The organism is Bartonella tribocorum CIP 105476 (assembly GCF_000196435.1).
GTDB lineage: Bacteria > Pseudomonadota > Alphaproteobacteria > Rhizobiales > Rhizobiaceae > Bartonella > Bartonella tribocorum.
Map to the genome: position 1 here is coordinate 2065001 of NC_010161.1, position 57671 is coordinate 2122671.

General features: G+C 41.1%; 47 protein-coding genes and 6 pseudogenes (2 of these 53 running past the window's edge). 21 read left to right on the forward strand and 32 right to left on the reverse strand.

Features of this window, described 5'->3' with window-relative positions:
* The 3 genes from BTR_RS09105 to BTR_RS13670 form a co-directional block, all read left to right on the forward strand.
* Positions 1-1102, forward strand: the 3' portion of a protein-coding gene (locus BTR_RS09105; protein WP_012232255.1) for a M23 family metallopeptidase. It extends 887 nt beyond the left edge of the window; 1102 of the gene's 1989 nt are visible here — the last part of the coding sequence; the start codon falls outside the window, past its left edge; its stop codon occupies positions 1100-1102.
* Positions 1103-1576: 474 nt separating this feature from the next.
* Positions 1577-1714: a hypothetical protein gene (locus BTR_RS12910; RefSeq protein ID WP_005775302.1), complete on the forward strand. Its 138-nt coding sequence runs from the start codon at positions 1577-1579 to the stop codon at positions 1712-1714.
* A gap of 1197 nt (positions 1715-2911) precedes the next feature.
* Positions 2912-3037 carry a hypothetical protein gene (locus BTR_RS13670; RefSeq protein WP_280109579.1) on the forward strand — a complete coding sequence of 42 codons (126 nt, stop codon included), beginning with the start codon at positions 2912-2914 and terminating at the stop codon, positions 3035-3037.
* A 54-nt stretch (positions 3038-3091) separates the two neighbouring features.
* Here BTR_RS13670 and BTR_RS13850 read toward each other — a convergent pair.
* The 4 genes and pseudogenes from BTR_RS13850 to BTR_RS09125 form a co-directional block, all read right to left on the reverse strand.
* Positions 3092-3449: pseudogene (locus BTR_RS13850) on the reverse strand (sensor histidine kinase); the annotation flags it as partial.
* 78 nt (positions 3450-3527) lie between these two features.
* Positions 3528-4952 carry a sensor histidine kinase gene (locus tag BTR_RS09115; RefSeq protein ID WP_038473946.1) on the reverse strand — a complete coding sequence of 475 codons (1425 nt, stop codon included), beginning with the start codon at positions 4950-4952 and terminating at the stop codon, positions 3528-3530.
* 224 nt (positions 4953-5176) lie between these two features.
* Positions 5177-5731 carry an RNA polymerase sigma factor gene (locus BTR_RS09120; RefSeq protein WP_012232259.1) on the reverse strand — a complete coding sequence of 185 codons (555 nt, stop codon included), beginning with the start codon at positions 5729-5731 and terminating at the stop codon, positions 5177-5179.
* A gap of 7 nt (positions 5732-5738) precedes the next feature.
* Positions 5739-5942, reverse strand: coding sequence for a NepR family anti-sigma factor (locus BTR_RS09125; RefSeq protein WP_012232260.1), 204 nt, complete (start codon positions 5940-5942; stop codon positions 5739-5741).
* Between the two features lie 166 nt (positions 5943-6108).
* Between BTR_RS09125 and BTR_RS09130 the strand changes: the two genes are divergently transcribed.
* The 6 genes from BTR_RS09130 (at position 6109) to BTR_RS13855 (ending at position 11988) form a co-directional block, all read left to right on the forward strand.
* A complete protein-coding gene (locus BTR_RS09130) occupies positions 6109-6903 on the forward strand; it encodes a response regulator (protein WP_012232261.1) in 795 nt (264 codons plus the stop codon).
* Between the two features lie 22 nt (positions 6904-6925).
* Positions 6926-7939 (forward strand): sensor histidine kinase, encoded by a 1014-nt coding sequence (locus BTR_RS09135; RefSeq protein WP_012232262.1) that lies wholly within the window; start codon positions 6926-6928, stop codon positions 7937-7939.
* A gap of 815 nt (positions 7940-8754) precedes the next feature.
* Positions 8755-10140, forward strand: a complete 1386-nt coding sequence (locus tag BTR_RS11970; protein WP_012232263.1) for a hypothetical protein — start codon at positions 8755-8757, stop codon at positions 10138-10140.
* Between the two features lie 88 nt (positions 10141-10228).
* A complete protein-coding gene (locus BTR_RS13520; RefSeq protein ID WP_012232264.1) occupies positions 10229-10594 on the forward strand; it encodes a hypothetical protein in 366 nt (121 codons plus the stop codon).
* Positions 10595-10640: 46 nt separating this feature from the next.
* Entirely contained in the window at positions 10641-11084 is a 444-nt protein-coding gene (locus tag BTR_RS09150) for a hypothetical protein (protein ID WP_038474675.1), read from the forward strand.
* A gap of 709 nt (positions 11085-11793) precedes the next feature.
* Positions 11794-11988 (forward strand): hypothetical protein, encoded by a 195-nt coding sequence (locus BTR_RS13855; protein ID WP_038473952.1) that lies wholly within the window; start codon positions 11794-11796, stop codon positions 11986-11988.
* 531 nt (positions 11989-12519) lie between these two features.
* Here BTR_RS13855 and BTR_RS09160 read toward each other — a convergent pair.
* From BTR_RS09160 to BTR_RS09255, 16 genes are all read right to left on the reverse strand, one after another.
* The gene (locus BTR_RS09160; protein WP_012232266.1) at positions 12520-13263 is read right to left on the reverse strand and encodes a DUF4167 domain-containing protein; all 744 of its coding nucleotides are present in this window, start codon (positions 13261-13263) and stop codon (positions 12520-12522) included.
* 1721 nt (positions 13264-14984) lie between these two features.
* Positions 14985-15428 (reverse strand): hypothetical protein, encoded by a 444-nt coding sequence (locus BTR_RS09170; protein WP_012232267.1) that lies wholly within the window; start codon positions 15426-15428, stop codon positions 14985-14987.
* A 3368-nt stretch (positions 15429-18796) separates the two neighbouring features.
* Positions 18797-19249, reverse strand: a complete 453-nt coding sequence (locus BTR_RS09180) for a hypothetical protein (RefSeq protein ID WP_012232268.1) — start codon at positions 19247-19249, stop codon at positions 18797-18799.
* Between the two features lie 65 nt (positions 19250-19314).
* On the reverse strand, positions 19315-19695 hold the full coding sequence (locus BTR_RS12725; protein WP_145972902.1) for a hypothetical protein: 381 nt from the start codon (positions 19693-19695) through the stop codon (positions 19315-19317).
* Positions 19696-20859: 1164 nt separating this feature from the next.
* On the reverse strand, positions 20860-21864 hold the full coding sequence (locus tag BTR_RS09195) for a phage tail protein (RefSeq protein ID WP_012232270.1): 1005 nt from the start codon (positions 21862-21864) through the stop codon (positions 20860-20862).
* Positions 21861-23000: a tail fiber domain-containing protein gene (locus BTR_RS09200; RefSeq protein ID WP_012232271.1), complete on the reverse strand. Its 1140-nt coding sequence runs from the start codon at positions 22998-23000 to the stop codon at positions 21861-21863. Before BTR_RS09200 ends, BTR_RS09195 begins: the two co-directional genes overlap by 4 nt.
* Complete coding sequence (locus BTR_RS09205) at positions 22997-23479, reverse strand: hypothetical protein (protein ID WP_171815230.1); 483 nt, start codon at positions 23477-23479, stop codon at positions 22997-22999. Before BTR_RS09205 ends, BTR_RS09200 begins: the two co-directional genes overlap by 4 nt.
* A 337-nt stretch (positions 23480-23816) precedes the next feature.
* Entirely contained in the window at positions 23817-25280 is a 1464-nt protein-coding gene (locus BTR_RS09210; protein WP_012232273.1) for a hypothetical protein, read from the reverse strand.
* Positions 25281-26115: 835 nt separating this feature from the next.
* Complete coding sequence (locus BTR_RS09220; RefSeq protein WP_012232274.1) at positions 26116-26811, reverse strand: phage adaptor protein; 696 nt, start codon at positions 26809-26811, stop codon at positions 26116-26118.
* 81 nt (positions 26812-26892) lie between these two features.
* Complete coding sequence (locus tag BTR_RS09225) at positions 26893-28011, reverse strand: N4-gp56 family major capsid protein (protein WP_012232275.1); 1119 nt, start codon at positions 28009-28011, stop codon at positions 26893-26895.
* Positions 28012-28373: 362 nt separating this feature from the next.
* Positions 28374-28667 carry a DEAD/DEAH box helicase family protein gene (locus BTR_RS11975; RefSeq protein WP_049776858.1) on the reverse strand — a complete coding sequence of 98 codons (294 nt, stop codon included), beginning with the start codon at positions 28665-28667 and terminating at the stop codon, positions 28374-28376.
* Between the two features lie 148 nt (positions 28668-28815).
* Positions 28816-29589, reverse strand: a complete 774-nt coding sequence (locus BTR_RS09235) for a hypothetical protein (RefSeq protein WP_012232276.1) — start codon at positions 29587-29589, stop codon at positions 28816-28818.
* A 222-nt stretch (positions 29590-29811) separates the two neighbouring features.
* Complete coding sequence (locus tag BTR_RS09240) at positions 29812-30027, reverse strand: hypothetical protein (protein WP_038473978.1); 216 nt, start codon at positions 30025-30027, stop codon at positions 29812-29814.
* Between the two features lie 8 nt (positions 30028-30035).
* The gene (locus BTR_RS09245) at positions 30036-31898 is read right to left on the reverse strand and encodes a portal protein (RefSeq protein WP_012232277.1); all 1863 of its coding nucleotides are present in this window, start codon (positions 31896-31898) and stop codon (positions 30036-30038) included.
* Positions 31883-33244, reverse strand: a complete 1362-nt coding sequence (locus BTR_RS09250) for a PBSX family phage terminase large subunit (RefSeq protein WP_012232278.1) — start codon at positions 33242-33244, stop codon at positions 31883-31885. The genes BTR_RS09245 and BTR_RS09250 overlap by 16 nt, the downstream gene beginning before the upstream one ends.
* Before the next feature lie 1003 nt (positions 33245-34247).
* Positions 34248-34568 (reverse strand): hypothetical protein, encoded by a 321-nt coding sequence (locus BTR_RS09255; RefSeq protein WP_038473981.1) that lies wholly within the window; start codon positions 34566-34568, stop codon positions 34248-34250.
* Between the two features lie 861 nt (positions 34569-35429).
* Between BTR_RS09255 and BTR_RS13860 the strand changes: the two are divergent.
* From BTR_RS13860 to BTR_RS13865, 6 genes and pseudogenes are all read left to right on the forward strand, one after another.
* A pseudogene (locus BTR_RS13860) lies at positions 35430-35824 on the forward strand (hypothetical protein).
* Positions 35825-36285: 461 nt separating this feature from the next.
* Positions 36286-36450 carry a hypothetical protein gene (locus tag BTR_RS13180; RefSeq protein ID WP_169309791.1) on the forward strand — a complete coding sequence of 55 codons (165 nt, stop codon included), beginning with the start codon at positions 36286-36288 and terminating at the stop codon, positions 36448-36450.
* Between the two features lie 312 nt (positions 36451-36762).
* On the forward strand, positions 36763-37110 hold the full coding sequence (locus BTR_RS09270; RefSeq protein ID WP_012232280.1) for a VOC family protein: 348 nt from the start codon (positions 36763-36765) through the stop codon (positions 37108-37110).
* 1370 nt (positions 37111-38480) lie between these two features.
* On the forward strand, positions 38481-38873 hold the full coding sequence (locus BTR_RS09275) for a helix-turn-helix domain-containing protein (RefSeq protein WP_012232281.1): 393 nt from the start codon (positions 38481-38483) through the stop codon (positions 38871-38873).
* An 8-nt stretch (positions 38874-38881) separates the two neighbouring features.
* Positions 38882-39067 (forward strand): hypothetical protein, encoded by a 186-nt coding sequence (locus BTR_RS12735; protein ID WP_145972903.1) that lies wholly within the window; start codon positions 38882-38884, stop codon positions 39065-39067.
* Between the two features lie 1424 nt (positions 39068-40491).
* Positions 40492-40736 (forward strand): annotated as a pseudogene (locus BTR_RS13865) (helix-turn-helix domain-containing protein).
* A gap of 1724 nt (positions 40737-42460) precedes the next feature.
* Here the strand turns inward: BTR_RS13865 and clpB are convergent.
* The 5 genes from clpB to BTR_RS09290 form a co-directional block, all read right to left on the reverse strand.
* On the reverse strand, positions 42461-45040 hold the full coding sequence (gene clpB / locus BTR_RS09280) for an ATP-dependent chaperone ClpB (protein ID WP_038474687.1): 2580 nt from the start codon (positions 45038-45040) through the stop codon (positions 42461-42463).
* Positions 45041-45667: 627 nt separating this feature from the next.
* Positions 45668-45838: a hypothetical protein gene (locus tag BTR_RS12915; RefSeq protein ID WP_158305295.1), complete on the reverse strand. Its 171-nt coding sequence runs from the start codon at positions 45836-45838 to the stop codon at positions 45668-45670.
* Positions 45839-46104: 266 nt separating this feature from the next.
* Complete coding sequence (locus BTR_RS12920) at positions 46105-46269, reverse strand: hypothetical protein (RefSeq protein ID WP_158305296.1); 165 nt, start codon at positions 46267-46269, stop codon at positions 46105-46107.
* An 82-nt stretch (positions 46270-46351) separates the two neighbouring features.
* Complete coding sequence (locus tag BTR_RS12925) at positions 46352-46510, reverse strand: hypothetical protein (protein ID WP_158305297.1); 159 nt, start codon at positions 46508-46510, stop codon at positions 46352-46354.
* A 784-nt stretch (positions 46511-47294) separates the two neighbouring features.
* On the reverse strand, positions 47295-47510 hold the full coding sequence (locus tag BTR_RS09290) for a hypothetical protein (protein ID WP_038473992.1): 216 nt from the start codon (positions 47508-47510) through the stop codon (positions 47295-47297).
* 801 nt (positions 47511-48311) lie between these two features.
* Here BTR_RS09290 and BTR_RS09295 point away from each other — a divergent pair.
* The 4 genes and pseudogenes from BTR_RS09295 to BTR_RS13530 all read left to right on the forward strand — a co-directional run.
* Entirely contained in the window at positions 48312-48719 is a 408-nt protein-coding gene (locus tag BTR_RS09295) for a helix-turn-helix domain-containing protein (protein ID WP_012232283.1), read from the forward strand.
* Positions 48720-49043: 324 nt separating this feature from the next.
* Positions 49044-49241, forward strand: a complete 198-nt coding sequence (relB, locus tag BTR_RS09300) for a type II toxin-antitoxin system RelB family antitoxin (RefSeq protein ID WP_244393452.1) — start codon at positions 49044-49046, stop codon at positions 49239-49241.
* Complete coding sequence (locus tag BTR_RS09305; RefSeq protein WP_038473997.1) at positions 49241-49528, forward strand: type II toxin-antitoxin system RelE/ParE family toxin; 288 nt, start codon at positions 49241-49243, stop codon at positions 49526-49528. The genes relB and BTR_RS09305 overlap by 1 nt, the downstream gene beginning before the upstream one ends.
* Positions 49529-49571: 43 nt before the next feature.
* Positions 49572-49719, forward strand: a pseudogene (locus BTR_RS13530) (helix-turn-helix domain-containing protein); the annotation flags it as partial.
* 298 nt (positions 49720-50017) lie between these two features.
* On the opposite strand, the gene BTR_RS09310 reads toward BTR_RS13530, so the two are convergent.
* Positions 50018-50410 carry a hypothetical protein gene (locus tag BTR_RS09310; protein ID WP_038474003.1) on the reverse strand — a complete coding sequence of 131 codons (393 nt, stop codon included), beginning with the start codon at positions 50408-50410 and terminating at the stop codon, positions 50018-50020.
* Positions 50411-51653: 1243 nt separating this feature from the next.
* Here BTR_RS09310 and BTR_RS13780 point away from each other — a divergent pair.
* A pseudogene (locus BTR_RS13780) lies at positions 51654-52056 on the forward strand (helix-turn-helix domain-containing protein); the annotation flags it as partial.
* A 192-nt stretch (positions 52057-52248) separates the two neighbouring features.
* On the opposite strand, the gene BTR_RS09330 reads toward BTR_RS13780, so the two are convergent.
* The gene (locus BTR_RS09330) at positions 52249-52647 is read right to left on the reverse strand and encodes a type II toxin-antitoxin system VapC family toxin (RefSeq protein ID WP_012232286.1); all 399 of its coding nucleotides are present in this window, start codon (positions 52645-52647) and stop codon (positions 52249-52251) included.
* Positions 52644-52895: an AbrB/MazE/SpoVT family DNA-binding domain-containing protein gene (locus BTR_RS09335; protein ID WP_005774741.1), complete on the reverse strand. Its 252-nt coding sequence runs from the start codon at positions 52893-52895 to the stop codon at positions 52644-52646. Before BTR_RS09335 ends, BTR_RS09330 begins: the two co-directional genes overlap by 4 nt.
* Positions 52896-53667: 772 nt before the next feature.
* On the opposite strand from BTR_RS09335, the gene BTR_RS09340 reads away from it, so the two are divergent.
* Positions 53668-54057 (forward strand): helix-turn-helix domain-containing protein, encoded by a 390-nt coding sequence (locus tag BTR_RS09340; RefSeq protein WP_012232287.1) that lies wholly within the window; start codon positions 53668-53670, stop codon positions 54055-54057.
* Between the two features lie 235 nt (positions 54058-54292).
* Here BTR_RS09340 and BTR_RS09345 read toward each other — a convergent pair whose 3' ends face one another.
* From BTR_RS09345 to BTR_RS09355, 4 genes and pseudogenes are all read right to left on the reverse strand, one after another.
* Entirely contained in the window at positions 54293-55528 is a 1236-nt protein-coding gene (locus BTR_RS09345; RefSeq protein WP_038474690.1) for an MFS transporter, read from the reverse strand.
* Positions 55529-56636: 1108 nt separating this feature from the next.
* Positions 56637-56765 (reverse strand): annotated as a pseudogene (gene yacG / locus BTR_RS12065) (DNA gyrase inhibitor YacG); the annotation flags it as partial.
* 381 nt (positions 56766-57146) lie between these two features.
* On the reverse strand, positions 57147-57428 hold the full coding sequence (gene yacG / locus BTR_RS09350) for a DNA gyrase inhibitor YacG (RefSeq protein WP_012232290.1): 282 nt from the start codon (positions 57426-57428) through the stop codon (positions 57147-57149).
* A 71-nt stretch (positions 57429-57499) separates the two neighbouring features.
* A protein-coding gene (locus tag BTR_RS09355) for a Maf family nucleotide pyrophosphatase (protein ID WP_012232291.1) crosses the window boundary here: on the reverse strand, positions 57500-57671 show its end. The gene runs 560 nt beyond the window's last position; only the last 172 of its 732 coding nucleotides appear in the window; the start codon falls outside the window, past its right edge; its stop codon occupies positions 57500-57502.

Consider the following 57671-nt stretch of genomic DNA (forward strand, 5'->3'; position numbering starts at 1 on the left):
ACAGGTTGTAAAAACGTTAGAAAAATTTAACCTTTCCGATACTCTTAAAGAGGGAAGTCTTTTACGCATTGGGATTGTGACACAAGCTGGAGAAGAAGATCATCTCGTACGCGCAAGCATTTATCAAGGGATGTATCACGTCCTCACCATTGCTCTAAATGATAAAGGCCAATTCATTGAAAGCACAGAGCCTAAAATGTCTAAAGCACTTAAAACGGCTTTTCAAAATGGTATTCCGCATTCTTATATCAATAGCGCGCAATTACCAACAGCTTATGATGCACTCTATAGTGCATTGCTCAGCCATAATATATCACAATCTCTCTCGCATCGTCTTATTCGTCTGCTGGCGACCAATATTGATATGAAAAGTCCGATAACCCCTAATGATCAGATCGAAATATTTTATGCTTTACCGCAGAGCGATAAAGAAACCAAAAACGGCAAAAAGAATTTAAAAGTAAAAGAATCACTCAAGAACGCTGATCCAGAAATTCGTTATATTAGTGCAACTTTTGGGAATGCAACTTATAAATATTACCGTTATCAATTAAAAGACGGAAGCGTTGATTATTATGATTCTGAAGGGAAGAGTTCAAAGCCTTTCTTACTCCGCAAACCCACACCCAATGGCGTTTTTGGTTCACCCTTTGGTCCACGCAAACATCCTATTTTAGGCTATGTTCGTATGCATACGGGTGTTGATTGGGTGGCCCCTAAAGGATCTCCCATTATTGCTATAGGAGATGGTATTGTGACAAAAGTAGGCGTAACAGGTGGCTACGGAAATCATACAGAAATTCAACATGCCAATGGATATGTCAGCAGTTATTCACACCAAAGCCGTTATGCACCAGACATCAAACCAGGCGTAAAAGTACGTCAAGGACAAATCATCGGCTATGTTGGCTCAACAGGAATGGCAACGGGGCCCCATTGTCACTTTGAAATCATTGTCAATGGCGTCAAAGTTGATCCCATGCGCATCCGTATCCCCAATAGTAAAGCCTTAACTCATCAAGATCTACAAACATTCCTACAAGAAAAAAACAATATTGATTCCTTGATAAACAGCCCGATAACACCTTCTAACGATACTTAAAACATGAAAGCACCGTGCAAGTGTCTTCCTCACAAAAGCTTGTGAACATTTCAAATCTTTCAAAAAATATCTTAGAATTTAATGACCTCAAAGGCATTTGCGCGCTTAAGAATATTTTATAGTCTAAGGATATGCAAAAAATAGAGCGATGTTCAAAAATAATCATAGCCTCTATCCCCTTATCAAGGCGTACAGTGGAAATCTAAAACAGAGAAAAGGGTAACTCTTCATATATTCTATCAAGACACTGAAAAGCGCATTCTTCCCTATATTTTAAAAGATTTCTTCCCTATATTTTAAAAGATCATGAGGAATAACAAAGTTTAAATTTTTCTACAAACAACAAGTAAATAATATAAAACTTGCCTTTTAAAATTTTCAATTGAAATTTTCATAAATGTAAAATACATATTGATAAAATCATTTGATATTTTATAACACAACGATAATAAATAATTAAAAAGGATTAAGTTTATGAAAGCTGCAATAATAAACATAATTATTATTATAGCTTTGGTTCCTTTCTTTTTTATCTCTGAAAAAGCGATAGCGACACCTTATCACACGCAAAATGGTGTAACAGTCTCAAAAATGCAATCAGAAAAATTGTAAAATTATTCAGCAAATAAGAATGGAGCTAAAAATCTAATAATTTCTGTTATTTCAGTTAAGATTGAAGAAAAGGAAAATGCACAACGAGAAAGGAAGCTTTAACCATAAAGAAATTGGATAAAGCAAAAAATAAAAAACGCAAATCAAGAATTTTTCTTATCGACTTGCAAAAGTGAATGAGAAAAAGAGCAAACATTGAGAGAGACGGAGTTCTTTCCAATGTTCAACAACGTGAGAAATTAAAACTTCTTTCAAACAACAATAATAACTCTTCTAAAACATAACAACCTCAAGACAGTAACCTTTCACAAGCGATAGAGAATTCTCAAAAACCGCCTCAAGCAAACAAAGGCTATACGACTATCATTATGGCTGATCTAAAACCATGACGCTTGGATTATGCTGATTTTCACTCGATAAAAAACAGAGATAAATGATCAGAAAAATAAAAAAGTTGCCCAGGCATTAAAATCACACAAAGCAGAGTTTTTCATTGTGAATAGCGACTTAACCAAATACAGTCGAAAAGAAACATATGATGACTATGCCGATATCTATAAAAACCTTGATGCTCCTGTTTATGAGAAACTCGGCAATTATGATTATTGCGGATAATGTCGGTAGGTGTATAATTCCTAAAGCATGCAATTTTTTCTGCAATGCCTATGCGATAAGCGCTGTTGAAAGGATGATAAAAGAAATGAAAAAGTATAAAAAAGCCCCTCTCAAATTGCTCTCAAAACCTCACCGCAAAGTCGCTTTTTAAGGGTACTTACCTGAGAGAAAGAAGTTTAAGCTACTCATGGAATTATGAAGATATTCACGATGTACAGCTTCAAAATTACCCAACTTATACGGCTAATTTATCTAACAGTAGCACTCAAGTAAGAATAACAAGCGCTCTTAAGTGGCTAAAAAAAGATTTAGCGGCTGCTGATGCAAGAGGGAAAGTTACAATTCTCAATTTTCACGATGCTCGCCCCCATTTTGGAGATAAAGATTCGCATTTTCTCCATCCTAAAAATGCTCGAAAACTCGCTGCATTTAAATTCATCATTACAAGTCACGATGTAAAAGAAATTTTTGTAGAACACGAACATCAACGATTCTATTGCCGTGCACAGGATAATAAAGTCTTTGAAAATATCCCAGTTTATACAGCAGGAGCACTCTTCAAAGGAGACGACGACCTCGTCAATGTGCGAGGAAAAAAATATTTACCTCAAAGCCTATAACGGAAAAATAGGAAAACCAGTTTTGGTTGAGAATTTAGGACGCAATGGAGCCAACGCCTCCCTTTGGGAGAGTTGTCGTAATTTATAAGGACATTCTTTTTACTTTCAACTTTCACACGCAAAGGGAGCACCTTCAAATGACCTAGGTTGCCTCCTTTGCACCACCTGTATTAAGTTTTGGTAAAGGAATGACAATCTTTGTGCCCCCTAAAGCAGAAGTTTCAAAAAAGGGCTTTTCACCAAATTGCATATGAAAGCTGTTCTACCACCACACAGACCAAGCCCCGTCTTTTGTTCTGAAGTTTGTCCCTTCATCCCCACACTATCTCTTTTATAATGAATAACGATTGCCCATTTGGCTGAGAGCCAAAAGAGATATAAATATGAGGGAGACGATGATCAGGACAAGCATATTTTAAGAACTTGGTCAATAATTCACCAAGGGTAATTTAAAATGTTGTTGCATCTCCTGAAAACAAGCAGCTTTTATATGAATAGTGATGGTTTCGCGAAAACGTATTATGTTATTTTCTTCTCTTAAAAACGAACAAACAGAAAAAATTTACGCCTTTTAAAAATTAGTCAGAGATTTTTTTTGAGCTCTTCGTGCTAAGTTTTGGCAAAGGAATGACGATCTTTGTGCCCCCTAAAGCAGAAGTTTCAAAAAGAGGTTTTTCACCAAATTGCATACAAAGCTGTTCCACAACCACACGCCCAAGTCCCGTTTTTTGTTCTAAAGTTTGGCTTTTCATCCCCACGCCATCATCTTCGACAATAAGCATCAATTGTCCATTTGCCTCAGGACCAAAAGAGATATAAATATGCCCCTCTCGTTGAGAGGGAAAGGCATGTTTTAAGGAATTTGTCAACAATTCACCAAGGATAATTCCAAGTGTTGTTGCATCTCTTGAAGACAATCGACAATCTTTAAAGTTCGTGTGAATGGTAATGTTTTCACGCAATTCAAAAGGAACTGCCAGTTCGACATCATGCACAACAGAACTAAGAAACTCTGCCAGTAGCGTTGTTTCCATATCATCACTCAAGCGCAAACGACGATGTGCTGTGGAAATTGTCTGAATACGATCCCGCGCAGCCCCTAAAACAGAACGCACTTCTTCATTTTTACTCCGACTTAATTGAAGCCCCAGCAAAGAAGACACCGTTCCAAGAGAGTTGCCAATGCGATGACTTGCATCCTGCAACAATATTTCAACCCGTTGGCGCTCTTTCTCGGCATGATTGCGTGCTCTTTCTAATTCTTGTGTTCGTTCTTTCACACGGGCTTCTAGAGCGATATTTTCGCTATGAAGCAGCAATTGATACAATTTTAAAGAGCGTACATCACGATGAAAACGATTAATAACAAAATAGGCAGAAACAAAAGTACTCACGACAGAAACAATAGCCGCCAATGTTAAAGCAGCCCGCATCAATGCGATGCCCTCACGCTGTTTTTGTCGTACCATATCATCGCCATTAATAAAACTTGTCATCAATTGAGCTAAACGTGCCACGGGAATCCTCGAGACTTCTAGAGACGCGGAAGGTTGAGAAGATTGATCAGGAAGTGTATCAAGAGCTTGCATATGGGCATGCATAAAAGCCTTGCGCGCTTCGACGTCCTTTTTAAAAGCCGTAAACCACTCATACCATTGTGGATGTGCATAAACAATAAGCTCCGTATAATCGAGAATATCCTCGAGCTCTCGTGACGCATTTTCGAAATGTGCTTTATCTTCTGGCTTTCGGGTTTTTGCATAGCTACGATCAGCAATAGCCATATCGATTAAGCTAATGAGCACCAAATCAGCCTGTTCGCGCAATTCTGAACTTGTATTCAACTGGGCAACTTCTCGATCAACGGCATTTGAAAGCAACATAATAAAAACTGATGCTAAAAGAGCCATAACAAGAGAAACAACAATCGCTGCCCACCGCCAGCGTGATATCGTTGCATCAGAAGAAGGCATTTTAGGCAGCAAATTTGTCTTTGTTGTCATAGAATTTCCATTGGCGAACTTGAAAGTCGTCATTTTTCAGTACAAAGGAAGGCAACCTTAAGGAACATAAACCAAAAGCCTATGAGAGCGTTTCATACGGGCTTTTCTTGTATTCCTAAGGACACACGCCAAACATTCTGAATTTCCTCAGATACTGACTTTACTGTAATAGCTATAACGGGAATAAAAAAAACAAGGCTATTCATCATAATTATTATGCTTTTTTAGCCGTTAAATGAACACAATGTACTCCCAGCTGAATAAGAATCGGGGCCATAATCGGATTCACCATCGACATTAAGAAGTTCTTGTAATCGATGACGCGCCCTACTCACACGGCTTTTAATGGTTCCAACAGCACAGCCACAAATAGCTGCAGCATCTTCATAAGAAAACCCTGATGCCCCAATGAGAATAATGGCTTCTCTTTGATCGGCAGAAAGCAGATTTAAGGCTTTTTTAAAATCTTGCAAATCAAGCGTTCCATATTGAGGAGGATGAACTGCGACATTTTGGGTAAATACGCCGTCGGTATCTTGAACTTCCCTTCCCTTTTTGCGCATTTGACTATAAAACTCATTGCGCAAAATGGTAAAAAGCCAAGCTTTAAGATTGGTTCCCATCTCAAAACTGTCTTGCTTAGCCCATGCTTTCATAACCGTATCTTGAACCAAATCTTCGGCTTTATCGTGCTTGCCACTTAAAGAAACAGCAAAAGCACGTAGAGCCGGTAACACCACAAGGAGTTCTTGTTTAAAGTTTTTTGCGCACTTTGACATAAAGGATTCAAACCTTTTCCACATTGTTTAAGCCAAATTGCTCTGCACGCTCCAACTTCTCCAAAAGCTCGAGCAAACGCCGTGGCAGCGCTTCTTCTTGAATTTCCATGTAAAATTGGCGTAATTTCCGCGCTATTTCGCTGTTGGCACCGAGAAGATCATTTCCAACTTTAAATTGTGCGGTAAGATTTTTTTCATCACGGTCGTTCATTTTTTCTCCCCCTAATCCATATAATATCAGTAACACCGCGAAGAATTTTTCGCCTTATGGTTGTAAATATAACTCTCGGTAAAAAGTTCCATACAAATCGGAACTTTTTTATCTGTTGAGAATTTCAACCAACAAAATGCTTGAAAGGTCAAAGGAGTTATAAATTATGTCATTATCAACGCGCATTGCCCCGCATCTTCCCTATCTTCGGCGTTTTGCCCGCTCTGTCACTGGAAGCCAATCCTCTGGCGATGCTTATGTATCAGCGATGTTAGAAGCTCTCATTGCCGATATTTCCATTTTTCCCAAAGCATCCAGTGATCGTATTGGGACCTATTGGCTTTTTTGCCATCTTTTTGACCAAACCACCCCGAATATCCCTGAACCCTTGCCACAATTTGGACTTGAACAAAAAACCAGTGCCAAATTATCGTATCTCACGCCCCGTGCCCGCCAAGCATTTTTGCTCATTGCCGTTGAAGGATTTAATGAACAAGAAGCAAGTGAAATCATGGATCTGGATACGAAGGAGTTTCGCAAGCTTCTCAACCAAGCATCTATTGATATTTCTCAACAAATTGCGACGGAAGTGATGATTATTGAAGATGAGCCTCTTATTGCACTCGATATCGAACAAATGGTCGAAAGCCTAGGTCATCATGTTGTCGGCATAGCGCGAACGCGTGATGAAGCTGTCATCATGTATCATAAGAAAAAACCACGGTTGATTTTAGCTGATATTCAATTAGCCGATAACAGTTCAGGTATTGATGCGGTCAATGAGATTTTGAAAAATGATCGTATACCGGTGATTTTCATCACGGCTTTTCCTGAAAGGCTGCTCACCGGTGAGCGTCCAGAACCGACTTTTTTAGTGACCAAACCTTTTAATCCAGATATGGTGAAAGCGCTTATTTCGCAGGCTTTATTTTTTCAAGAGAATGCTTCCAAAGCAGCTTAGAACAAAGTAAACCTCTTTAATTATGATCGTTACACCTCTTTCAAAGCCTCCTATGGATAGATCTCACATGAGCGCGCTCATGCAAGCGATTCGTGGTGCTGATATTTGTGTTCTCTATCAAGCAACCAATCTGGTTTATTTATGGGCTGAAAACTTGCCCCACCATTTGCACCATAAATGGCGGGTTGGGTGTCGTGACAGCGACTTTTTTTCCCTTGATCTTGCAGACAATATGGAAACCATTAAATTGCAGGTTTTAGCCAGTGGCAAAATGCAAACCGTTGAAGCACGTTTTGAAGATACAAGCAAACAAGAGATTTGGTACAAATTTTCGATTGATTGCCACCGGAATGATAACGAAGACATTATCGGTATTATCACCACCGGTGTTAACATTTCCGGCTTACGCCGCCGCGAACAAGTGCTTAAAATTCTTCTTCGAGAAGTCAGCCACCGTTCCAAAAATCTTCTAGCGATCATTCAAAGTATTGCCAGCCAAACCGCCCGCTATACGGAATCCCTTCAGGTTTTCTTACGCAAATTTCAAGGCCGTCTTCATTCTCTTTCTCATTCTCAAGATCTGATTACTGATTCCGATTGGCGTGGCGCCCAATTTCGTGAATTGGTTCAAACGCAAGCTTTAGGCTATTTAATGAAAGAAACAGAACGTTTTTCACTTGAAGGCGTCGATCCTTATCTTTTTCCCAATGCCGCTTTGCATATTGGTTTGGCTTTTCATGAATTGATTGTCAATTCTCTCTCTTTTGGAGCCCTTTCCCAAGAAAATGGTCGCGTTTGTGTACACTGCGAAATCAAAACAAAACTGAATGGCAAAACGTACCTACGCATCACTTGGCATGAGCACTTTGAATCCGGTGTTCCTCCCATGAACAATAAAAAAGCCTGTTTTGGCAGTGCCGTTCTCGAAAAAATCGTTCCCATTTCTGTCAATGGTTCCGCTTCCTTCAAATTGACAAAAGAAGGCATTGTTTATTGCCTTTCTGTTCCTGATACTTATTTTGATATTTTTTCTTAAAAGAGCCTTTCAAGCCATAATTTTTCTCTTCAGCACAATCTCTAACCTATTCAGCACGTTTTTTGTTTAGCACAAAGATATTTTCCAATCTCTCACGAACCTTAACAATGCAAATGCCGCTATCAACAATTCCTTCCTGCTGTCAATCAACTTCCATTGCTCCTATAACGCCTATTCTAAGACAAAAAACCTCAACGCTGAAGAGCAATCTGTCTTAAGCCTTTATAGATCAAATCAAAGCGAGCCTCCCCCTCCTCTCTTTTTGTCGAATTCTCGCAATACGCATATATTTTCATTTTGAAAGAAGATGAAATTTCAAGCGTTAAAGCCAATTCCTATCATCACTTTTCAGCTTTACAGGGCTTAAAGTATCCACGACAACGACGATAAACCGAAGGAAAATACATATTTTATGCTTTTATTTTAGCTTATCGCATTCTGGATCATCCTTTTCACACAAAAGAAAACATTCAAAACAGAAGGTCCTTTTTTTCACATACCGTTTTAATATTCCTCGATGTCTCCAAGCTCATTTCAAAACAACGCCTGTAAATAGAAGTACCACCCTCCATCTCCAATAAGCCATTAAGCACGCTCCTTTTTACCTTCATAGTACCTTCATAGCCCCTCTTTTCTCTCTTTACTCGCTAAAAGTGCCCGTTGCGCATCATCTTCTCCCCTCCTACACCAAACCCATTACATTCCCCCGATACAACAAAACCTTTAACATCAAAAAGCATTTACAAGAGACATTTTTAGTATTTTTTTTAATATTTTCCGTCCCCAAGTTTTCCTTCCCAACTTGGTTTTATGACATGCACGCCAATGATTTGGAAACCCTTGGAAACCCTTGGAAACCCTTGGAAACCCCTTGGAAACCCCTTGGAAACCCCTTGGAAACCCCTTGGAAACCCCTTGGAAACCCCTTGGAAACCCCTTGGAAACCCCTTGGAAACCCCTTGGAAACCCCTTGGAAACCCCTTGGAAACCCCTTGGAAACCCCTTGGAAACCCCTTGGAAACCCCTTGGAAACCCCTTGGAAACCCCTTGGAAACCCCTTGGAAACCCCTTGGAAACCCCTTGGAAACCCCTTGGAAACCCCTTGGAAACCCCTTGGAAACCCCTTGGAAACCCCTTGGAAACCCCTTGGAAACCCCTTGGAAACCCCTTGGAAACCCCTTGGAAACCCCTTGGAAACCCCTTGGAAACCCCTTGGAAACCCCTTGGAAACCCCTTGGAAACCCCTTGGAAACCCCTTGGAAACCCCTTGGAAACCCCTTGGAAACCCCTTGGAAACCCCTTGGAAACCCCTTGGAAACCCCTTGGAAACCCCTTGGAAACCCCTTGGAAACCCCTTGGAAACCCCTTGGAAACCCCTTGGAAACCCCTTGGAAACCCCTTGGAAACCCCTTGGAAACCCCTTGGAAACCCCTTGGAAACCCCTTGGAAACCCCTTGGAAACCCCTTGGAAACCCCTTGGAAACCCCTTGGAAACCCCTTGGAAACCCCTTGGAAACCCCTTGGAAACCCCTTGGAAACCCCTTGGAAACCCCTTGGAAACCCCTTGGAAACCCCTTGGAAACCCCTTGGAAACCCCTTGGAAACCCCTTGGAAACCCCTTGGAAACCCCTTGGAAACCCCTTGGAAACCCCTTGGAAACCCCTTGGAAACCCCTTGGAAACCCCTTGGAAACCCCTTGGAAACCCCTTGGAAACCCCTTGGAAACCCCTTGGAAACCCCTTGGAAACCCCTTGGAAACCCCTTGGAAACCCCTTGGAAACCCCTTGGAAACCCCTTGGAAACCCCTTGGAAACCCCTTGGAAACCCCTTGGAAACCCCTTGGAAACCCCTTGGAAACCCCTTGGAAACCCCTTGGAAACCCCTTGGAAACCCCTTGGAAACCCCTTGGAAACCCCTTGGAAACCCCTTGGAAACCCCTTGGAAACCCCTTGGAAACCCCTTGGAAACCCCTTGGAAACCCCTTGGAAACCCCTTGGAAACCCCTTGGAAACCCCTTGGAAACCCCTTGGAAACCCCTTGGAAACCCCTTGGAAACCCCTTGGAAACCCCTTGGAAACCCCTTGGAAACCCCTTGGAAACCCCTTGGAAACCCCTTGGAAACCCCTTGGAAACCCCTTGGAAACCCCTTGGAAACCCCTTGGAAACCCCTTGGAAACCCCTTGGAAACCCCTTGGAACTAAAAAACTTTAAAAACGTTTAACAATGAAGAAGCCCCTAGGCTGACAAATTGGTGTTCACACTGTCAACCACTTATTTGGAAAATATTTTATGAATCCTCTTGTTTTTATTCTCTTATTGGTTTCATGTACAGATGATTTTAACAGTTGCTATTCAAACAATAGAATGGCTAAAATCTACCCCACAGCTCAAGCATGTGAACAAGCCATGGTGCCATCCATAAAAAAATCTGCATTTTATGGACAACAAATTTTTGCCCAATGCATAAGTGTTCATCCCAATTTACATCAACAAAAAGTAAAATTGATCTGGTCTGTAACAAACCACGGAAATTTCCTGCTTAAAAGCCAAAATATTCATGACAAGATATCGACAGTCCACAAAGAAGACATTTTACCAACTTCACTGCCTCTTCTGCGTTCTTCTTCCACAAACCTCTTGCACAAAAAACTTTAAAAGCATAAACCCATCAGATCTCAAAAAATAATCAATGAAAGACCTGATGGATAATAAACCAATGCAACCTTCAAAAGACCATCACACAGAGCAAAATCCTCTGCCCCAAGATCTCCCCCTAGATCCTGCTGTAGAACGGGTGAGAAAAAAACTGATGGGTTTAATGATTATTTCCGTTTTAATAACGCTCTTTCTTATTCTGATCGTCCTGTTTTTAATCGTTTATAAAGTTACAACGGGATCTGCGCCAAAACAAACAGAGCTCTCTTCCTCCCATAGCAAAAATCCACACGTTATTTACCACACGCTCTCCCTACCGAAAAAAACACAAGTTTTGTCACAAAGCCTCTCAGAACACAATATTAGCCTCAAGATTTTAACCCCTGATGGACAAACAAAACTTATGATTTACAACTATCATACCGGTGAACTGATTGCCGTTCTTTCTATTGAGACAACAGAAGAAATATCAACAACAATGCCTCATTAAGCAAACCAACATCACCGGTTTACACAACATTTTTGAATCTTAAAAATTTTCCTCAGCTTAAAGATGGGACCACTTGTGCAAGAGTGGTCTTTTTATCTGTCTCCCCTCACCTCATCAAGATAAAGAGGCAACCTTTCAGTCAATGCATTCCCAGTCTTAAAAAACGGATATTACCCATAAAAGCTCAAATGAAAATACAAGAAATACACCTTTTTGAACACAAAAATTCAGCCTATTGCCTATTGATTTACAATAGTCATTTATTTAAATGCCAAACGAGCGCTTCAAATACCGTAAGCTTCTCTCATTTCAACTCTATTCATGATGAAGTTCATCAAAATCATTCCTTCAAACAATCCCAGCAAAGAAGCGTATGAATAAAAAGACCTCTTGTATGAATTGATTGCAAAAGCCAAAGGAAGAGCTGTTACAACATTGATGATGGAATAATAATGGCCCAACGTGCACCTTTTATTATACAAAGACGATCGATGGCTTTTATAGCATAGCAGGTTCCGATATAACAATCCCGTAGCAAAATGGGCTAGAATGACATTGAGAGATATTAAACACAGGTACAAATAAGCCCAGCAATCGGTTCTTCATAAAAGAACGACCTCTTAAATATACGAACGTAGATTTTCTCTATATCCCCATATTTCCAAGCCAAAAGATAATCCTTTCCTATCGCCCCCTATTTGCGATATTGATGACACGACGGCGGCGCATTTTTCTCTGTATCCCCTCACTTAATCCAGGCAAAGGAGGAATCTCTTCTGTTGATGTTGATGCATTCCCATTTTTAGAGTTTTCTGCTGTTGTCAATGAAAGCTCAAGAGATGTTTCATCTTTAGTCCGTACAGTACGCCGACGTGGAGAACGACGTGTTTTCTTGAAGAAATAATCTCCTCCGTCATCCTCTATTTGCGATATTGTCCCTAAAAACTCAAAGAACGAAAACTTAAAAAATGAAAATTATAGAAAACGCAAGAAACAGCGCATAGATACATCACGACATCAACAGCACCACAAGCACTTACACAGCATGCTTGAGACGTTTAAACATTTTCCTCGGCTTCAAGATTGACCACACGACGACGGCGCGTTTTTCTCTGTATCCCCTCACTTAATCCAGGCAAAGGAAGAATCTCTTCTGTTGATGTTGATGCATTCCCATTTTTAGAGTTTTCTTCTGTTGTCAGTGAAAGCTCAAGAAATGCTTTGTCTTGAGTCCGTACAGTACGCCGACGTGGAGAACAACGTGTTTTCTTGAAGAAATAATCTCCTCCGTCATCCTCTATTTGCGATATTGTCCCTAAAAACTCAAAGAATGAAAACTTAAAAAATGAAAATTATAGAAAACGCAAGAAACTGCGCATAGATACATCACGACATCAACAGCACCACAAGCACTTACACGGCATGCTTGAGACGTTTAAACATTTTCCTCGGCTTCAAGATTGACCACACGACGGCGGCGCGTTTTTCTCTGTATTCCCTCACTTAATCCAGGCAAAGGAAGAATCTCTTCTGTTGATGTTGATGCATTCCCATTTTTAGAGTTTTCTTCTGTTGTCAGTGAAAGCTCAAGAGATGCTTTGTCTTGAGTCCGTACAGTACGCCGACGCGGAGAACGACGTGTTTTCTTAACAGGTTCAACATTTTCCTCAGAGCGACAGTTCTCTTGATCCGTTTTCTCATCCGATAAAGCCTCGACAGCATTTTCACGCGCATCGCCATTTTGGGCTTTGACATATGCACCATGACCATTTTTGGGCGCCTGTATCTGTAATGCATCTGTATCACACTCGACAGTATCTGTCTTTTGACCGTCAGGATTTATTTCAGCGCATTCTTGCCCATTGTTTTCATCATCACGATTTTCATCACGCCGAGCTGATTGGGACATTTGCCCAGCTGCTGCCAAAATAATACGCAAATAGTGCTCGGCATGTTGCAAATAATTCTCCGACATCACGCGATCACCGGCACCTTGTGCATCACGCGCAAGACTGATGTATTTATCGGCAATTTGCTGAGCATTTCCGCGAATTTTGACATCCGGACCGCTACTTTCATAATTGCGAGACAACGGATTAGGACCGCGACGATTATTATTGTTATTACCATTATTGTTATTGTTGCGACCGCGTACCCGTCTATTTTGTTGTGGCCTCATTTGTATCCCTTTTTGGAGTATGTGTCTTTATTGACTTCTTTATTGACTCTTCTTCATTGCACCATTTTTTGATAATGCTGATCATGTTAAACATACGGTTATCAAGCTATCCGTGTTTTATTTCACTCAAACGAACCCTACTGATGTTGATAAAAGCATATATTTTTTTTGAAAATCACAAAACAGCAGGGAAATCATCAATCAAAAATCCCCTATTTCTCTGTCAACAAACAGAAACCTAGTGATGTTCACATAAAATGCCAAGTATTTTTTTTAAATAAACCATATTTCACTAAAAAAAAATAATTATCTTGTGGAAAACAAAAAGGAGAACATACGTACAACATTCTGACAAATAAAAAACCACTGTCAGAGAATACGAGAAGCTTCTCTTTTTCTTCTGTCCTAAAACCACCTTTATATTCTAAAACCACCGCTCCTAAAAAACGCCGATATTCTTTTCCCCCTCGTGCCATAAATTCATAAGCACTTCCACCCTAACGAGTCGCTCATTGAGCCTCTTTATTTTATGAATATAGCCTCTCTTCACCGCTAAAGCAACCCCTTGCGAGCGATAATCTACGATCGCTTCACAAAATCCTTAATTCTTATAAATAGATTAATATGAAGTATTATTCAAGCCCTATAATCACTAAGAGACCACTCTTCTTTCTCTAACATGCCAACGATCCTATCAATTTCCATTTTAACCCCATGGATTTTTAGTAAATCATACCACTTCATTGAGAACAAATTGAGCCTAAAAGCCAAATGGTTAAATACAAAAAATATCAATAAAAACAGCCCCAATGTTACACTTCCTTAAAATCGGATTCTTCTTTAAAAAAATGCTCCCTCAAAGTCTATTACTAAGGATAGCATAACGCCTTTCCTCTCTTATCCTTATCTTATAAAGAAAACTGGAGGGTATAAAACAAGCCCTTTTGCGAATCCAATAGAGCGTTTTATGCATGAAGCAACCTTGAAGGTTATAACCTTCGCAAATAAAAAATATTTTTTACTCAGTTTTGTTGTGTTGATTAACTTTTGTCATGCCTATTGACTGAAGACATCCTCAAAGAACGATGTTTCGTTATCCACACTGGTCTGTCAACAATCCGAACTTTTTTATATTCGTACAACAAATTGACTTACAAAGATCACTCATCTTTTTATGTATTGAGTAAGAAACCTTCATACCGTAGGATTTTTTTCATCTCCAATCTGTTTTCTATCGGATCAATCAAAATTATTGACGTACACGTTACAGGCAAAGGGAATCTGCGCAAAAGTAAAAAAAGAAAAGACTTTTAAAGGCCTCTTATAGGTCGTTTCAAAAGCCAAGCAAAGCCTGCCTACAACATTAGAGAACTAAATGTATGAGAATGCCAGCTTGCACTTTTATGAAACATAAAAAGGGGGATACTTTATAAATTTTACACACTTCATGGGCGCCTTTCCCATTTACAAAACAGCGACGCGAAATAAGTTTCTCGCACTTGTTATTTGCCTTAAACGAAAAGCGCAACGCGTTCTCCTGAAACTTCTACCCACGCCCCTAAAACACGTCAAAGAGACATCCATGGCTTATATGATCACAGCTTAAATGACAGGATTCGTACAAAATTAAAGATATTCAATTGGTATAGCGTCACAGAGCAATGAAGCGTTTTTAGCTTTTCACCAAAATTTGCATACTTTGTAACTTTCCGTGTAACACCTTAAAAGTAATTACGTGTTTTACCTTTTTCACGTTCATGTTCATTGAGAAAACAATCCCGTAAGAGAAAATAATTTCCATCCCCCGGTCGTACCATCGTCAAACATTGTTTTTTTGCAGTATCAGAAAACTTATCCCACATTTCACGAATAGCAAAATAGGCTTCACTTTCCAAATTAAGACAATGCTGATAAACTTCTCTTTTCATATCAGGCATCACGGAAGCAGAAATTTCCTTGCAATACACGCGCATATCAAAGACAGGAATAGCCAATTCAACAGGTGCTTGTTGTGTTATTTTTTTATCAGAAGAAAAATAACCAACCGCCTTTACGATAACAAAACCCAAAATCACGATACAAAAAAGTATCATACAAACAATAGCAATCTTGCGATATAATTTTTTGAAATAAGCCTTTTGTCTTGCGCGGATTCTATTTTCCATAAAGACTATACCCTTTAAACATCCCAAGAGAAGCTTTTTACAGCAAAAAACAACAGAAGTATCTTTTTATACAATACAGGGGATAACAGCAAACGATCAATAGTCTTAAAGACTCTTTTTTTCTCTGCACTCTTAATATTTTTTACTGTTTTTTTAGCGTATAAAATTCTTGTGAAAAACCTTTCACCTTTATGCAAAACAGAGATTATAATTTTCTCCCACCCGCTTAAAAGACAAAGATTGTTCATCCATCCCAATCTGTAAACAATTCGTCTTCGTATAAGACACATCCCATTGATGTATAAAGAATACTCATTATTGTGCATGTTGATTATTGTGCATGTTGAATGAGAAATCTGAATATCGTAAGATTCTCTCATTTCCAAACCTGCCTCCTGTTGCATCAGTGGAAACCACTTGTTTGCACGTTACAAGCAAAGCAAGCATGTAAACCCCAAAACTGTACAAGAAAAACATGTCTCTAACCGTCTCAAGTTATAAGAGCTTGTCGCAACATGATGAGTTGGAAAAGTGTATAATGCCCTTTTAAAACGTAAAGAGAAAGAGATATCTACACTTCATGGAAAATCCTTATACCATTCAGAGAGCCCCTCGCGAAAGAAGCTTGAAAGTAGAATGGCTCTTTTAGAGCTTGTCAAAAACATTGAAAGATGAACAAATATATTGAGAGCATTCAATTTTGCGAAAGAAACATGGTCCCCAAAAGACACGCGAAAAACAAAAGTGTAAAACATAATCTTCATTATTTAAAAGAGATGAATCATTTTGAAAGTTATAAAGCAAAAAGGTGCAGACAAGACATATAATTATACGCCTTTACATTCTCAATGAGACTGTCTTTCCATTTTAGAAATGACTCCAAACAGAAAAATCCCACCGAACAAAAGCCAAAGTCACGTGTAGAGTTTTAACCTTCTAAATCCGTAAGGCACTCTCTGTTCTTCTTTGTCCCAAACACACTGTGGTGTTGAGATTTGATATTGATTGACAAGCAATAGAAAAAGCCATGTGTTCTCTTCAAAAAACAATAAGGTTTACAAAACATAAATAGCTTAAAAAGATTTACCGGATTTTTATCAAATACGCTATAAAAACAACAATCATCACACAATTGGTAATAACACATAGTAACACAATTGGCTTTGCTGATCTCCATCTTCACACCAATCTCTTATCTCTAAATCTCCTTACTTGTGAATCTCTTATGCCTCTCCCTGTATTCATCCTCCCTGTATCCAATCTTTTGTGTTCAATCCCCTTGAGTCCTATGCATAAAGATTAAAGGAAAGAAGACGTGATAGAGTCTCACAAGCCTTGTATCATCAAAAGCGAAAACATTCTGAAATAAATATACCTACTGTCTCATCATGTTTTTTCTGCTGCCGATAAAAATCCTCTTAAGCTTCCCGAATTGCATATCACAAGTTATGCAACAAAAAGGCAATATACAACAAGCAGAGTTTGATATATGGTTCGCATGGAGAGCGGTTCTAAGTTGCATGATGAGCACGTAGAATCTACTTCTCTTTTCTTTGGCTTTACCCCTTATAAAATATCGATCAACGATAGATCAAAAGGCGTTATGAACAAAATCTCCTTCAAAAGTTCATGACATGACGAAAAAATCTCATTTACGTGACACTCTACAGAAAAAACTTTCCCTCATATTCAACACACAAACACGCATGTATAAAATCTTACAAGCCCCCCTCAAAAGACCGTCGCGACAACGGGATAATATTAATGTAAAATTCCCCACAAAAATTTCCACGCAAGGGATTTCCCCATAAAGGAAAACAATAGATTTTCCGCTCGACATCAACAAACACGATTAAAAACACCACGTGATTAAAACCCATTGGCATTTTGTGACATGCTGGAATTTATGAAAATCCCCCCTTGATCGTATACCCCATTTTACACTTTTCCCCATGTCACTCTCAATCAAAAAGAAACAAAGATCCCTTATTTTTCAGCAGTCCCTTCACGACAACCAACGTAAAGAAATAAAAAATAAACATCTGTATTTTTACTTTTAATTCTCTCTATTGGGGAAAAAACACAAGAATTGAGAGATTTCCTTGTAAAAGGACACCATAAAATACAATGATAAGAACAATAGAAAAAGTATTTAAAACCATCCCAATAACAAAGATATAGCGCTCCATTTGTGATACAATAAAAAAAGCCGCACCATTTAATGGTGCGGCTTATGAATAGAGATATAATTAAAATAAAGTACAAAAGAAATCAATAACAAGTACTTATACACAAAATGTATATTCTCGCAAGATTTTTAATTATATTTATAACACTTATCCAAAGATAAGTATAAAAAATGAGCGCTGAAAACACTGTTTATAAGAGCATTCGTTTGACTAAAAAGTTTTTTATCTCTCTGTTAGCTTTAACTGTATGAAAAATAATGACTTTTTATGGAAATGTGTCGTTTGTAGTAAAGCATACCTTGAAAACAAAATGTATTTAATAAATCAAACGCTTTGTTGATTTCTCTTAAAATGATCCACGCGTAAACATCCTATTTAAGCACAAAGAATTGATTTTATAAGGATTGTTCGTTTTTTTTATATATTTAATGAGAGACCCCGAATAACGTAAGATTCTCTCATTTTCAAACCTGTTTATTTTGAATCAACCAAAACCATTCGTTTGCACGTCATAAGCAGGGAGGGCCATATGGATAAAAACTGTACAAGAAAGGACTAAAAATGGCTCTTATAAACTGTCTTAATGCAAGGGCTGTTGCAACCTTGTACACCATTGTATGATAGGAAAACAAGGGTAACGCAAGCCTGCTCCAACCACACACCCTTTCTCTTCCTTATAAGAAAAAACACAACGATACGCATTTTTTTCTTATCGGTATTTTTCTACTTTGATCCTTTTGGAAATTAAAAAATTCTTTTTATAGGACTTTTAACAAATTAAATTTATGACAAATTGATATTTTTCTCCTTAAAAAAGAGATAAAAACGGCAAATTTTTATAGATTTAAAACCATGGCGTGTTCTATTCACAAGATTTTTCAAATTGTTGCAAGAACTTTTTTCTTTTGCAAACTCTTCTTTTGCCATGCGTTTCTACTTGAGTAAGGCTTCTTTCTCTGTAAACTCCAAAACCTTAGTATATCTATGTGCCCTCATCATCCGCCTTCAACTTTTCAAAAACATCACGATAAACTTTCCGGCAACAATGCTTCTCTTTTTCAAGATGCACTCTCTATCAATTTTTGACATCTTTAAAAACATCTCACCCCCAGAACAATTCCCCCCAGCGAAAATATAAATAAGGTTTATCTTATCTATAGGTTCAACACACGCATACCGTTACGTTTCCTTTTTTCTATTTTTATTTTTAAACAAAGAAGAAACACCTCTAGAAGACTCAACCTTAATGTTTTGATGAGCACTTCTGTATATTTCTGGCATTTTCATTGATGTAAATTGAGAAACAACACTGCTCTTTTCCACAGATGATTCTATATCAATAGCTGCTGCTGCATTCACCTTAATGTCGGTTATTCCACCGCTCACAATAGTGTTCATATTGCTTTGATCATCTTTTTTGGCATTTTGTTTCTGTTTGCCATTGGCAAGATCAAGCATATTTAATTTTTTTTCTAAAGCATCCATGCGCTTTGAAATTTTTGTCATATCTTCATATGTTTTTTTCAACAATGCATTTAAAGGAGCATGTCCCATTCTTCCGCTGGCATAAAGCACCACACGAATACATTCCGGATCATCAATATCAGCAATAGAAAATGGAAAAAGTGCCATTATATCCCCCTTTTTGAACAGCTCCATAGAGCCATTTGAATATCGTTTTCCTTTGCACAGCTCTTTCATTCCGCAGACAACCGTAGGAAACTGTAGGAAACTGTAGGAAACTGTAGGAAACTGTAGGAAACTGTAGGAAACTGTAGGAAACTGTAGGAAACTGTAGGAAACTGTAGGAAACTGTAGGAAACTGTAGGAAACTGTAGGAAACTGTAGGAAACTGTAGGAAACTGTAGGAAACTGTAGGAAACTGTAGGAAACTGTAGGAAACTGTAGGAAACTGTAGGAAACTGTAGGAAACTGTAGGAAACTGTATTCAAGGCTTTTGAAAAAATTGCCTCATTGAAATTTTTTTCAAGATATTTTTTTAAATTATATTCTGTTTTTTCACCTAAAATGGTGATTTTACCCCCTGAAACCCTAAAAAATGCATAATGACATTGCATGCTTTGTCGGCTTCTCCCAACAAGACAAAGCAAACTTCACCGATCTTTAACCCCCCACCCACTTTTAAACAATGCCCATCGATAAACAATAGTCTGCAAACAATCCGGCTTCTTAGTCTAGCAAATTCCACTGAAAGATTCCCCCTTCAAATGCTCGATATCACCACAGCGCAAAGGAGGAGATTTCATAAGGCTCTACAAACAAACCTATTTACCCCACACATTAAAAAGCATCCCCTGCATGAAGTTTTAACCGCCCCTCAAAAAATGATATTTTACGACACAACGGGATCAATGATTATCTTACAGATTTTCTTGTCTCACGCTCATCCGGTTTCAAGAAATTGCCTGACAAATACAAAATGTCATTTGCCAAAGAATAGCTCGAGGACGCAACCACGCATTTCAACACATCACCAACCTGCTCTGACAAACAGAGCACCCACTTTGAAAAAAAGAGAGACAGCCCCGTTCCCCACCATTTCAACTCTTTAAAGATATTAAACATATTCGTTGTCTGCCTTCCCAACATCTCAAAGGACGAAGATTTTACCCCCCTCAACAGTTTGTAAACAATCCAACAGCTCTGACAAGGATTTTATCTGCTAATCATTGATGTGTTGCACTTGCCATAAAACTCTATGAACTCTAAGCCCTACGAGCAAATCCTGCACTGAAGATTTGCTCATATCTTTAATACGCAATGGATCAACAAACTATCTGACGAGATATCATCACCCTCAATGACAGTATTTTAATGATCTTCTTTTACGGCCTATAAGGCATAAGAGAAGAAATTTATCCTTAAGCTTTTTTCATCGCCCCTTGGAGCTCTAAACCCATCACCCTAAACAATGCATCACGCACCAACAAGAGAAAGGAGAGATTGGATAAAGTCTTTGACTTCTCAGCAACAAATTCTATGAATAAAGGAAGATTTTCTTCTTTCTTTTACTCTCCTCTTCTCAATGATCACTGCCTCAATTATCTAAAGAGCAAGAGGCAAACGTGATCTTTAAAGCTGCATAAAAAGTAACATCATAAAGAGGATTCATTTTTTTCAAGAGCGCCTCTAGGTTTTCTACACAATATATTCAATAAGACTTTTTTTCATAACAAACATTTTGTAACCATTTTTATCTTTCTCTCACACAGCTTTCATTCTCAAGTTTTGACAGCATAAACCACTGCCATATTGACGGGGCGTGTTTCATCCCCCCCTGTTTTTTGCAACAAGACCTTATGTTCATGCTCTCCCGCAGGCTCTGTCAAAGTATCTGTCTTATACACTACAGCTACATATCCTTTATAATCTTCGCGTTTGTACCTTAGAATATCGTTTTTAATCGTTGGATAACTATGCTGGTGTTTCCCTGTCGAATCTGTTTTTCCTTCATGGGTATGAGATTTAAAAGACTCTTCTTGTCGACTTCCCAAGAGGCGTCCTTTATCAATTTCTTTTCCACTATCGAGCCCCCGTAAAAACATCCCCCGCAAATCGGGAACATTAAATGTTGTTTTCCCATCTCCTTTTCCCCATGTTTCCCCCAGAACAGCAAAAAGATTGGCATAGTTTTTTCGTGAATATTCTTTACCATCACACAGCAACCATCCGGATGGTATTTTTTCACTCGCAAAAGTTCCAATAAACCCAGGTGAAAAAGATTCAGGCAAAGGAGGAAAGGGCGGAATTTCTGGAAGTTTTATGGTAGGATTGGTTAAAAACCAGCCATCAGCATTTTTCCCAGCAATATCACGCGTATAGACGATCTCATAAAGCGCCCCCTTTTGTATTTCTCCCCCTTTTAAAGGCACAATCCCCTCGGGCGTTGCCATATAAGTTGGTTTTGGGGGCAACTGATTTAAAGAAACATTTGTTATTCCGCTATTGACGCCTTGTGCTTTAAAGCGCACAACAATGCCATCTATATAAGTCTCAAAAAAAGACTTTGTCGCCAAACGAAGGGATGTTTTCTTGTTCTCCCTATCAACCGTAAACTGTGTTTCAATCCCACCCCCGTTATCCAACAAATATTCCTTGATGCGTTGCATCATAGCGCGCGCACTATCATTGACTGAACTTGGCGGTTGCCCTTCAGCCCAGTTTATACTCTCATCAACATAAGCATTTTCTGATGCGATGATTGACCAATCATAAATCGAACTCATAGAAGACACTCTTTTTGCAAAAAGGAAAGGCGAGCAAAGAGGGAAGAAAAGAAAGCCGCAATTTTATTTTTAGAAGCCGGAATTTTCTTCATTCTCATTTTTTCCATTCTCAAACCTATTTTATCATAATCCACATGGAGTAATTTTGTTTTTGCATTGATAAAAACAGCTTCAGGCTTCACACGCAACACGTCTTGCGCCAGAACACCTTGATAACGTTGTGGATTTCCCTTATAATTAAAGGTGTAAAGAGGATATCCTTTTTTCTTACCCATAGGGATAATATTTTCTTTTGCTCTCACATCACAAAGCCCTAGAATTCCGCCGACCAATCCCAGCACTTGCTGCGCATCCCGCAATGGATCTTTTGTTACAGAAGGTATTATTGTAGATTTTCCTGAAGTTGTCCCGTAATTTCCCGCAGCCTGTGTTCCTACCTGTAACAAACGTCCCAATCGGTTCCAATCTTGATTATCTTTTTCTGACCATTTTTGACGCTCAGCATCTAAAATATTTTGACGGTTGATATCTTGAATCATCCCCCCTTTCAGAGCATTTCCTTGCACATTACTCTGTCCTTGATAATATGCATTTGCCGCATTAACCTGATCATGTTGAGAGCGATCAATCATCTGGTTTGCGTTCATCATATTATGAATATCTTGATTATATTGCTGTGCTGTAGCATTTGTTGCCAAAGCGCCTAACTCATCGGCAAGCACGCCGGTATGCGCCCCCGAACCATAGCGTCCTGCCCCAGACATCGATTGATTAATCGCATCAGAAGTTTTATTCAGAGCATTTTGCAATGCAGCATTAAACTTACTATTGCTTCCAATCCAATTTCCCTTCGCCATACTGGAAAGATTTGCAGCACTGTTGGTTGGTGCATTTAACCACTGGGTTACCCCAGGATTATCATAAAGCCCTGCGGCTTGTTGTAAACCGGACAGCGCATTTTTTGTCATATCGCTAAGACCAGCAACGCGCTCTCCCTGATAAACGTTTCCGCCAATTCCTTTCTTATAAAGCCCCTGTGCATCTGCACTGGCTTGTTTAAGAATATCCGCCGCCCAAGCGGGTGGTGCATTTGTTTGTGTTGTCGTCTGCACTTGAGGTGTTTTTTTTCTACTCATGGCCCCAGAACCTTTCTATATTGAATAAGATTACGAGAATATCCGTGATGAGCGAGCCTTTTCGCCCATCCAATTCTTCCAAACATGTGTATTTCTTCAGCGTTGATTTTTCGCGCCCATTTTTCGACCTCATCAATCAATTTGACCAGTTCCAGTCCTCCCTCTCCAGCAAGATCTGAGAGAACGACGCATTTTTTCCCCGTATGAGCACTTTCAACTTTGGTTATTGCAAAAGCACTAAATTGGATTTTATTTTTTAAGACCAGCCACAATTGGGCTTGTCCTGTTGCGATTTCTTCAGCAATTTTTTCCAGACAAACATCATCAGGAAAGCGTTGAGCATATTTTTTAAATGCCCCATTAAGTGCCTCTTGATAAGGTGCTATTTTTTCCCATGGCCATTGCTCTGTTAAATGAGCAGAATACAAATCTTGACGATCTTGCATCATGGTTTTAGTTCTCTTCACTTTTTCACGCATCCCCTTTAAGAACATCCCCCCTGGCAGACTTCACCCATTCCATGCTTACCGCCCACCTTTCAAAAAGAAGAAACCGAAAAGCCCCCATCATCTCCCCCCGGCCCCCTTGTCAAAAGGAAGAGAAAACTTTTTATAGAAAAAAAACATGATGCAAACTATTTTTCCATATCATAAGAAAGCATTTGAGGATAAGGACAAGGCTATCGCAGGTATTCTCTGGTTATCACGACTTGGCTTATCGCATAGTTCTTTTATTATAAGGGCACGGCTTATCGCATAGTTCTTTTAATTATTATGGCTTGGCTATCGCACAGTTCTTTTAATTATTATGGCATGCTTATCGCATGCCGGCAGGCATCAACTCCACATCAAATCCCGTGACATGAGACCAATTCATCCCCTCAGGAATGCGCAATTTAAAGCGATAAAACCGTGCCCTTGCGCGACAATGAATTTGTCCTGTATTATGAGAAGGCTGTTTTTCTGGTAACCAAACCGTTTCTTCTTCAAGAGATTGTCGAAAGCGCATTCCCACAGACAAATAAAACTTTCCACTATTGACTTGAGGCATAATATTTTTCACCCGTGTTATCATGCCATTTGTCTGCCCCATTTCTTGTGATGTCACCACACAAGCCATAGGAGAACCAGAAAATGACCCCAGTCTACCCTTTTGATCAAAGGCTCCCAGAATAGGCGATTCATTTTTCCAAGCTTTACTATCGAGAGAAAAGGACAAATCATCAATATTTTTAGCGACAAAATCGAGACCTTCTAGAGTTGTTCCAGATAAGAAAATGGGTAAAATCACTTTGATATCCACGAGAGCTTTTGTCCATTTTTGCAATCCCCAATCATAAATGAGCAAGATACGTTTATGGAGGCTCTCATCGCTATCGACCATCCAATAAACACGATTATACACGCCATCAATCGCCGCAGACATGGTATACAGATTACTCTGTCTTGATTTTGCAGTCATGGTTCGATCCACTTTTTCAAAGCCAATGGGTATAATCTGTCCGTCATTGGTTATTTGATAAAAACCGCCCTCATCAGCAAAAAATGCCAAATCTCCGCGACAAACAATCGATTCAGCATTTTTTGCGCCTCGTTTATCGTGGATTTTTTGGAAACTAAAAATAATCTTAGAGCCAGGAATAAAAGAACCAGCATAGATTGCAGAACGCATAAAGATAATTGGATTTGTTGTCTCCGTCGCCCCTTGCACGAAACCGCCATCAGGAAAATCTTGATAATCACAGCTTTTTTTTCCCACGGTCCAAAATTCTGCATCATTAAGTCCAGACCAATGCACCCGTCTTGGATGTTCGGTTAATTTCATCAAACAGACGAAATCTCCCCAGACGCGAACGATCCCCGCTTGTGGTGGATTTCCCCCCAAGTTTCTAAATGTTTTATCATGAATAATATCGATCACTTGTGGTTTATCATTGGCATTCACCGCAATAATAAAATCACCAAACAAAGCAAAAGACCACGGGGCATCGATATTCGCCAGATAAGCCTTTCCTTTTTGGCTAATATCTTTCCACTTCATTGTTGTGTTATCCAGCAAGAAGATTTTTTCTCTTGTCCCAACAATAATAGAAACCCCATTTTTTGTTTTAACCGCAAGAGCGCCTAAAATGGGCTCCAGACATGGCTCTGACAAAGGTTCAAAACTTGGCATAGGGATATAAGAACCATCCGCCGGGAGCACATTGACAAGTTCATCGGTAAAAATTCCATTGATATCCGCCACATCGGGTCGATAATCAGCGATTGGAAAAAAAGCCATCAAGCCCCCCTAAAATGTTTCAAGCACCCAGTGCCAAAACACCAAGGCTTGCTCATTGAAACCAAAAAAAGCCCTTAAAATTCTAAGAGCACAAAATTCTATAAATATACAACCCAAAGTTGACACGCGCCTCGAGAAAAATAAGACCACACGATCATGGCAAGCCCACAGCTCTCACCAGCTACCCAATCACAATCAACCACCCACACTCTTTAAATGCCAGCCTCAACCTCAAGTATTGAAAAAAAGCCTTCAAGCCCCCCAGAAGATGCCCCCATAAGATATCTGAAAAGCGCAGTGTTATTCAAAACACCAAAGCTGATTGATGAGAAACACACCCCTAGAACAAAACTTTAAAGGCATAAAATCCCATCAATATACAACCCAAAGTTGACACGCGCCTCGAGAAAAATAAGACCACACGATCATGGCAAGCCCACAGCTCTCACCAGCTACCCAATCACAATCAACCACCCACACTCTTTAAATGCCAGCCTCAACCTCAAGTATTGAAAAAAAAGCCTTAAAACTCTCTATAAAATTTTTGAAGAGTCCAGCATAATCAAGGGACAAAGGCTTGCTCATTGAAACCACAAAAGCCTTTAAAACGAGAGCATGCCCCATAATACACAACCCAAAATTGAAAAACTCAAAAATATCAACATCCACTGCCCCCAGAAGCGGCTCCTCGCTTAAAACCCGCCCCTCAATGCCAATCTGGTTCTCAGCACCAATCGAGATACCAACACGAATTCAGTCTCCAAAGCTCATCGAGGCATAAGCACTGCTCTAATTTTCAACGCCAATCTGAAGATAAGGGATTAGAAAAAAACTTTTAAAAATTCATTGGACGAATTTTTAAGGAACCTTTTCGACGAGATGTTTCAATACGCAAAGCTTGAAGCTGTTCTTGAAAATCTCTAAAAGAAACGGCAGCATATTCAGGATCTTTAAGGATATTTTTATAAAGTTCATATTTTGCCCGTGCTTTAATGAGATCAAAAGCATAAATCAACCAGGGATTATTGTCCTCTTTCAACTGTTCATTGCTAACATAAACAGGAGTATACGAAAGTTGTACATCTTCGACACTTTCTGGTGTTGGAAAGAGTCCTATTTTTTGATCAAGGGTGGTATAAAAGAATGGCGTTCCTAACTCAGGATGCCTACCATATTGTTGATGCAACACTTCAACGGGTTTAAAGAACAACTTTGTTGGTGTTGCATTCTTTGTTACTAAAAAGACATCCTCCAAACCCTTTTCTGATTCAATAAAAACGCCTTCTTCTCGTCCATACCATGTTTTTTCACTTTGTGTTTTGAAGGTGCTTTTTCTCCTTTCATTAAAGAAAAAGGGTTCGCGTTCACACAAGCGCAAAGCTGTAACAATAGAATCTTGGATTTGCAGAGAATATTCAGCTGTTGTATCGTCAATTTCATCTTGAATCAGCGCGACCATAGAGGCAAAAGTTTGCGAGCGGTTTGAATGTGTAAGATCGCGCTTGTTAGGATCACTGGATAAAGCGGTCATAAGCCTGTCCTTTTTCTGGAAGTATTTTAAATTTTCCCCCAACAAGAAGAATCTGTTGGGGGAAGTGAGCAAGCATTCGCTTTAAGCAGGCGCTCCATAAGTTGGGATAACGATTGTGCCGAAATCCTGAACCCCTTGCGAACTTCCTGGCAAGGTAAAGCAGGTTTTTTTCATTCCAATAATGGTTTTTGCCGCGACCCCGAATTCTCTTTCATAATCGAAGAGTTCTTCGACCAATTTATAGCGTGTTGCGCCTCGATCTTTCCCAAAAGCGATTACAGCACTTTGCGCCCCAAGCAGCACCGCACGACGCACATTGGGGACAGCTTTATTTGCCGTTCCAGACTCGACCCCTTCGGTAATATGTTCAGCTTCGCGTAAAACGACACCATTATACATTCCCAAAGATCCATCATAGAGCGGATTTTTGATACGGCTTCCGCTATAGATTGCCTTAGTAATGTCGAGCCATTGTCCCGCATCTGTATTGGTTCGCAATTGCGTCACTTGGGTTGGATGAAGATAAAGCACATAGACATTTTCCCCATCGATCCGCACGGGTCTAATTTTAGGATTTGCCAATTTAGCTCGTTCAACAGCTTTATCAACCAGATCAAGATCAAAAGTATCATTTTCTTTTAAATCTTCATCTTTTGTTTTTCCATTAGGGCGCAAAACGCGTTTATTGGTTGGAGCCGTTGGGGCATTAAACCCATAATGAACGGGTTTAAGAGTAATTGTGCGTCCCTCAAAGTTAATGGTTTTTGCGGTATATCCGCAAACTTGAATGAAGAACATCATACTGAGACGATCCGCATACCAATCAACCAACCCATTTTTTGCTTCTGTGCGCAAATCGTGGAGAATGCGTTGTTGATCAATGGTGCCCTCATTTTTGACACGCACCGCATGAACGAGTTCATTAATTGCCAAGCGATCATTGAGAAACTGTAAAGCTTCTTCATTTCCTTCCAATGTCTGCCCTTCACTCACCCCATCACCGAGCAACTGGACACGCAAATTAAAGCTAATGGCATCCCCACTTGCTTTCGTGGTTTCATCCTTTAATTGTACGATACTGTTTGAATCATTTCCAATCAACGGTGCAATTGGGATTGCTTTTGAGACTTCTTGATTTAAAAGTTTAGACCATGTGCGCACTGCCATTGGGTCATTGAGTCCGATATAAGTTACAGTCATTTTATCCTCGAAAAGTTTATTGACATAAAAAAAACCCGGCAAAGCGCCGAGCGCTCAAAACACCACATTTCATTTCAGATGGTGAATAGGTTGTTCTCGTGTGTTTTGTTTCTGTTAGCCTCTCGCCTCCCACTCTCCCCCTAAGTAAGAGCTCTCCTCAGCACATCTGTGCTTTGAGAAATCCCCTCTCTTCCCCGCGCCACCCACACTCTCTTATGTTTCCGCAAAAGACACCCCACGCATTTCATGCACCCAAAACCTCTCACGTATCCGCAAAAGACACCCCACGCATTTCATGCACCAGAACCCCTCTCACATGTCCCGCAAAAGACACCCCACGCATTTCATGCACCCAAAACCCCTCACGTTTCCGCAAAAGACACCCCACGCATTTCATGCACCAGAACCCCTCTCACATGTCCCGCAAAAGACACCCCACGCATTTCATGCACCAGAACCTCTCTCACATGTCCCGCAAAAGACACCCCACGCATTTCATGCACCAGAACCCCTCTCACATGTCTCGCAAAAGACACCCCGCGCATTTCATGCACCAGAACCCCTCTCACATGTCTCGCAAAAGACACCCCGCGCATTTCATGCACCAGAACCCCTCTCACATGTCCCGCAAAAGACACCCCACGCATTTCATGCACCCAAAACCTCTCACGTATCCGCAAAAGACACCCCACGCATTTCATGCACCAGAACCCCTCTCACATGTCCCGCAAAAGACACCCCACGCATTTCATGCACCCAAAACCCCTCACGTTTCCGCAAAAGACACCTGCTACATTCTTGTTTTTAAAATTCTCTGCCACCCATTAAACGATTAAAAGCCGCTTTATTCTTAGGATCAGCAACCCAAGTGCTAAATTCCGCTTCTGACATTTTATCCAGCATATCCAAAGAAATTGGTCCATTTGGCATCAAGCCGTTATAAGCAGCCAGTGTCCGGGCAGAATTTTGTCTTTCTTGTAAATTTTCCCCCATGGTATTGGGAACATTTGTATAGCCAATTTTTTGTGCAATCGTGTAAATCACTTCAGCCGGATTTTGATTTTTTTGCGCACAATCGCGCAAGATCTGCTTCAATTCATCACCAATCCTTGCGTCAATATTTTGGGGATCGGCCAGCTCAGGATAGAGCGAAGCAAAAGCTGCCAACTGTTTCGCGCGCGTTTCATAAATAAAATCGGCTGCTTGATCAAAATCATAGTGCTTTTGTTTAACGCTTGCAACCGACTGCTGATAGAACGCCTGCAACTGTTCTGCTTCGCGAACAGGGGAAAGTTGTTGTTTTTCATGTAAAAGCTCTTGTTTTTGCAGTGTTTTTCCCAACCATTGCATATAGCCCATAAAGTCCTTTTGCGGATCTGGCGGCGCATTTTCTTCCCCCTGCACCTCTTTTCCGCCTTCTTGAGAAGATGGCTGTTGTTGAAATCTTTGTCCTTGAAAATTTTCTTCCAAAGTTTTTGCTTCTCTTCCAATTTCACCCTCTTCTCCCTCTTGTGTTGAGGTAAGAAAGTCTTGTTTCAAATGGTTTTGTTCTTCTGGGGTTAAATGTTCTTGATCCATGACGTTAGCCTTTTCTTTTTTTAAACAATAAAATTAAATTTTTCAGATAAAACAGTTTGTGCGCATTGAGCCCCAATGCCCTTCCATCACTTGGGCTCCAGCATATCGACACCATGCTCCCTCTCACATGACGGCAAAACACCATCTCTTCTCTGCTTCTCCCCCAACAACACAGCCCTACAAAAGTGAACTATGGAAATCGACAAGCTCTTTCTGCTCCCATCATTCCCCACCATGTTCCCCTGCCATGACACCAAAACACCGTCTCTTCTCTGCTTCTGCCCCAAAACAGACTGTCCAACAAAACAGCTCTTCTGAACCAAAGAGAGACGACATTGCACAACATAAGCAACACTGTGCTATGGAAATTATAGAGATAATCACCCGCCCATTGATAAAGATCATCCAAGATCGCCCATCACAAAGCCCCCTATTCATAAAGCCCCTTATTGTTGGGCATTGACTGTCTGCAACATCTGCATGATCTGCTCTGCTCCTCCATGCATCCCCATCGGTGCTGCAGCATTTTGCTCTTCTTGAAGAGCGTTTTGCGCCTTTAGCGCAATTTTATGAATAAGGGAGGCGGGTAAAGGCGAATAGCGTAAGAGATCGAGCATAATCTCTGGTGTTGCAAAATTTTGCATCAAAGGAAGCAATTGCATGATCAATGCAAAAGTACGCTCTTTTTCATTCAGACTCGTTGGAGCATCATCCACGACAATATCATATTCCAAACTTGTCACCATTTCGCGTGTCAAAGGAACATACTGTGCATTTTCATCCCCAGCAATACGAACCAACCGCCCATCGGACAGATAATTTTGAATAAGATAAAGAATAATTTTCCCTTGTCGTTGTCGATATCGACGCAAACCATCAAAAAAGGAAGCCAACAGATTAAGGGATGATTGTCGCCGTTGTTGTTCAAGAATACCAGGCTGATTAACAGCGCGCGTCCCAATAAATTCAGAAGACAACCCCGTCACTTGCTCGAGAGCGCTTTTTGCTTCATTAAACAATTGGAAAAAACCTTGCGGAAATTGTGCCACGGGCTTAGGCTGGATTCTTCCACCAGACACAGCTCCACTTTTCAACCAAGTAATGCTATCGGCTCTAGCCCAACTCTCGACAGCTTGTCGATCATCATCAAAAGCATCACGTTCTGCCATAATCCCGCCTTTTGATTGGCTATTGAGCAAATGCATCACTTGACTAAAATATTTGTTTGCCCACCGTTGTGGATCTTTTGTAGGGCGCACAAGCCCGTAAAATTGCCGGCTTAACTTATCAAAAGTACCGGTAATACATTCCCATCCCAATTGCCCCGCGGGGACCAAAGGCTTATCGGGTGCGTCAAGCAACTTTCTGCCTAAAAATGCCCGTTTGACAATTTTTCTCATCAACCGTGTTGCTTGAATATTCGGAAAGGCTTTACTTAAATTTTGGAAATCCTGCTCTGAATAATCAATAAACTTTCCACTTTGCGGCTCAAGCACTTTATAAACCACCTCACGTTCAAACCAGCGACATTCTGCCAATGTCACCATTTTAGGGCGTTGATAGCTTGTTCCCTCTTCTCTCCCTGCTTGATATTCCCCCTCTCTTTGATAAGGTTGTGTCCCATTGTTGGTTGGGTGTAAAAAACTCTGATGTTTCACCCAATCGGCATGAAGATCGCTCCAATGAACATGGGGAAACATTTGTTGAGCCACTTCTAAAGGCTTTTCATCAATATACCATAAGCGTTGTGCATCAATGAGATTAGACTTAACAGCACTCGCATCCCAGACCATTTTCATAGGGTCAAGTCGCGCAATAATGGGTTTTCCTTGCGGATCTTCTTCATAATCAAGGCGGGTATCTGTCCAGCCCATTCCACAAATAATCGCATCTTGAAAAGCATCGGAATCTTCATATTCCCCATCAGCTTCATCGCGAAACCATTCGGCTGCCCCTGTTAGAATCTGGTTTGCAAAGGCTGCCCCTTCTTGTCGTGGAATAAATTGGACTTGTCTTTTATTATTGCGCTCAGCCCCAATAACGGCATTAATCAAAGGCGCAATACGATTAAAAGTCATGACCGGTCTGTTTTGTTCGTTCAAGACAGCCAAGTCTTGCTCATTCCATTGCCGCCCATTATAAAAATCATAGTCTTCTTGGGCATTTTTTCGCCATTTTTCCACATGCGCAATATCATCCTGATACCAGCCTACGAGTTTTTTAAAGAGTGCTTGATGTTCAAGCGTCTCGATTTGATCAAAAGAAGAAAAAGAAGAATCTGTAAGTATATTCATTAAAAAGCCATCCATGAAGTTTGAGAATGGTGAGAAGAGCGATAGGTATTTTTTTTAGGGCGGACATGGGGCTGTTCATAAGCCACACACATCAGACCAAAGGCATCGGCCCCGTGGCTTGCCCAATCATGTTCAGCGCCAAGACCGATATTACGCTGTTCATCACGCTTTTCATGATACCAAGCGAGTGCTTTTCTCCCCGCACCTGTTGTGTCACGATTAAACCATAGAGCAGGAAACAAACGCCTTACGGCTTCGATACGCATTTTCACAGCGCCCGTTCCCTGATTAGGAATGATTTTGGTTTGAAAACCAGCTTGTTGCAGGGCACTTTCAAAACTGACATTATAGACACGATCTTTTGTCGCGCCATCATGGGGCAAGACCATGAGAGCCTTTTCATATCCCCTTTGAAAGACCCACCCCACATGCTCAGAAAGCGGTTGCCCTTGGGCTTCATAATAATCGAGCACGCGAATTTCCCGCCCCACAAATTGCGCGACCCACAAGGCAGTAGCATCGGCCTTTGCTCCCGTTCCCCCGATATCCCAAAAGATTCTCACCTGCATCAAAGGATCACGTGGAACGGTGGTAATGCGCCCTTCCATTTCGGCTTCGAGCAGACATTTCTGATAATAAGCGCCTTGCACAGCTTGGAGATATCCCCCTTCCCAAATATGGTTATACTGCTCTGGTCTTTGCTGCAAATCGCTCAATCGATCTCGATTAAGTTTTTCGGGAAATTTGGGATTATCGCGCCAATTAATTTCCACGCCTTTGATATTGGGATTATCGACATTTCGAAAACGTTTTTCCACGGGGGCATTTTCATGATATGGGTTCCAAGTGACCCATAATTCTGCATTCCAATCGTCTCCCTCTTCGCGCAAAGTTGGAATAAGCGTTTGCCAAGCCGTCTCGGTTACCGGCTCTGCCTCATCAACCCAGCAAAGGAACACCCGTCCCATAGACTTAATACTCGCAATATTTCGATCAAGCCCCGCAAACACATAGGCGATGCGTCCATCTTTTGATTTAATATATTTATCGCCGATTTCATAATAATCTTGCAGAAAAGGGTAAGCTTCAATTGCGCGTTTAATTTCTTCCAAAGAACTCTCATTGAGAGAATTTTGAAACTGTCGCGCACAAAGAATAATACCGCGTTCTCCTGCCATTCCATGGCGATATCCCACCACAGCTGACATCAAAGCAAAAGACCGTGTTTTTCCAGAGCCCCGTCCTCCCCAAGCCGCCCGCACATCGGCTTGTCCCGTAAAGACAGGAATAAGCTTTGGGATAAGAGCCACTTGAGCCGTTTTCTGCCCGATTTTTTGAGAAATTTTCTGAACAATTGTCATGATCAATTTTAATTACTTTAGAAACAATTGGGTGTCACATTTTTGATGATGCCAAGTTTAATTATCTTAATGAAATTTAACGAAAAAAGCTCGTCTCAAAAGCACTGCTTTATCTTCTCTTCCTCCTGATACTCAATGCATTCCCCTTTTTTGCATGAGATCCCACTTGACAGATCACCTTACCCCCGCCATACACCCCAACCCCTCAAGCCCCCCAAGGCACAAAGCCCTGCCCCCTTGAAACACCGCACCCCTGTCCCCCACAAAAGCACGGTATCCGCCCCCATTTCACCACGTTCACACAAAAGCCCTTAAAAGCACACCATCTTCCAATCTCATGCCCCGCACCGCTTCATCCCCAAGCCTTACACTTGATCTATGCCTCAAAGATCCCACCAAAGCACACCATCTTAAATTTCACGCTCCTCATCCATCAAAACGGTATCTCGTACCACCACCCCCAGATACCCAAATATCCAAAGCCCCCGCTTTAAGTATCACGAACACCTACAAGCACGATATCTTCTGCTTCAAACGCCCTCACACATCATCCCCCAAAGCAGCTCCCCCTGCCAAGATGACATCTCCGATCATCCACTTCCACGCAACATTTTCCAAGCATCACAAGCTTGAATTTCCGCAGGCTCAAGCTTCAAAATCCTGCTTCTCCGATTGGAGCCCCTTTGACTTCACGGATACAATCTCGATCCGCGAAATTGTTTTGACCTCTCCGCCCCTTCAATAACGAGAAAAGACAAACCTTCACAAGAAATTCAAAACGGCAGAGTGCATCAAGCGCTCTCCCCCGCGCCTTTCAAGCATCACAACCATGTCCCCTTACGTACCAAGCCCAGATCTCTTGCCAAAATCTCTTGAAAGGTTCATCCACTTCGATACACGCCCTCACACATCATCCCCCCAAAGCAGCGCCCAAGAGGACATCCCCCATCATCCACTTCCACGCAACATTTTCCACTATCACAAACCTCAGTTTTCCGCAGGCTCACGCTTCAAAATCCCGCTTCTCCGGTTCGGTATTTTTAGGCTTCACGGGTACGATCTCGATCCGCGAAATTGTTTTGACCTCTCCCCCTGCTTCTCCCGTCACTTGAAGAGGCAAAACTTTTGCCAGCAGTGAAAAAAAAGGCACGGGATTATTCAGCGCATGATATTGAAGATAAGATACCAACCCATCCTCCCCATACTGAGATCCAGCCTGTTCAGCGGCTGTAAGTAAGGCTTCATTAAATCGCTTTGTTGCTTTATTCAAAGCCCCTTTTTTCCGCCCTTTTCGACGTAAGGGAAGACAATTTTTCTCAGCCATCATCATGTTCCTTCCAATAAAGAAAAACCAATTCCATGCCATGAAAAAATGTCATGAAAATCAGCAACGAACCTTCAAAAGCACTCAACAATGAAAAAAGTAAAAACACACCCCCAACAAGCCAAAATCTGCCATAATGTTGAAACCTTCACCCCCAAACCTCTCATCCCATTCCATGCCCTCACAAAAGGGCAACAAACACGACCAGAAGCCCACACAACGTGTAAATTCTCCAGCTCCTTGAATTTCCTCTTCATTTTTTACAGATTCACATTTTTACGCTTTACCATCTTTACAGAGAATAGCCCAACGAAAGGCTCAAACAGCCAGCCCGCACTGCACTATAAACACAAATCTGTAAACCACATGACTTTTCTAGCAGAATTTTCTTCTAACCACTTCATATGGTTATCACCACCCCTCAGAAGACAATATTTCATGGCAACTTAAGAGCGAGAGCTATTTTCTCTCCACTTTTTGCCTTTTTACACTCTCCGCCCCCTATTTTCTCGCGACATTTCCTAGCACAACAAAAGCCCCCACAACGCATAAATTCTCCGCTTCATCTTACGGACCCACGTTTTTACGCTTTTGCATCTTTACAGAAGGCGCCAAACGAAACTCAAAAACCGCCATCCCTACGCCGCCTGTAAACAACAGTCTATAAAAATCCAGCTTCGCTTAAAGCAGATGCGGCTTGCTAATTATTTTATATGGTCATCCCCCCTCAAAGAAGAGTGTTCCCCATCCTGCAAATCCTGCCCTAAAATATCCACCCCCCACTTTCATAGGCAAGCCCTTACATTTACATTACCCAACGAACACCACACCCAAAAAAGCAGTGTTTTATGGCTTGCTAGGATAAACTTGCGAAAGCAAAAATTTTTACCGTATAAAAATCCTTTTCTCAAAAAATCTGAAATCTTTGCTAATGGAATCCAAAAAGTTTTTAATTTATCTCGTACAGGTCATCGTGTTTTGATAATTGTTTTAGAGGAGTGTCAATCTAATAAGACAGAAAATAAAAATAATAATAGTATTACTCTAATTTGGTTTGATGGAGGCGTTAATGAAAAAAACACGATATGGTCGACAGAACTTTTCACAATGGTTTAAGAGAGCTCATACAAAAAGGAATTTTAAAACCAAAATTACCTAATCAATATTGGATCAATCCAATCCTATTCTTCAAAGGAAATAAAATTACTTTTATGAAAGAATATCATATAGATCTCGAAGATTTTACAAAAATATGACTTGTATCATTTATCGTATTGTATATATTACGAGACATCTTGATTTAAGCGCGTGAGGGGAAAATAATGTCAAAATTACAAATAGGCAAAAGCGCATTGTTTTTTTTGCTTTTATGGCTTCGTGGTCCTGTAATAGTTATACTAAGCACTCTATCAGTTACATCTTTTATAACATTAGTTGGACTTCCTATTGCAATACATTTTACAGCAGTAAGTCGGTCAATATCATCATTAATATACCCCATGTTTTTGTTGTTTATTGTCAGTTTTGGCTCTTTCCTTCTCATTTTTTGTTATGAAACATTGATACGCTTTTTAAGGTAAACTGTTTACACATTCCCCATTAACAATGCTCATAAAAAACAAAAGCGCGCGATAATTAATCTGTACACCAATACAATAAACCATCTCATACCTTAGGATGATGATATTAACACATATAAATTTAAAGAGGGATAAAAATGAAAAAAACCATTTTATTATGCATGGTTATGTTAGCTGTAGGATTTAGTATTACCGGTTGTGGTAAAACTGAAGAGGAAAAGCGTAGAGCCCAACAAGAGGAACAAGCTAAAAAGTTTTTTGATGAAGAACTAACTTCTACAGATCGTGATCATGGATTTTAAAAAATACCCTACGATATAAGATGTGAATTTTGACTTCCCCCCTCACCTCAAAGGACGCAGACTTCATCCAGCGCCGTTCTTGTGCACGGTCCAGCTTATTCTAGAGAAGAAGCTGCCTGTTGACTTCAGTTCACGCCCCTCAAAGAGCAGTGTTTGACGGCATGATGGGATAAATAAAACACTCCGCAAACGGAAGTTTCACAATCACTTGTTGAAATATCCTCTATAGAGGTATACCGTGTCAGGAAACCGCTATTAATGGAGAATTTATGAGCACGCTCCCCTCTTAATCCTGTTACCCCGAACCTACAGTTGATATACGTATCAAACATCGAGCATTCTACCGCTTTTTACAAATTCATCTTCAAAAAAGAGCCTATTTTCCTCTCGCCACGCTATGTTGCATTTACTTCTTCGGGTGATGCCCTCTTTGCTCTCTGGTCTGGAGGCGATACGCCTGAGGAAAATGTGCCTCGTTTTTCAGAAATCGGCATTATGTTGCCTCACGGAGAGGACGTAGATAAACTCTATGCAGAATGGCAAGAACAAACCACCGTTGAGATAAATGTCTTGAAAGAACCCTATACGGACGTATTTGGACGAACCTTCCTCATCAAAGATCCCGACGGTCATCTTATTCGTGTTTGTCCACTGGATTAAAAAACTTTAAGACCTGATCTTTAATCGCCTGAATTTTGAGTTTCACCCCTCTCACCTTAAAGGACGAAGACTTCATCCAGCGCCATTTTTTTGAACAATCCGGCTTCTTCTAAAGAAGAAACCGCTTGTTTACTTCGAGATCTTCACCCCTCAAAGCAGAGTGTTTTATCAAGCTTGTCCATCCAGCCCTAAAATATTTTTTCTCTCGTCATCCCTCTTCATCTAAGCCCCCTGCACCATAAACAGACTCCTTGCACCCCAATCCTCTCTCTATTCCACGCCATAACAAAAAGCCCAAATAACGCATCAATTCTCCGCTTTCTTTTACAGATCCACGTTTTTACGCTTTTGCATCTTTACAGAAAAATTCTCCAAACCAACACCCCACACCACTTTAGTCAACACTGATCTATTAACAATCGGGCTTCTTATGTAGCAAAATATCCCCTACGGACTTCAGATCATCACCCTTCAAACGGATAGTCCTTCATAAAACACACCTTGGCTTACCCTGAATATTCCTGCTCTCTTCACTCTCCTCGAAAGGCATTCTTTTACAATAGAACCGCCTAGCCAAATATTTTAATTTTTCTTGCCAATCTTCTGAAACTACTTTATTGATGAGTTTGTGTTTTTGATCGTCTACGCAGCGATCAATAGGGAGTTGAAGCCCGAAAACTCAAACGTTAATTTACCCCACTTTGTGGGTATCCCGGAGTTCCGGGAGATTTTGCTACGTCCAAGTTCTCTCTAGCACTAAAAGCAAAATGCTGATTTGAGTTCAGTGCTTTCAACCTCCCGGAATACTCATGCGAGGGCGCTCGCAACCGGAGGGGAGCTTGAGGTGCAAACCAAAAATTCACATTTTAACGATATTTCTATTGGTAACGCCCGCATATTGCCAACTTTATTCCCATCCTCTTGACACTTGAGAAGTTTTTAACCTTCCTGCCCATAAAGAACAAAAAAATACTGATCTTTAAATATTTAAACAACCGTCTATAAAAAAATCTGCCTTCCCTTAAAGCAAACTCCCTCTATTGACTTCAAATCACCACACCTCAAAACAACACTCTTTTATGAGTGTGCAGCATAGGCAAATGCTTTAATTTTTCTTGCCAATCTTTTGAAATTACTTTATTGATTAACGCGTGTTTTTGATCGTCCACGCAACGGTCAAATAGGGAGTTGAAAACCCGAACGCTCAGTACATAAATTGATCCCACTATGTGGGTATCCCGGGATTCCGGGAGTTTTTGCTATGTCCAGGTGCTTACCAGCACTAAAAGCAAGAAGCTGACTGAGCTCAGTATTTTCAACCTCCCGGAATACTCATGCGAGGGCGCTCGCAACCGAAGGGGGAGCTTGAAGTGCAAACTAAAAATCCACATTTTCCAATCAAAAATCCCAATTTTATTGACATTTCAATAGGGAAAAGAATTCGTCACAGACGCATTTCAATGGGGCTTTCCCAAAAGGAATTAGGAAGCCACTTAGGTGTCAGTTTCCAACAAGTCCAAAAATATGAAAAAGGTTTCAATCGTGTAAGTGCAGGACGTTTACAAGAAATTGCCAACAGACTGGAAGTTCCCATTCACTTTTTTTACGCAGATATTGCTACAAAAGAGGATATTCCCACAAAAGAAAATCTCTCACACCATGATCAAGAAACCTATAGTGAAAAAGAACACGCCCTTGTGAGAAATTTTAGAGAACTCCACCCTAAAAAACAAAAAGCAATCTGGTGGTTAATTTCTGATTAGACTTGTGGTTGATTTCAGATGAGGCAAAAGAGCAGCACTCAAACATTATCCGCCGACACGCCCCTGCCATTATTACCCCCCTTGCTATTATCACCCCATTGACATATCACCCCCCTGCCATTACCCGTCAACACCGCGTGCGCCTAAAGCTTTTGCTATCGGCTATCACCATCCCTCAAACAACAGTGTTTTAAGGTGTGAGAGAACATCACCTCACTGCAAACAACAACACCTTGACAAACGCATAGGATAAAAAAACAAAACTAGGGATAAAAAATCAAGACTGGATAAAAAGCATCAAAACTCTGGAAAGACACTTGACCACCCTCACCCCATCATCTTTCCAATATGACTTTCCAATGGATTTCATCTTATTTAAAGATACAATTCCGATTGTGCCATTATGTTACCTTTTTACATTGACCTTGTCAAGTTTTTATATTTTACTTTTGCTCTTTTCATATCATTCTTTCTCGTGCCCTTCTCTCTTATGCAACCAGAGTGCCCAAAACATAAAGCACAAAATAAAACATCCAAAATAAAACATCATTGTGTTGCGCATTCACGCGTTTAAAAAACGACCACCATCTCTAACAGCACACAAAGCTTATGCTTAAAACATACAAAGTATATATGTTAAAAATACCCAAAACCCATGAAAAGCATAGAGTTATACATATCCTATATATACACTTATTTTCCTGCTATTCTGTATGAATATGGGATTTAAGACCACCGTATCAGTAAGAAAGTTTATTTATTGGATAACTCTCTCAGCAGATAAAATGATACCTTTTATCCCCATAACATTGAAATTATAACTGGGGGGAATAGGTATTATTGTTTGAATGTTTAGGCTTTTACAGGCCATTTGGATCGCGATTTTCCCCACTATCTACCAATTTCTACTGCTAGCATGTTTTTATAGTTACTCATTTACTCTCATCATGAACCGTCTTATGTATTTTCTAAAGACAATTGTAAAACTCTTGAAAGAACAGAAATAAGCAAACAAAGGGCTCACTCCCCCGCGCCACTCAGTCAACAACTGCTCTGTACACAACACAACCTCTTACCAATGCGCTCTCACTTTCAGATCACCACCTCTCAACGATAGTGCTTTATTAAAACATGCCTTGCCCCTTATCCCGAATATTTTTACTCTTTTCGCTCTCCTCAAAATACAAACAGCATAACAGGATAAAAAATGTTCTAATGTTTCTTGCCAATCCCCTGAAATTATTTTATCACTTAAAAGATATTTTGATCGTCCACGCAGCGATCAAGAGGGAACTGAAAGCCCTAAGCTCTAGTGTAAAAACGAACCCACTCTTGTGGGTATCCCGGGATTCCGGGAGTTTTTGCCATGTCCAGGTGCGATAAGCACTAAAAGCAAAAAAGCTGACTAGAGCTCAGTACTTTTAGACTCCCGGAATACCAATGCGAGGGCGCTCGCATCCGGTGGGGGGACGCAAAGTGCAAACTAAAAATCTATATTTTAACGACATTTCTGATTAAGAAAAAGAATTCGTCATAGATAATTGCAATGGAGGGACGCATTTCAGAGATGCTTTCTCAAAAAGAACAAGGGAGTTCTTGAGGTGTCAGTTTCCAATAAATCCAAAAGGATGAAAAGGCGCCAATTGCGTCAGCACAAAACGTTTACAAGAAATTTCTAAAAAACCGCAAGTTCCAACAAGCTTTTTTATGCGGATCTTTCAACAGCGGATATTCGCACAAAAGAAAATCACTCACACTATAGATCAATACATCTACAGTGAAAAAGAACACGCCCTTTTAAAAAACTTTAGAGAGCTCCACCCTAAAAAACAGAAAACCATTTTGTGGTTGATTTCTAATTAGACAAAAGCGCACCACTCAACATGACTCGCTCATATATCCAACAACAAAGCAAACCTCAGTAAAAATTTATGCCCCCTTAAACGACAGTATTTCATCAGGTGCCACCAGCCAGATTCTATCTCCTCACGCCATCCTTCATCCCTTCGCGTCACTGCCTTTTGTATACGCCCCTCCTAACCTATCCACACGCACGCTTTCCATTCTCCATTCCTATCTCTCCAATCACCACACCAACACGCCCCCTCTTTCCTCCCAACTCATCTCTCCATTGACAAACACTTCTTTTCCCTCTTTCTATCTTCCACTCTTCTTCACCCTCTTGTCTCCAGCCATCTCCACATCTCTCTATCTTCCACTCTTCTCCCCCCCTTCAACATATTTCACGCCATGTGATAACAACCCCACATGCTCCAAAGCACGTACAACACATAAATCCGCCATGTCCTTAACTTCCTCTTACTTTTTTACAGTTTCACGTTTTTAGGCTTGATCATCTTTACTAAAAAGCAGCCAAACAAAACGTCCACCCACACCGCTCTGTAAACAAAGATCTTTAAACGATAATCCAGCCTTTTACACAGCGCCCCTGACCGTCTTCAGATCACACCGTCCCTCAAACAAAGCTTAAGCGCAACAAGCCACGTCCTATCTCCTCACACCATGCTTCACGCCCCCCTTCACACCAACTCTTTTACACACCATCCCCTCTAGCCTATCCATATTCACCCTCTCTATTCTCCATTTCTCCCTCCTCTCGTCAACGCACCAACAGATTTACCCCCCCTTTCATCTCCGCTTACCCTTTCATTCACAAGCGCGTTCTCCCCAATCCTCTTACCCCATTCCATGCCAAGACAAAAACACGCACAAGGCATAAATTCTTCATTTCTCTTTTACGGCTACACATTTTTACGTTTTTATATCTTGACAGAACACAGCCAAATAAAACGCCCCCCAGCATCTCACATTGCTCTGTCAAGCATCCAACATCTTGGTAGCAGCTTTCTCTTACCCCACTACTCATGCCGATCAGCACACCTCAAACGCGGTTTTTTCATCAATTTCAATAAGCAAGCTCTTTCTGAATATTCTTATACTCTTCCCCGCAAACTCAAAAAGAAAAAGCTCCTACAAGTACAGGCCAATTCTCCTTCTTAAAGCAAATAACCCCACTCAAAGGATAAAGCTTCCCACACACCGCAAAAAGCTTACAAGCAAGCCCTTCCTCTTCACTCAACATCTTTCCTTTTCACACTTTCCGTCCCCTCGTTCTCTGAGCACATTCCACCCCATCATAAAAACACGCACAAGGCATAAATTCTTCATTTCTCTTTTACAGCTACACATTTTTACGCTTTTATATCTTGACAGAACACAGCCAAATAAAATGCCTACCCAGCATCTCACATTACTCTGTCAAGCATCCAACATCTTGGTAGCAGCTTTCTCTTACCCCACCACGCATAGCTCGATCAACACACCAGAGAACACCCCAAACAACAGCATTTCATCAATTTCGACAAACAAACTTTTCCTGAATATTCTTACACGCGCTCCCATGGGGACACAGAATGAAAGTTCCCACAATACTGATCTACAAGAAAGAAAACGCCTCTGACCGCGCCCGCATAGCACGATCAGCACACCGGAGTAGACCTCAAACAATGGTGTTTTATGGCACAAGAGAATGATCACCACCCTCTATAGCGTAAATTTCCCCCAACTTATGTTTCCGGTAAAAACGCCAATCGATCACCTTGCTTTGTCACTGTCACCGTTGTCTCATCTTGTATTTCTCCAAACAAGATTTTTTCTGCGAGAGGATCTTGAATTTCCTTTTGGATAATCCGTTTAAGCGGACGTGCCCCATAAAGGGGATCATAACCTTTATCGGCAAGGAATTCTCGTACTTCTGGTTTGATTTGCAAAGTTATGTTGCGTTCATTGAGCAAATTTTGCAAATGCTGTATCTGAATATCAACAATCGCCTCCATATCTTTGCGTTGCAACCGTTCAAAGAGAATAATCTCATCAATACGGTTTAAAAACTCCGGACGGAAAGCGGCTTTCACCACATTCATGACATCGTCTTTTGCTTGATTCACCGTTTGTCCTTCAGGCAAAGCAGTTAAAAATTCAGCGCCAAGATTTGAGGTCATAATCAACAAAGTGTTCCGAAAATCGACCGTTCTTCCTTGACTATCGGTCAAGCGCCCTTCATCCAACACTTGCAGCAGCAGATTAAAGATATCCGGATGCGCCTTTTCAATTTCATCAAAGAGAATAACTTGATAAGGTCTTCTTCGTACAGCCTCTGTCAGCACGCCCCCTTCTTCATATCCAACATATCCTGGAGGTGCTCCGATCAAGCGTGCTCCTGCATGTTTTTCCATATATTCCGACATATCAATACGCAACATGGCATTGGGATCTTGAAAAAGAAACGCTGCCAGAGCTTTGGTGAGTTCGGTTTTCCCCACACCGGTAGGTCCCAAGAACATGAAAGAACCCAGAGGACGATTGGGATCTTGCAACCCTGCCCGCGCCCGCCGTACAGCCCGCGCAACCGCTTGAACCGCTTCACCCTGTCCCACAACACGGGTAGCAATTTCATCTTCCATGCGCAAGAGCGCTTCGCGTTCTGCTTCCAGCATCCGATCAACAGGAATACCGGTCCAGCGTGAAACAATCCGCGCAACATGTTCAGCGGTCACCGTTTCTTCAACGAGATGATTTTGCTGGTCATCATTTTCGGCTAAAGTTAATTGTTTTTCGAGTTCCGGAATAACACTATAAGCCAATTCCCCAGCTTTTTGGAATTGTCCATCACGTTGAGCAATAGCTAAAGCATTGCGTGCTTCTTCGAGTTGTTTTTTCAAATCGGCCGCATGCCCTAATTTTTGTTTTTCAGCCTGCCAAGCCGTCGTCATTTCCGCAGACTGTTGTTCCAATATTTTGAGTTCTTCCTGCACATTTTTCAAACGCTCTTTTGCAGTTGGCTCGACATCTGTCTTCAAAGCTTCCCGTTCGATTTTTAACTGTAAAATTCGCCGATCAAGGGCATCGAGTTCCTCTGGCTTTGAATCAACCTGCATCCGCAAGCGTGCGGCTGCTTCATCGATAAGATCAATCGCTTTATCCGGCAAGAACCGATCCGTAATATAACGCGAAGAGAGCTTTGCAGCAGCAATCAAAGCACTGTCGGCCAAACGCACTTTGTGGTGTTGTTCGTATTTTTCTTTAATCCCGCGCAAGATAGAAATGGTATCTTCTAAAGAGGGCTCTGGAACAAAGACAGGTTGAAAGCGGCGTGCCAAAGCAGCATCTTTTTCGACATATTTTCGATATTCATCAAGGGTAGTCGCGCCCACACAATGGAGTTCACCACGAGCCAGAGCAGGTTTTAGCAAGTTTGAAGCATCCATAGGACCATCGGATTTTCCTGCTCCCACGAGATTGTGCAATTCATCAATAAAGAGGATAATTTGTCCATTTTCGGCTTGCACTTCAGCCAACACCGCTTTAAGGCGCTCTTCAAATTCCCCGCGATATTTTGCCCCCGCAATAAGCGCGCCCATATCGAGCGCATAAAGTTGTTTATCACGCAAAGTTTCCGGCACATCGCCATTGATAATACGCAGTGCCAACCCTTCCACAATGGCGGTTTTTCCCACACCGGGTTCACCGATCAGCACGGGATTATTTTTTGTTCGCCGTGAGAGCACTTGAATGGCGCGACGAATTTCTTCTTCCCGCCCAATAACAGGGTCGAGTTTTCCTTCGCGTGCATCTTTTGTGAGATCACGGGCATATTTTTGCAAGGCATCATATTGACCTTCGGCATGGGGGCTTGTGGCTGTTTTTCCTTTGCGCAGTGCATTAATTGCCTGATTAAGGGCTTGCGGAGTCAACCCAGCCTTTGTGAGAATATCAGCTGTTTTTGCGGATTTTTCCATAAGCAGCGCTTGCAAGATGCGCTCGACAGTGACAAATTGATCACCGGCTTTTTGCGCGAGCTCCTCAGCCAGCGCAAAGACTTTTGCCACCGGCTGCGAGAGATAGAGTTGTCCATTTCCCCCTTGTACTTTTGGCAAAGCCTCGAGAGCTTCTTTAAGCGTCTTTTGAATAAGCTTAAGATCCCCCCCTGCTTTTTGGATAAGCGACGCCGCCAATCCTTGAGCATCGTCTAACAAGACTTTCAAGAAATGCTCCGGCATAAACTGCTGATGATCGGAAGCCAGAGCATTATTTTGTGCGGATTGTAAAAACCCCTGCACGCGTTCGCTATATTTTTCCAGGTTCATTTTTTTCCTTTCTTGGGGCAACCCTTTAGGCATCCCTTCTTCGTCATCGCCACGGCCCTTTTGCTCTCTCAAACCACCCACCAAAAGCTCTCCCCATCACGTCATAAAGACCGCCCCACCACACGAACACCAGAAACGTTGAAGCATGAAGAACTGTCGTGTTAAAATGAATATGGGTTGTGATCCAAATGAGTGCAAGAGCAAAACATGAAAGAAAAAACAAGAACAAGAAACGCGTGCGAAAAACCTCATAGAACCAGAAGATAGAGCACCAAGATTTTGCAAAAAAGCTCTCCCCAAATTGGCTCTCATCCCTTGCGACAAATCGCCCATTCTCCCCTCCTTAAAGAGATTGACAAGCCCCATTCCCTCACGGACTTCCTTTCCTCACTTCCTTTCCCCTCACGCACTCTATCCTCCATTCCCATCCCGTCAACACATTCTCGTCCCCCGCTCCGCGCTTGTTCCTTCATTCCCCTCTCACACACCAACAGTACTCTTCATCGCAATTTATCTCTCCATTCACAAGACGCGCTTTTCCCAATCCTCTCACTCTCTCAAACCACAGATCACGCAACATCTTTTCGCAGAAACCAACTTTTATAAAAGGAATAAACCATCCTCAATCTATTGCCAACATGACACATCCTTACGCATAAGAATTTTCTCATCTCCCCACGCCCCAAACAACATCATTTCATAGAAGCTTACGAGCAAGCCGCCCCATTCCCTCACGCATCCCTTCGCACCACCACCTTTTTTACGCACCATCCCATCAACACACTTACAACTTAACACTCTTCTCCATCCCAGCTTGTCTCCTTATATTCCTCCAGTCACGCACCAACAGCGTGCTCTCCATCCTCACTTATCTCTCCATTCACAAGACGCGCTTTTCCCAATCCTCTCCCCCACTCCACACCATGATAACAACCCAACATCCTCCAAAATCCTTCTCACCCCAAACATACACAACGCATAAACCTTCCACGCCCTTAACTTCCTCTTCCTTTTTTACGGCTCCACGTTTTTACGTCTTTACAGAAAGGAGCCAAACAAAAGATTCACACCACCACCGAACAATTTCCTTGCTTAAAAAATTCCCCCAAAGGACAAAACGTCTCCCCCACCCTACAGCGTTCTATAAACAACAACCCAACTTCTTGCCCCACACCGCCACCTTCAAAGATCCCACAAAACGACGGTATTTCATCAGACACAACAGACAAGCCTCATTCCCTCACGCCATTCTTCACACAACCCTTCGCACCAACACTTTCTCTATGTTTGCCACTTTTTTGCTCGTCACGCTTAAATATAAAAAGCAATCCGACCATCCGGATATTGCCAACATGACGCATCCTTACGCATAAGAATTTTCTCATCTCCCCACGCCTCAAACAACATCATTTCATAGAAGCTTACGAGCAAGCGCCCCATTCCCTCACGCCATCCTTTCCAACACCTCACACACTCTATCCTCTATTCCCCTCTCGTCAACATACTCTCGTCCCCTCATCTCCATATGCAGTTTCTCCCCCTTCCCAATTGCGCCACAGCACTTAACACCCCTTTTCACCCAAACTTATCTCTCCATTCACAAGACTTGTTCCCCAAATGCTCTTCCCCCACTCCACACCATGATAACACCCCAACATGCCCCCAAATCCTTCCCCCCCAAAAAATACACAAACACATAAACCTTCTACGTCCTTAACTTCCCCTTCCTTTTTTACGTCTCCACGTTTTTACGCTTTTACACTTTTACAGAAAATGACAAACGAAACTTCCAAATCACCACCGAACAATCTCCTTGCTTAAAAATCCCCCCAAAGAACAAAACGCACCCCATACCGCTCCGTCAACAATTCTCATCCCCCCACGCCATCCTTTCTTCCCCTCTCACGCACTCTATCCTCCATTTCCACCCCTTCCCGTCAATACATTCTTGTCTCTCGATCCAAGCTTGTCCCTTCATTCCCCTCTCACGCACCAACAGCGTGCTCTCCATCCTCACTTATCTCTCCATTCACAAGACGCGCTTTTCCCAATCCTCTCCCCCACTCCACACCATGATAACAACCCAACATCCTCCAAAATCCTTCTCACCCCAAACATACACAACGCATAAACCTTCCACGCCCTTAACTTCCTCTTCCTTTTTTACGGCTCCACGTTTTTACGTCTTTACAGAAAGGAGCCAAACAAAAGATTCACACCACCACCGAACAATTTCCTTGCTTAAAAAATTCCCCTAACCGCTTCCTAACATTCCGCTTTTCCACCCCACACTGCTCCAACCACAAGGCTCTACACCCCAGCTTCTTACCCTACCCCCTACAGAACAAAGCTGTCCCCTTTCATTCGCAAACTCTTTTCCCCTCTCTCTCCATCTTTCATTCCCTCTCTCCTCCTCTCCAGTGAACACACCACCTCTTTCTCCCACTTTCCCCTCGATGCACAAGCTCATTCTCCTCAATCCTCCCCCCATCCCACACCATGATACACACCCACCAATACACCTCTAAATCCTCTACACCCCAAATCCTACAAAACCACAAAGCCTCCACAACACAGAAATTCTCCACGTCCTTAACTTTTTCTTCCTTTTTTACATCTCCACGTTTTTACGCTTTTACACTTTTACAGAAAATGGCAAACGAAACTTCCAAATCACCACCGAACAATTTCCTTGCTTAAAAAATTCCCCTAACCGCTTCCTAACATTCCGCTTTTCCACCCCACACTGCTCCAACCACAAGGCTCTACACCCCAGCTTCTTACCCTACCCCCTACAGAACAAAGCCTCCCTCTACGGACTTCAAGTCATCTCAAACGAAACTGTTTCATCAGATGCAACAAGAAAAGATAGCCTCAATATTCATCACGCACTCTCACAAAAAAACGCTTAAATTGATATGCTTGAAGTTCCCTCAACGACATATCCCTGCTCTCATGCCCCCTTCTCATCCCCTATTTTACGGCATAACACGACAAAAACATTTTGATTGTTCTTGCCAATCTTCTGAAATTCCTTTATTGATGAACACGTGTTTTTGATCGTCTACGCAACGATCAAATAGGGATTTGAAAGCCCGAACGCTCAGTACATAAAAATCGATACCACTTTGCTGGTATTTCCCGGGTTTCCGGGAGCTTTTGCTATGTCCAGGTGCTTGTCTGCACTAAAAGCAAAAGGCTGGCTGAGCTCAGTGCTTTCAAACTCCCGGAATACCAACGCGAGGGCGCTCGCAACCGGAGGGGGTGCAAAGTGCAAAGCAAAAACCCACATTTTCAAACCAAAAACCCACATTTTATTGATGTTTCAATCGGCAAAAGAATTCGTCACAGACGCATGACCATGTGGCTTTCCCAAAAAACATTAGGAAACTTTTTAGGTGTGAGTTTCCAACAAATCCAGAAATATGAAAAAGGTTTAAATCGTGTCAGTGCAAAATGTTTGCTTGAAATCGCTCAAAAACTGCAAGTCCCGATAAGCTTTTTTTATGAAGATCTTTTAGCCACCGATCTTGCCACAAAAGAAGATCTTGTCTCAGAAGGCAATCCCTCACACCATGATCAATACACCTACAGCGAAAAAGAACACGCCCTTTTAAAAAACTTTAGAGAACTCCAACCAAAAAAACAAAAAGCCATTTTATGGTTGCTCTCTGATTAAGCAGAAGCCCGCACATTAACATTATTCGCTCATAGAGCCCTTTTGGTAAAATTGATGCCCCTCAAAGGAGTATACTTTAAAAGGCGCGACAAACAAACCCACCCTAAAACATTCAACACTCTCTCTTACAAAAAAATACCCCAATGGATAATAAAACCTATATGCTCAATATCGCCCTCAAACTTCTGTATTTTACGACATAATAGGATAAAAACCAATATTCTTAATGAGTTACAACTGATCACACAACTAAAAGTAATTACATTTAACATTGACAATACAACTAAAAGTAATTACATTTAACGGAGAGAGTAAAAAGGAAAGATGACCATGAAGACTGTTCTTTCTCCGCTAATTTCAGAATTCGAAACCGTGGAAGAGGAAACGGATTACACCGCGTGGTTGCGTGAAAAGGTAAGAGTTAGCCTTGCAAATCCTCATCCTACTATCTCACACGACGAAGTTATGGCTGAAATGGATAATATAATAGACCAAATTGAAGCTGAAAAAAAGAAGTCCTAATGTTACCCATTATCTGGTTGGCTTGTGCTCGCGATGATTTAAATAAAATTTTAACTTATATTGCTTATGAAAGTCCGCCTGCTGCACGACGAATGAAGAGGCTTTTAGAAGATTCTGTACTCCCATTAGCTGAACATCCATACCTATACCGCCAAAGTGAGAAAGTCCCGGGATTACGAGAAGTTTTAGCCCATCCAAACTATCTTATATTGTACAGAGTAACGAAAACACAAATAGAGATCACCTCTGTGGTACATGCTCGCCGTAAATTTCCTATCTCCACCTGACTTAACAACAATCTAGCGTCTCTCAAGCTCTAAGAAAAACTCTTTTTATACTGATATATCAACAAAAGAAAATGCCTCATATCGTGGTGATGAAAGTCTATCTAGTTAAAGAAAAATACTTACTTTTAAAAAACTTTAGAGAACTTAAGCCGAAAAAACAAAAAGCCATTTTATGGTTGCTCTCTGATTAGGCAAAAGCGCACTCAAACGTTATATTTGTCAATACCCCTGCCTAAAATTCCGACACCTGATATCAACCGCCGCCACACAATGATATTTTACGGCATGGTAGAACATCACAAAACCTCAAACGACAATGTTTTAGAGACTCATAGAGGAACAAACATCAAAGCCTCGGGAGAAATACTTCACTATTCTCAGCAACATTTTATCTGACTTAACTGATCTATTCATTTCACTTCTTAAGCCGATTTTTCTTCCAACATTTCCTCATTATCTACTCTTTTTAGATGAATCCGCAAAAGGGCTTCATCTCTTATAAGTACGTACATAATAACGTGTTACTCCAGCCTCATCATAATAGACAGTCGACAGAATACCTATATTTATTGGCATTATTTGATAAGTCAACTTAACACCATTTTGGTATCTGTTTGGTTGATCTGTATAGATCACGCAATATCCATTGCGTTGCAATAGATCGATAAATAAAGGCGTGAAATTATCTTCTATTTTACTTTTTTTCACAATAAGTGTTGTTTTAGCTGGCGGTAAAGAGTGTTTAAGATTGCGAACAAAATCATGAGCAATGAGTTGTATATCAGCCTGCGTAACATGTTGATCAACATAACTTGATGAATAATTCAAAGATGCGCAACCAGCCACCAACATAAGCGGTAATGGTAATAAATATTTTGACATCTTTCCCCCCTCTCTCATTGTATTTTCTCCTGAGAAGCTCCTACATTAAAAATAAGAGCAATCTTGCTAAGAAGATAGTATTAACAATGTAGTGGTTTGCAATCAAGTGGTCGTCAATCAATTTTTCACGCATTTAAAAAACGACCACCCTCTCTGAGAGCTCTCAAAGCTTATACTTAACATACAAAAAATATATAAGCACACAAAACAGATGAGCAAGCATAGAGCAGAAAGCAAAACTTCCAAATCACCACCGAGCAATCTCCTTGCTTAAAAATCTCCCCAAAGAACAAAACGCACCCCATACCGCTCTGTAAACAATTCTCTCCCCCCACGCCATCCTTTCTTCTCCTCTCACGCACTCTATCCTCCATTTCCACCCCTTCCCGTCAATACATTCTTGTCTTTCGATCCAAGCTTGTCCCTTCATTCCCCTCTCACGCACCAACAGTGCTCTTCCTCCCAATTTATCTCTCCATTCACAAGCCCGTTCTCCTCAATCCTCTCACCCCCATTCCACGCCATGATGCACGCCCACCAAACACCTCCAAATCCTCTACATCCTACAGCCTCCACAACGCAGAAATTCTCCACATCACTTCCCCTTCTTTTTTATTTTTTTACGTTTTTATGCTTTTACAGAAAATGACAAACGAAATTTCCAAATCACCACCGAACAATCACCTTGCTTAAAAATCCCCCCAAAGAACAAAACACACCCCATACCGCTCCGTCAACAATTCTCATCCCCCCACAAACTTCTGCCCCCACCGTCAAGTCACCATCTCCTCAAAAGGCGGTGCTGCACAAGGCGCGATAAACAACCCCATCTCTAAAACATTCAACACTCTACTCTCTCTTACAAAAAAGCACCCCAATGGATAAAATCCATATGCCCAATATCGCCCCTTAAAAAGAAGTATCAGCATAATCGGATAATTCTTGCGATCCCCAAAATATTGTTGTTCTCCAAATGCTTTGATTTTTCTTGCCAATCTTTTGAAATCCCTTTATTGCTTAAAGAGATATTTTGATCATCTACGCCCCGATCAAATAGGGATCTAAAAGCCCGAAAACTTGACACATGAATTTATCCCGCTTTGCGGGTATCCCGGAATTCCGGGAGATTTTGCACTGTCCAGGTACTGAGAAGCACTAAAAGCAAAAAAACTGACTAGGGTTCAGTACTTTTAGACTCCCGGAATACCAACGCGAGGGCGCTCGCAACCGGAGGGGGTGCAAAGTGCAAACCAAGAATTCACAGTTTCAAACCAAAAACCCAGATTTTATCGACATTTCTGATCAAGCAAAAGAATTCGTTATAGACGCATTGCCATGGGGCTTTCCCAAAAGGCATTAGGAAACTTTTTAGGTGTCAGTTTCCAACAAATCCAAAAATATGAAAAAGGCGCCAACCGTATCAGTGCAAAATGTTTTCTTGAAATCGCTCAAAAACTGCAAGTGCCGATAAGCTTTTTTATGAAGATCTTTTAGCCACCGATCTTGCCACAAAAGAAGATCTGGTCTCAGAAGGCAATCCCTCACATCATGATCAATACACCTACAGCGAAAAAGAACACGCCCTTTTAAAAAACTTTAGAGAACTCCAACCGAAAAAACAGAAAGCCATTTTATGGTTGCTCTCTAGATTAGGCAAAAGCACCCTCAAACGTTATATTTGTCCATACCCCAGCTTAAAATTCCCATCCCCCACAAAGAGCAGTGTTTTAGGGCATGATAGGATAAATTTATCATAGAAGAGAAAAATGCGCTAAGCTTAAAAAGTAAGCCCCATTATTCCTATAACAATGACACCATCACGATCTTAACTGACAAGGTTAAGAAAGGAGTCTTGCTGAGAGCCCATTTTGCGTTAGCAGGTCTATTGCTAATTTATCAAATGAAACAAAGGTTTCACCGCCTAGCCAATGTCCCTCATAAGATATAATTCCATCAGCAAAATCTCCACCAGCCTCAAGCATAGCAAGCCCGGCTTCAACAGCTGGTCGATTCATGACGACATTACGCGTTGCAAGAAGATTACGAACCATCAAAGCAATCTCTTCTTTTGATAATTTTGCCCCGCGGCAGAGTATCCAAATAAGTTCACAAAGACAAGGCAAAGAAATAGCGATGAGAGAAGCTTCTCTTAAGATCTTACTTGCTATTTCACCTTGCTTTTTATCATCTTGTAAAACAGCGCGGGCTAAAACATTTGTATCTACAGAAATCTTCACTTTTTCCCCGCCCAACCAGAGGCAGCAATTTCGTTCATTTCTTCCACAGTCAGTGTTTTTTTAACTTTTCCGGCAAATCGTCCAATAAAGCTATCAATTGTGCTTGTAGGCTGTGCTGCTTTTATACGAAGTTCACCACCTGGTAACTTATCAAAGTTGATGCGCTCTCCTGGTTTAACACCAAGGTGCTGGAGTAAATCCCGCTTCAGCGTCACTTGTCCTTTTGCTGTAACAGTTAGTGAAGGCATAGAAAAATCCTCTTAATATAGATATCGTTATTAAGTATATATAAAAAATAATGAAAAATTCAATTACTTTTTAAAATTGCCAAAGCACTATAGGGCAGATCCTGAACATGAGGAATTGTAAGATATATTCGTTTTCATACCGGCAATATCTGATTACACCCGAAAAATAGGAGACCTTGAACTCCTCCCTGCATTAAACAACGGTGCTTTATGGCATAGGAGAATGTGTAGAATTGAAGATGATCATGTTTCATCTATCCACTAGCACAAATGCGATCAATAGGAAAAGCTTTTAAAGAAGAAAAACACGCACCATTGAAAAAAATGATGAGGCCGTAGGTTTTACGCATCCTCCACCTTTTTCTTAAAACAGCAAAGGAATGCCCAATTAGTTGTCAAAATATCCTCGCTAAGTATTCCATACCCTAATATCGATCTCAAAGAACATTTTTTCACAAAAAAAGAGATAATTCTTAAGTTCCAAAAAATATTTTCACCTTTCCAATATCTTCATTTTTCTTGCCAATCTTCTGAAATTACTTTATCACTTAAAGGATATTTTGATCGTCTACGCACCGATCAAGAGGGAACTAAAAGCCCTAAATCCGAGCGTACCATTGAACCCACTATTGTGGGTGTCCCGGGATTCCGGGAGTTTTTGCTATGTCCAGGTGCTTGTCTGCACTAAAAGCAAAAAAACTGACTCGGATTCAGTACTTTTAGACTCCCGGAATACCAACGCGAGGGCGCTCGCACTTGGCGGGGGTGCAAAGTGCCAACCAAAAATCCACATTTTCAAACCAAAAATTCAAACTTTGTTGATACTTCAATAGGCGCAAGAATTCGTCATAGAAGAATTTCAATGGGGCTTTCTCAAAAGGCATTAGGAAACACTCTCGGTGTGAGTTTCCAACAAATCCAGAAATATGAAAAAGGTTTAAATCGTGTCAGCGCAGGGTGTTTGCTTGAAATTGCTCAAAAACTGCAAGTGCCGATAAGCTTTTTTTATGCGGATCTTTTAACCGCGGATATTGCGACAAAAGAAAACCCCTCACACCATGATCAATACACCTACAGCGAAAAAGAACACGCCCTTTTAAAAAACTTTAGAGAACTCCAACCGAAAAAACAAAAAGCCATTTTATGGTTGCTCTCTGATTAGGCAAAAGTACACGCAAACATTCTTCACTCATAGAGCCCTTTTGTTAAAATTGATGCCCCTCAAAGGAGAGTCCTTCAAAAGGCGCGATAAACACCCCCCCACACACTTGCACAAAAAAGCACCCCAATGCATAAAATCCACATGCCTCATATCGAACCATAAAGATCAGTGGTTTATAGCATGATAAAATAAGAAACGAACCATTTGAAAAAATGGCATGGAGAGATCAAAGAGATCAATGATCATCCTCTCCTGTCGTATCAGGGGGTATTAACGCTTTATTTTTCTTAATTTTTATAACGCCAATCATTCCAGTGAAAATAATGCAGGCAGACATCGTTAAAAAAGAGCTCATCAATCCCACGAGAGCAAAAAGCCCAGCAATAAGGCCAGACGCAGCTTCAGCAGAGTTTGCTAGAGTTGAAAAGGTTCCAAAACTCTTACCAAAATCTTCACGACGAGAGTATAATTGAAGCGCAGAGACTAAACTAATATCCACAAATGCACCCGTAAATCCTAAAACACAGGCAAACACGAGAAGCAATTTTAAATAAAGCATTGAAGCGAAAGGCATAAGAAATAGAACAGCCCCATAAAGAAGCCAAAAGACCATAAGCTTTAATGATGTAACCTTGGATATAATTTTATGATAGAATACACCACCGATAATCGTTCCAACAGCCATGAGAGAAAAAAGTGAACTCACAAAGCTTTCCTCTCCCCCCACAGACAGAACAAAAGCTGGAATTAAAAATCTTAAAATTGCCCCCGTAAAGAGAATAGCAACCGACGAGCCAACGAGTGTAATAAATAAATTTTTATTTTCAGTTGAAATATATTGAAGATAGGAAACTGTTTCGCGATAAATTTTTATAAAATTGAATGATTTATTCTCACTTGAGTTTAAATTCACAAGATTAAGTAACACGATAATCGATATAAGATAGGTAAAAAAATCAAAAATGAGAACTGCCGATTTATCGGCGAAAAGAAGCAATAGGGAACAAACTAAAGGACCAATGACGGATGCTGTTTCGTCTATAATTTGTGCAATGCTATTTGCTTTAGTCAGATCCTTTCTTGCAAACATTTTCGGGATAGCCGCTTGAAAACTTGGTTGAAAAATACTTCTTCCTATTGTTGTACCTATTGCTGCAAAAATAAGCACAGTAATATGAGCCGTCCCTGTTATCGTGGTTATCAAAACGAATAATGAGGCAAATAATCTCACCACTTCACTTAAGATCATATTTTTCTTCAGAGAGAAATTATCTGCGAACCAACCGCCTATAGGTCCCAAAAAGAGAAAAGGGATAAATCGAAAAAAATACACAAGACCGATCAAAAAGGCATTATCCGTTAATTCTAAGACAAGTAAAATAAAAATAACTTCATAAGCATAATCGCCAACTTTAGAAATAAACAGAGAAGAAAAAAGAGAGAATGGACTCTTTTTAAAAAATAACTTCATATCAACCATCCGATATTAAACTTTTTGACAGTTAAAGTTTCCCGCCCTTTCATACAATTGGTGATATGAACTTCAAAGAAACGCCCGATCAAAGGATAAGCAGACTTTTGGGACATTTGACCAAAAAATGACTGCAACGCTCTCCCCAAGCCTTACCTCAATAACGCAAAACTCAACATTCCCCCCAACCGCTTCCTAACACGCCCCAAAACCTCCACAACCCAGAAATCCTCCGCGTCACTCCCCCCTTCCTTTTTACAGATCAACGTTTTTACGCTTTTACATTTTTATAGAAATAAGCCAAACGAAACTACCAAATCACCACGCCACTCCACTTCTGTAAACAACGATCTATAAACGACGCCCCAACTTCTTGCCCCTAAAATATTTCTGCACCACCTCTCAAAAAACATGTACCAGACAGAACCAAGCAACCCCTATCCACTCAGCCTTACCTCAATAACGCAAAACTCACACAACATTCCCCCCAATCGCTTCCTAACCCGCCCCAAAACCTCCACAACCCAGAAATCCTCCGCGTCACTCCCCCCTTCCTTTTTACAGATCAACGTTTTTACGCTTTTACATTTTTATAGAAATAAGCCAAACGAAACTACCAAATCACCACGCCACTCCACTTCTGTAAACAACGATCTATAAACGACGCCCCAACTTCTTGCCCCTAAAATATTTCTGCACCACCTCTCAAAAAACATGTACCAGACAGGACCAAGCAACCCCTATCCACTCAGCCTTACCTCAATAACGCAAAACTCACACAACATTCCCCCCAATCGCTTCCTAACCCGCCCCAAAACCTCCACAACCCAGAAATCCTCCGCGTCACTCCCCCCTTCCTTTTTACAGATCAACGTTTTTACGCTTTTACATTTTTAGAGAAATAAGCCAAACGAAACTGCCAAATCACCACGCCACTCCACTTCTGTAAACAACGATCTATAAACGACGCCCCAACTTCTTGCCCCTAAAATATTTCTGCACCACCTCTCAAAAAACATGTACCAGACAGAACCAAGCAAACCCTATCCACTCAGCCTTACCTCAATAACGCAAAACTCACACAACCTTCACCATAAGAAGCTCCCCTTTACTCTTCTTCATCGCTAACCTGTGGAGGAGGTGGGAGGATATAAGAACCTGAAAGCCAGCGATTGAGATCAATGGCGCGGCATCGGCTAGAACAAAAAGGATAAGCAGACTTTTGGGACATTTGACCAAAAAATGACTGCAACGCTCTCCCCAAGCCTTACCTCAATAACGCAAAACTCAACATTCCCCCCCAACCGCTTCCTAACACGCCCCAAAACCTCCACAACCCAGAAATCCTCCGCGTCACTCCCCCCTTCCTTTTTACAGATCAACGTTTTTACGCTTTTACATTTTTATAGAAATAAGCCAAACGAAACTACCAAATCACCACGCCACTCCACTTCTGTAAACAACGATCTATAAACGACGCCCCAACTTCTTGCCCCTAAAATATTTCTGCACCACCTCTCAAAAAACATGTACCAGACAGAACCAAGCAAACCCTATCCACTCAGCCTTACCTCAATAACGCAAAACTCACACAACCTTCACCATAAGAAGCTCCCCTTTACTCTTCTTCATCGCTAACCTGTGGAGGAGGTGGGAGGATATAAGAACCTGAAAGCCAGCGATTGAGATCAATGGCGCGGCATCGGCTAGAACAAAAAGGATAAGCAGACGTTTGAGACATTTGACCACAAATAGGACAAGGATGCGGAGGACGGTGCTCTTTTTGCAAATTGGGTTCTTTTTGCTCAGAGAGCTTTCTTTGGCTTTGAGACGTCTGTGTTCTTTCGTCTTTCATTGAATTTTCTTCTGTTCCTTTTTTTTCATTTTTACCTTGTTTCATTTCCGCTTTGCACTTTTTGGTATACTTTTTAGTGCTTTTTACCCTATATTGGCTTTTGCCTTAAAATTTCTCTACAGCGTTTCTTCCATCCAATGCGCATAAAGTGGATAATGATAAGCGGTCAACAGATCAGCCGTTTCAGCCAAAGGCAATCCCACAACATTAGAATAAGAGCCGGCGATATAGACCACAAAAGCCCCTGCTTTTCCTTGGATAGCATAGCCCCCCGCTTTCCCTTGCCAT

Excerpts from the sequence above, each read along its gene's own strand:
- BTR_RS09115 (WP_038473946.1), bottom strand. The coding sequence starts at position 4,952 with ATGACAACAAAGACAAATTTGCTGCCTAAAATGCCTTCTTCTGATGCA.
- BTR_RS09200 (WP_012232271.1), bottom strand. The coding sequence starts at position 23,000 with ATGAGTAGAAAAAAAACACCTCAAGTGCAGACGACAACACAAACAAAT.
- relB (WP_244393452.1), top strand. The coding sequence starts at position 49,044 with ATGACCATGAAGACTGTTCTTTCTCCGCTAATTTCAGAATTCGAAACC.
- BTR_RS09210 (WP_012232273.1), bottom strand. The coding sequence starts at position 25,280 with ATGGCTTTTTTTCCAATCGCTGATTATCGACCCGATGTGGCGGATATC.
- BTR_RS09205 (WP_171815230.1), bottom strand. The coding sequence starts at position 23,479 with ATGCGTGAAAAAGTGAAGAGAACTAAAACCATGATGCAAGATCGTCAA.
- BTR_RS09125 (WP_012232260.1), bottom strand. The coding sequence starts at position 5,942 with ATGAACGACCGTGATGAAAAAAATCTTACCGCACAATTTAAAGTTGGA.
- BTR_RS09290 (WP_038473992.1), bottom strand. The coding sequence starts at position 47,510 with ATGAGCTTGTGCATCGAGGGGAAAGTGGGAGAAAGAGGTGGTGTGTTC.
- BTR_RS13180 (WP_169309791.1), top strand. The coding sequence starts at position 36,286 with ATGAAAAAAACCATTTTATTATGCATGGTTATGTTAGCTGTAGGATTT.
- BTR_RS09345 (WP_038474690.1), bottom strand. The coding sequence starts at position 55,528 with ATGAAGTTATTTTTTAAAAAGAGTCCATTCTCTCTTTTTTCTTCTCTG.
- BTR_RS09130 (WP_012232261.1), top strand. The coding sequence starts at position 6,109 with ATGTCATTATCAACGCGCATTGCCCCGCATCTTCCCTATCTTCGGCGT.
- BTR_RS11970 (WP_012232263.1), top strand. The coding sequence starts at position 8,755 with ATGCACGCCAATGATTTGGAAACCCTTGGAAACCCTTGGAAACCCTTG.
- BTR_RS09245 (WP_012232277.1), bottom strand. The coding sequence starts at position 31,898 with ATGGATGGCTTTTTAATGAATATACTTACAGATTCTTCTTTTTCTTCT.
- BTR_RS09150 (WP_038474675.1), top strand. The coding sequence starts at position 10,641 with ATGGATAATAAACCAATGCAACCTTCAAAAGACCATCACACAGAGCAA.
- BTR_RS09195 (WP_012232270.1), bottom strand. The coding sequence starts at position 21,864 with ATGAGTTCGATTTATGATTGGTCAATCATCGCATCAGAAAATGCTTAT.
- clpB (WP_038474687.1), bottom strand. The coding sequence starts at position 45,040 with ATGAACCTGGAAAAATATAGCGAACGCGTGCAGGGGTTTTTACAATCC.
- BTR_RS09220 (WP_012232274.1), bottom strand. The coding sequence starts at position 26,811 with ATGACCGCTTTATCCAGTGATCCTAACAAGCGCGATCTTACACATTCA.
- BTR_RS09225 (WP_012232275.1), bottom strand. The coding sequence starts at position 28,011 with ATGACTGTAACTTATATCGGACTCAATGACCCAATGGCAGTGCGCACA.
- yacG (WP_012232290.1), bottom strand. The coding sequence starts at position 57,428 with ATGAAACAAGGTAAAAATGAAAAAAAAGGAACAGAAGAAAATTCAATG.
- BTR_RS09305 (WP_038473997.1), top strand. The coding sequence starts at position 49,241 with ATGTTACCCATTATCTGGTTGGCTTGTGCTCGCGATGATTTAAATAAA.
- BTR_RS09235 (WP_012232276.1), bottom strand. The coding sequence starts at position 29,589 with ATGGATCAAGAACATTTAACCCCAGAAGAACAAAACCATTTGAAACAA.
- BTR_RS09170 (WP_012232267.1), bottom strand. The coding sequence starts at position 15,428 with ATGGAAAATAGAATCCGCGCAAGACAAAAGGCTTATTTCAAAAAATTA.
- BTR_RS13670 (WP_280109579.1), top strand. The coding sequence starts at position 2,912 with ATGTGCGAGGAAAAAAATATTTACCTCAAAGCCTATAACGGAAAAATA.
- BTR_RS12725 (WP_145972902.1), bottom strand. The coding sequence starts at position 19,695 with ATGCAATGTCATTATGCATTTTTTAGGGTTTCAGGGGGTAAAATCACC.
- BTR_RS09240 (WP_038473978.1), bottom strand. The coding sequence starts at position 30,027 with ATGAATAGGGGGCTTTGTGATGGGCGATCTTGGATGATCTTTATCAAT.
- BTR_RS12910 (WP_005775302.1), top strand. The coding sequence starts at position 1,577 with ATGAAAGCTGCAATAATAAACATAATTATTATTATAGCTTTGGTTCCT.
- BTR_RS09120 (WP_012232259.1), bottom strand. The coding sequence starts at position 5,731 with ATGTCAAAGTGCGCAAAAAACTTTAAACAAGAACTCCTTGTGGTGTTA.
- BTR_RS09180 (WP_012232268.1), bottom strand. The coding sequence starts at position 19,249 with ATGGCACTTTTTCCATTTTCTATTGCTGATATTGATGATCCGGAATGT.
- BTR_RS13855 (WP_038473952.1), top strand. The coding sequence starts at position 11,794 with ATGACACGACGGCGGCGCATTTTTCTCTGTATCCCCTCACTTAATCCA.
- BTR_RS09310 (WP_038474003.1), bottom strand. The coding sequence starts at position 50,410 with ATGTCAAAATATTTATTACCATTACCGCTTATGTTGGTGGCTGGTTGC.
- BTR_RS09335 (WP_005774741.1), bottom strand. The coding sequence starts at position 52,895 with ATGCCTTCACTAACTGTTACAGCAAAAGGACAAGTGACGCTGAAGCGG.
- BTR_RS09255 (WP_038473981.1), bottom strand. The coding sequence starts at position 34,568 with ATGGCTGAGAAAAATTGTCTTCCCTTACGTCGAAAAGGGCGGAAAAAA.
- BTR_RS09160 (WP_012232266.1), bottom strand. The coding sequence starts at position 13,263 with ATGAGGCCACAACAAAATAGACGGGTACGCGGTCGCAACAATAACAAT.
- BTR_RS09250 (WP_012232278.1), bottom strand. The coding sequence starts at position 33,244 with ATGACAATTGTTCAGAAAATTTCTCAAAAAATCGGGCAGAAAACGGCT.
- BTR_RS13520 (WP_012232264.1), top strand. The coding sequence starts at position 10,229 with ATGAATCCTCTTGTTTTTATTCTCTTATTGGTTTCATGTACAGATGAT.
- BTR_RS09135 (WP_012232262.1), top strand. The coding sequence starts at position 6,926 with ATGATCGTTACACCTCTTTCAAAGCCTCCTATGGATAGATCTCACATG.